This window comes from Sulfitobacter sediminivivens (genome assembly GCF_042611115.2).
Taxonomy (GTDB): domain Bacteria; phylum Pseudomonadota; class Alphaproteobacteria; order Rhodobacterales; family Rhodobacteraceae; genus Sulfitobacter; species Sulfitobacter sediminivivens.
On record NZ_JBHGAR020000007.1, the window covers coordinates 57,328 to 114,725 of the forward strand.

Consider the following 57,398-nt stretch of genomic DNA (forward strand, 5'->3'; position numbering starts at 1 on the left):
AGTGGCGTGCAGCGCAGTCTGGATATTGGCATCATTGTGTTATCTGCACTGTTCCTGTTGCTGCCTTTGGGGGCGGTTGTGCTGCGCGGCCTTGCCGGGCTTGGTCAGGTGCCGGTGTCCGTTTGGCAGGCGGCGGGTGCATCGGTCTATGTGGCCACGATCAGCATGGTGGTTCTGGGCCTGCTGGCGCTGCCCATGGCCGGATGGATTGCGTCCCGCCGCACTGGCGGGGTAGAGGCGATTGGCCTTTTGGGGCTTTCCGCATCGCCGTTGATGATCGGGACAGGTTGGTTCATCCTGATAAATCCCGTGGCTGATCCTGTGCAATTGGCGCTGCCTGTTACCGCCTTGGTCAATGCGTTGATGGCGCTGCCCTTTGCCCTGCGCATCATGGTGCCAAGGCTGCGCGACACAGTGCAAGATTATGGGCGGTTGGGTGAAAGTCTGGGAATGCGGGGTTGGCCGCTTTGGCGCTGGTTGATCCTGCCGCGCTTGCGGGCCCAAATCGGATTTGCAGCCGGGCTCACGGGCGCTTTATCTGTCGGTGATTTGGGCGTTATCGCACTTTTTGCGGACCCGGACCGGGCAACATTGCCTTTGCAAATGTACCGTCTGATGGGGGCATACCGGATGGAGGCTGCGGCGGGTGCAGCGCTTATCTTGCTGGTCTTGGCGCTTGGCGTTTTTTGGGTCTGCGATAAAGGAGGACGCTGGCATGCTGAGGCTTGAGAACACCGTCATTCGGCAAGGGGACTTTATTCTGGCGGCAGATATGACCCTTGATCAGGGGCAAAAGTATGCGGTGATCGGCCCTTCCGGAGCAGGCAAATCAACGCTGCTTAGTGCAATTTGTGGGTTCATCCCGCTTGATCAGGGGCGGATCATCTGGGATGGGCGCGACATCACCGATGCGGTGCCGGGCGCGAGACCGATGACCATGCTTTTTCAGGACAACAACCTGTTCCCCCATCTGACAGTGGCGCAAAATGTTGGCCTTGGCCTGCGTGCGAACCTGCGCCTGAGTGCAGCAGATAACGGCCGGGTCAAAGATGCGCTTGATCGCGTGGGTCTATCGGACCACGCGGGAAAACGGCCCGGTGCATTGTCCGGTGGACAACAAAGCCGCGCGGCGCTGGCGCGGGTTCTGGTGCAGGCCAGACCGCTGGTTCTGCTGGACGAGCCGTTTGCAGCCCTGGGACCAGCCTTGCGCAACGATATGCTGGATCTGATGTGCGATCTTGCGTCCGAAACCAAGGTCACGCTGATCATGGTCACACATGCGCCAGAGGATGTGAGGCGGATCGCCGATCAGGTCATTTTTGTCGAAGGCGGGATTGCGCAAGCGCCGCAACCTGCGGGGATTTTGTTGGACAATCCACCGCCGGAATTGCGCGACTACCTCGGGTGAAGTGGCTGATATGGGAAGATCAGTTCTCTAGCTCCTCATACGCTTCGACGATGCTCAGGGCGGCCTCCGCGGCCTCGCGTCCCTTGGACACAAAATGGTTGCGATAGATGGCGTTGTGATGATCGGTCTCTTGATATTGGTGCGGCGTCAATGAAACCGAGAGTATCGGCACCCCAACATCCAATCCGACGCGCATCAATCCATCGACAACGGAACTGGCGACAAAATCGTGTCGATAGATGCCGCCATCGACCACAAAGGCGGCACAGACGATTGCGCTGTAGTTACCTGTTTTGGCAAGGGTCTGAGCCATCAACGGCATTTCAAACGCGCCCGGAACGTCGAAAACATCCACAAATTCGGGGGCAATAATCTCGGTGAAACCGTCCAAGGCACAATCGACAATATCTGCGTGCCATTGCGCTTTGACAAAGGCAAAGCGGGTGAGGGCGGAACTTAGCTGTGTCATATGTGATCTCCTTGTTTGGTCTCGACACGTCCACCCAAGGCGATCACGAAGACACGCGGCAGGCCAGAGCCTGCTTATTGTCCACGCATTCTCTTTCATCCGGACTATGACCGTCGGCTCTGGGTTCACACCAGATCTGCTGTCCAAGCCTTCTGCGTGAGCAGAGGGCGTTGCGCTCGCGGGCTCCTGTGGGACTGACCACTTACCGCCGGTGGGGAATTTCACCCCGCCCTGAGAATGGTGCCACGTTGCCAAGGCTCGGCGAAACCTGCAATAGCAAAAGGGTAAGAGCGGAAGGACAGTTACGATGCACCCAAACCCGATTTATCATGATGCGGATGCTGCCCGTAACCTGGGCTATGCCCGCGAACGGGGGTTTGGGATATTGGCGGCGAATGCCAAAAACGGTCCGCAGATTGCCCATATTCCATTTCTGTTGGATGAGGCGGGCAATGTGGCTGACCTGCATTTGGTCCGTTCAAACCCAATTGCGCGCGCGTTACACGAACCGATGACTGTTAAAATCGCTGTTTCCGGCCCAGACACCTACATTTCACCCGATTGGTACGGCGTCCCCGACCAGGTGCCGACGTGGAATTATGTCGCCGTGCATCTGACCGGTGTTCTTGAGCTGCGCCCACAAGAAGAACTGCGCGACCTGTTGGATCGACAATCGGCTTTCTACGAGGACCGGTTATTGCCCAAACAACCATGGAAGACCGCCAAGATGACCAAAGACGTTTTGGACAAGATGATGCGTCAGATCGTGCCTTGTCGGATGCAGGTCACGGGTGTGGATGGGACTTGGAAGCTGAACCAGAACAAGCCTGATGCTGTGCGGCTGTCAGCGGCTGATCATGTCGCGGGATACGGTTTTGGTGCAGAAACGGATGTAATTGCCGCGTTGATGCGTGGGGTCGGGGAAGAATGATTGCACATAGCGGAACACGAGGTGATACTTCGTGCGAGCCAGCAAAGGATACATGATGCAACTCGCCTATTCCCCCACCTCGCCTTATGTCCGCAAAGTGATGGTGCTATTGCATGAAACCAGTCAATTGGACGACGTGACGCTGCAAGAGCAATCCGGCACGCCACTTGCGCCTGCCGATGGTTTGCTTCCCAAAAATCCGCTGGGGAAAGTACCAGCACTTGAACGGCCTGACGGGCCAACGCTGTATGACAGCCGGGTAATATGTGCCTATCTCGACGATCGGGCAGGTGGTAAATTGTACGGGTCCGGCGCGCGGCATTGGGACTCGCTGACGCTTGAGGCGACGGCCGACGGTATCTTGGATGCGGCGCTGCTGATGGTTTATGAAACGCGGCTGCGACCCGAAAATTTGCGAATGGACGCATGGGTTGACGGTCAGTGGGATAAGATCGCCCGCGCCTGTGCTGCGCTGAACACCCGCTGGATGAGCCATCTGTCCGGGCCGTTGGATATGGGTCAGATCGCTGTTGGCTGCGCCCTTGGTTACGTCGATTTTCGTTTGGATGCGCGGGGATGGCGCACAGGCAACGACGCGTTATCGGCCTGGTTCGAGAAATTTGATTCGCGTGCCTCAATGCAGGCAACCCAACCGCCAAAGGGGTAATCGGGGCCTGATTGCGATGTTTTTTTGCATAACCCGGACCCCCTGCGACCCTTTGCGCGGCTTTGACATCTGGACGGGCGCGCCCTGTCCCGGTAGATACCGAATTGAAGTTGGGTAACATGTGACGTGATGCCCCTATGTCTGATGGTCACTGATTGGCCAAGAAGTGGAGAAAACTCGTGTCTCAAGCAGATGATCACGCAGGCAACCGGAGGGATTTCCTCTATTATGCGACTGCCGGTACAGGTGTTGTCGCCGTTGGTGCTGCCGTTTGGCCCCTGGTGAACCAGATGAACCCGTCAGCGGACGTGCTTGCGCTGTCGTCTATCCGTGTGGATGTAGGCGGTGTTGAACCTGGCACGCAATTGACCGTCAAATGGCTGGGCAAGCCCGTTTTTATCCGCCACCGCAGTGGTGCTGAGATCCAAGAGGCAAAAGCGCAGGATGAGGCAGCCGTCGGTGCGCTTCCTGACGAAAGTGCGCGTAACGCAAATATTTCTGACCCCAACGCGGTCGCGACCGATGCGAACCGTGTGATGCCGTCACCAGAGGGCGAAGCGCCGGGTGCCTGGATCGTTCAGATGGGTGTTTGCACACATCTGGGATGTGTGCCGCTGGCTGATGCCGGGGATTTTGGCGGCTGGTTCTGCCCGTGCCACGGCTCTCACTACGACTTGTCTGGCCGTATCCGCAAAGGTCCGGCCCCGGAAAATCTGCCGATCCCGCCTGCTTCTTGGGCGGACAACACAACAATTAAGCTGGGTTAAGGGAGCAGATAGATGGCTGGAATTCCACACGACCATTACGAGCCAAAGACCAAGGGCGAAAAGTGGCTTTCAAGCCGCCTGAATGTCGTTGGCCTGCTCTACGACACATTGATGATCCCGACACCCAAGAACCTCAACTGGATGTGGATCTGGGGTATTGTTCTGACATTCTGTCTGGGTCTGCAGATCATCACCGGTATTGTTCTGGCGATGCATTACACACCTCACGTCGATCAGGCGTTTGCATCTGTTGAACACATCATGCGCAATGTGAACGGCGGCTATATGCTGCGCTATTTGCATTCCAACGGTGCATCGCTGTTCTTTATCGCTGTTTATGCGCACATCTTTCGTGGCCTGTACTATGGTTCTTACAAGGCGCCGCGTGAAATAACCTGGATCATTGGCATGTTGATTTACCTGCTGATGATGGCAACCGGTTTTATGGGCTACGTTTTGCCTTGGGGTCAGATGTCGTTCTGGGGTGCCACAGTTATTACTGGTCTGTTTGGCGCTGTCCCGTTCGTGGGCGAATCATTGCAGACTTTCCTGCTGGGTGGACCCGCGGTGGATAACGCCACGTTGAACCGTTTCTTCAGCCTTCACTATTTGCTGCCCTTCGTGATTGCGGGCCTGGTGATCGTGCATATCTGGGCTTTCCACACCACAGGCAACAACAACCCGACAGGTGTAGAAGTGCGCCGCGGATCGAAAGAAGAGGCAGAGAAAGACACGCTGCCTTTCTGGCCCTATTTCGTGATCAAAGATTTGTTTGCGCTGGCCGTGATCCTTGCAATTTTCTTTGCTGTTGTCGGCTTTATGCCGAACTATCTGGGCCATCCCGACAACTATATTGAAGCGAACCCGCTGGCGACGCCTGCGCACATCGTGCCTGAATGGTATTTCTTGCCCTTCTACGCGATCCTGAGGGCCTTTACGTCCGAGGTTTGGGTGGTGCAAATCGCGTCCTTCGTGACGGGGGGCATCATTGACGCCAAATTCTTTGGCGTGTTGGCAATGTTCGGTGCGATCATTGTGATGGCGCTGGTTCCATGGCTGGATACGTCGAGCGTGCGTTCGGGCCGCTATCGTCCGATGTTCAAATGGTGGTTTGCCCTTCTGGTCATCGACTTCTTCGCGTTGATGTGGCTGGGTGCCATGCCAGCAGAAGAGCCCTATGCCAGTTTCTCACTTATCGCATCGGCATACTGGTTTGGCTATTTCCTGATCATCCTGCCACTGTTGGGCGTGATCGAGAAACCATTGCCACAACCAGAAACAATCGAAGCCGATTTCGACGCGCATTATGGCGAGTCGAAAGCAACGACAACTGCGGCGGAGTAAGGCAGATGAAAATGATGAAAAACCATATCCTGTCTGCACTTCTGACCGTTGGCCTTGGATCGGTGGCTTGGGCGGCAACCGATACAACCAGCGGGCAGGCGCATGCAGACGATCCTGATGTTGGTGTCATGGCGCAGGATGACCACGGCGGCGATAGCCATGCGACCCCGCACATCGAAAACATCGACTTTTCGTTTGATGGCCCGTTCGGTGCCTATGATGTGAATCAGTTGCAGCGTGGCTTGCAGATCTACACTGAGGTCTGTTCAGCCTGTCACGGTCTTCAATATGTCGCCCTGCGGACATTGGGCGACGATGGTGGCCCGAGCCTGCCAGAAGATCAGGTGATTGAATTTGCCAAGCAGTGGGACGTGTATGACGCCGATCTAGATGACACGCGTCCAGCCACTCCTGTCGATCATTTTCCCGGCTCTAATCTGGAAAACGCACCTGACTTGTCTTTGATGGCCAAGAAACGTGCGGCGTTTCACGGACCCTATGGATTGGGCATCAATCAGTTTCTCAAAGGTACTGGTGGCGCCGAATACATCGCAGCTTTGATGACCAGCTATACCGGTGAGACCAAAGAACAGGCTGGCACCACGTTCTATGAAAACACCGCCTTTCCCGGTGGCTGGATTTCTATGGCACCGCCTATAGAAGATGAGCAGGTAGAGTTCGTTGATGGCCATGCGAACGATGCCCATCATCTGGCAGAGGATGTGTCCGCGTTCTTGATGTGGACGGCTGAACCTAAAATGGGTGATCGCAAGCAGGCCGGTTTTACCGGGGTGTTGTTCCTGACTTTGCTGTCCGTGCTGCTTTATCTGACGAACAAGCGCATTTGGGCACCGATCAAGCACAAAGAGAACGACTGACAGCAATTTAGATTTTCTGGAAAAGACCCCTCCGGCCTTATGCGGCCGGAGGGGTTAAGTTTGAGCCGCCTGAAATAAGCAGCTCCTCAGGGAGAAAGGGAATCTGAAAAAATTGGTCAGAAGGAGTTTGCTTTAAAGCTCGCTCCCCGGTCCAGAATGGCTTAGCCACCTTTCGCGCTTGTCTGACCGTTTACCGTTATATGATGCTCAGATACCCACAATGAATATTGGGGCTTTGGTCTTACCTGAGCAGTGTGTCTCAATGGTTTGAGTATTGCGCGTCCGATCAGACGCGTCTGTGAACTAGCTCACAGAGCGATTAAAAATCGATAATATTCGCGATTTTTGTTAATGAATTTCGGTCACGCAGTATCAGGCCACCCCGAATAAGGTCGATCACGCCATCAGACTTCCAGATCGACAGGGTTTTTGAGACCGCTTCGCGGCTTGCGCCCACAAACTCGGCCAGATCTGATTGGGACATGACCAGTGTATCGGTCTGGGTTTGCCCATTGCCGGTCAACTGTAGGATTTTGCGTGCAAGTCGGGCTGGCAGGGGCAAAAATACCTGTTCGTTCAATTGCGCCCCCATCCACCGTAAGCGTTTTCCTGCCAGCTGGATCATGTCGATATTCAAGCTGGGCGTGTCCCGTAGGGCCTTGAGGACGTCTGAGTTTCGAATGCCCAGCACAGATGTGGCTTTAAGTGCAGTTACCGTTGCTGTTCTGGGGCCGGGATCAAACAAGCAGATTTCGCCAAAAACCGCCCCCTTATGCATGATTTGAAGGCTCAATTTGCGGCCCTCCGGCGATGCTACGCTGACTTCGAGAGCACCCGAGAGCACAGCATAAAGCGTCTCGCCCTGATCGCCCTGAACAAATAGCGTCTCGCCTTTGCGCAGATCCTTCCGGACAGCGAGCGCTGTCATCAAGTCACGCAGATCATCGGACGCGCTGCCAAGGAAACCAGACTCGAATGGTGGAGGTGTCGAATTCACTTGAGCTATCCTTTGATCGAGGAAATCACCTTGCTACGCAGCAAGATGATCGGCGGCGGTGGACAGAATTGTTGCCTGAATTATCTGCCCTTCGGGATGCGGTTGGTCAAACAGCACAGGAGTGAATTGTTCAGTGCGCCCCATTGTCGGGCTTTCCATCAGGATATGATGTGTCTTCCCGATTTGATTGCGCAGGTGATCCGCGACGCGGATCGTTCCCGCCATCCGCAGACGCGCTGCGCGGGATTTGATATCGGTCCCGTTCACCGCGGGCATCCGTGCGGCAGGGGTACCGGGACGGGAGGAGTAGGGAAAGACATGCAGCCACGTCAGGTTGCAGTCGTCCACCAACCGCAGTGAATTTTGAAACATCGCCTCGGTCTCTGTCGGGAATCCCGCAATGATATCGGCCCCAAAGGTCATATCGGGACGCAATTGCGTGGCCGTTTGGGTAAATTGGATTGCATCGTCTCGCAAATGACGCCGTTTCATCCGTTTGAGGATCATGTCGTCACCATGTTGGAGCGACAGATGCAGATGCGGCATCAGACGTGGTTCTGTTGCGATGGCTTGCATCAGATTGTCGTCCACCTCAATGCTATCAATTGATGAAATGCGCAGGCGGGGCAGGTCAGGGACCAACCGCAGGATGCGCATCACCAGATCACCCAATTTGGGGGTCGCAGGCAGGTCAGCACCCCATGATGTCAGATCAACGCCCGTAAGTACAACTTCGTTAAACCCCTTATCCACAAGCCGCTTGATCTGATCCACGATCACGCCCGCCGGAACAGACCGGGAATTGCCGCGCCCAAAGGGGATGATGCAAAACGTACAGCGGTGATCGCAGCCATTCTGAACCTGCACGTAGGCGCGGCTGCGGGTGCCAAAACCATCAATCAAATGGCCTGCCGTTTCAGTGACCGACATGATGTTATCCACCTGAACGGCCTCGGTCGCGCCGATAAAGTCTGCGGCAATGCCAGTCCAAGTGCCCGCCTGCATCTTTTCGGTGTTGCCGATCACGGCGTCCACCTCGGCCATTTTGGCAAAGGTGTCAGGCTCGGTTTGTGCCGCACACCCTGTCACGATTAAACGTGCATCTGGGTGGGCCTTGCGCAGCTTGCGGATGTCCTGGCGTGCTTTGCGCACCGCCTCGGCCGTCACGGCACAGGTGTTGACCACAACAGCATTTTTCAGCCCCGCCTGACCGGCCAGATCCTTCATCGCCTCAACTTCATAAGCGTTCAGCCGGCACCCGTGATTTGAGAAGACAGGCGCGCTCATGTGAGGCCCATCAGAAAATCTGGTGTCAGCGTTCCGCTGAATACATGCATGGTCGGACCAGTCATCCAGACACCATCCTCGCGCCAGCTGACGTGCAATGTGCCGCCATCCAGATCAATGCGCACATCACGCCCTGTGAGGCCCCTGCGCGCCGCTGCAACGCCTGTCGCGCACGATGAGGATCCTGACGCCCAGGTGATGCCGACGCCACGCTCCCAGACCCGCATACGAATGTGATCAGGGCCAACGATCTGAGCAATCTGCACGTTGGTTCGCATCGGAAAGAGTGGATGATGTTCGATGGTTGGGCCAAACTGTGCGAGGTCAATGGCTGCAACATCAGGCACGAAGAAGGTGCAATGCGGATTGCCCATCCCTGTCGCCGTTGGCGCACCATCAATGGGCAATTCAAGCGTGTCCATTTCGTGCGCCAGAGGGATTTCATCCCATTGCAGTTGCGGTTGCCCCATATTGATCGCTGTCAGGCCATTGCCGGCATCCTTGGCGACCAGATCACCGCGATCTGTGGTCAGGTGCAAATGATCGGCCCCGCTTTCATTCATCAAATACCGAGCAATACAACGTGTGGCATTCCCGCAAGCCGCAGAGACAGAGCCGTCAGCATTATAAAAGGTCAGATGGGCGTCGCCGTTGCCATTGTTGATGACCGCCAACTGGTCAAAGCCAACGCCAAAGTGCCGATCACCGATTCCCTTGACCATCGTAGCAGTAATATTCAGGTCACACGCACGTGCGTCCACAACGACAAAGTCGTTTCCCAGCCCATGCATTTTCATAAAGGGCAAATCAGGTGTCAAAGCGCTGCACATTTGGCGCATATAGCTGTGCTGAGCGCACTTATCCAGCATGTGTCTAGAAATTCGCAGGTTTTGGGCTTGACCCCCCTGCGCCTCCTTTCTAAGTAGACCGCCAGTGGGCCTGTAGCTCAGTTGGTAGAGCAACTGACTTTTAATCAGTAGGTCTCCGGTTCGAACCCGGACGGGCTCACCATTTTTGTCAATAAAAACAAGTGCTTTGGGCTGCCTCGGATGCTGTGCTTGTTTGTGTCGAACACAGAATAAGCACAGAAAACGCTAGGAGCGAATAGCCGAGTCGTCGCTCACAGCGATCCTATGTCGGTCCCTACGACGCAGAGAACCCACCGAGTAAACGCAACTTCTGGAATTGCCAAAAGTAGATAACTCTGCCCATAGAAGAATAGTGGCGTATAGACAGCAGCTCGGGAGCTATGCGCGTTCTTGAATGTCCTGATGGTTTCCATCCCTCGTAACGTTACCATCGCAGATCGCAGAGATCGGAAGCTTTACCGGTATCCAAGCAGCCATTTCAAAGCGGCGTGATCACTCTCGACGCGTTTGTTGAGATATTTGCGATCAATATGCGGGATGTAGTCGAAGTGTGGACTATAGTGGTGGTTTATCTCACGGATCACCTTCCGATGGGTGTGGGCCTAGCCGCGCAGATCGAGACAGGACGATGCACGCATACCCGCTCGATAGCTTTGTTTAAAAAGGCTTGGACAGCCTTCGCACCACGCCTGGCTGTCAGCTTGAAATCCACTAACCGTCCGGCTGCATCAATTGCGCGCCAAAGATAGCGCCACTTCCCACCTATCCGAAGATATGTTTCATCAACATGTCAGTTCAGGCTTGCGCGGCTAAGATGTTTCTCGGCGCGCTTGGATAGCTCCGGTCCATATTTCTGCACCCAACGGAACACAGTTGATCTATCCATGTCCAAACCACGTTCAGCTAGCAGATCAGCCACATCCTCATTGGAAAGTGGATATCGCAGTTACATCCGTACGGCAGACAGAATGATCGCAGCGGGAAAACGATGGCGTTTGAATGGTTGCTTGCTCGGCATAACGGGATTCTCCGCACCACAACTCACAACATCACATGGTTAATGCAACAATCCCGTTGGTCCACACCGATATCCTCCAGAATTATTCCGTCGCAGAGTCGCGCTCTAAAATTTCAGCAACCCGAGATACATCATTGAGCGTTTTGGATTTTACCTGGCGGATCAAATCCATGGCTTTCGGTGTTTCTATGATCGCTGCGATCCTTTGTTTTTGCTTCTGGACGGACATTTCATGAAGTCGCGCTACGTCCGGATCGTTCATCAATTGCTCAAGCTCACGCGTGAATCGAGGTAGGTTCCTTTGGGCAGTGATGTCCTGACAGGAATTCCAATCCATTCGTACCCAGTATTCAGCCCCTTTTTCCTTTTTCTTAGGAGCCATCCTTTCATGTTTGACCAAGAATGCGTGCAATGATCGCAGAGGATAGTGATTAAGTTGAACCAAATCGTATCCGACAGTCTTTTTATCGGAACGCCATCCGCTCTTTCCCCGTTCCTTTGTAATATCCTGGCCTGATCCGTTCACCCAGAAAACCTCGTTTATAAGTTCTTTGGATAGGTTGCCGGGGCGGTGTGTGCTGAGGGACTGATAAGCGTCAATATTGCGCGTAGCAGTTTTGAACCCCCAAGCGGTATACGGTTTGGGGAGATATGACGGTGCACATTTGTCAAATTGCGCGATGGTTGGTAGATCGCTGTATTCTTCTAAACCCGCTGACCCAAAGATGCGCTGTGTCATAGCGATGTTGGTGACATTTTCAGGCAATGCCTTGAGAAGACAGGCAAATGTCCCGTTCCCGGTTCGGATGTTGATGAATTCATCCGCGTCAATATGCACTATCCAGTCAGCTTCAAACACTGCTGGCCTGACCATTACATCCTGCAACGCTGACGACTGTGGAGACTTGCCCGCCCAGTCATCGTTGTTCACATGCGTAACGATGCCATGCTTTTCCAGGTGTTGGAGCATCTCGTCCGTTCCATCGGAACAATCGTTGGTGAAAATCAGGAAATGATCAAACCCGATTGCCCGATGATAGGCGATCCATTCCAGCAAGAATGGGCCTTCGTCCTTCATCGAAGCGATAATGAGATTCCCCGTCCAACCTTCCTCAGGCTTCTTTTGAGGTACATGCTGATAGGGTGGTTGGGTCGCGGTTTCATCAAAACCAACAATGTCGTTTCGTGGGACAAAGCGCCCGTCAAGCGCGTCTGAACCAGTTTTTTTTGGTGATGTTTCTGATTTATTTGACGGCGGTGCGGCGGTTTTCTTTGGGTTATATCCGGGCACGGATGTGACCGGTTTTGCATCTTGAGGTGGGGTGTTTGTTTTGCCCTCGTGGCCAAAAAGGGATGGATCGGTGATAAAGTCAGGTGTCAGGAATTTGGACAGCTTTTCGGGTTCGTCCTGTTCTATGTCGTAGACAATGAAATGTTGCCCAGTTTCCTTAAAGAATGCAGGCACCTCGGTGTGATGTTTGTCCCACATCGCCGACCATGCTTCGACCGTTTCCTCCATTGAGGTCAATCCCAAGCCCTGCCGGTATCGCTCCCCATAGTTTTGAGTTGTTCCGTGGTTCAGTCTGCTCTTGATCCAACGGTCTTTGCTGCGCGTGTTCAGAATGAAATAAGAGCGCGGATAGTAGGCCGCGAACGAGCGATAAAAGGTGCAGGCTTCAATCACATCCGTCTTTTTGACAGATTGCATGTCGGTGTATGCTGTCCACTTGTCCCAGCCTTTGAGAGGCGGTTGTCCGGAAGAGACGTTTTCACTGATCCCGCGCGCCAGGTCACCACGTTTGAAATGCACTGATTTGATGCCATTTCTCTCAAAAAAATCATAGAAAGATCGTGTTCCACATTTGTTGAAACCAATCTGGAAAATTCTGGGTTTTATCGTGTCGAACCTAAGCCCATCCACCTCAAAGCGCATTCTCGTTACCTTTCCGTGTGCATTCTGTTTTTGGGAATTATGAGCGGTTGATTGCTTTCATACAACAGCTGATGTCCGGTGGTTTTGCCAGGTCTCGCCTGTATTTCAATACGGGAAAGTCTTTTGAAATGAGACACTTCCTGAACCCATTAGAGTGACGAAGACGCTGATTCCTCTTGGCGGGCAGAGACTGGTAAGGGGGGAAAGAACTGGCAATGCGACCGATTTCTCCCTATAGATGATCGAAAGAAAAGCCTCCAGAAGAGATGCTACGCAGTGCAGGTAACGCTACCGATGAAAGACAATGAAGTGGCTATGCAGCCGCCAGACCCTACTGACTTGCAGAGTTGGGCCCATCAGATCCGCGAATTAGATGGCGCGCATGTGGTACCTTCTGTGCAGAGGGGGCTGGTTCAGGAGTGTGGCGTTTTCGACCGTGACAAGAGCTACTGCCACGATGCTGTGCTGTGGCGAGGGAAACCACTCATGACCCTCCCCAAGGTGGTGGATCCATCGACCCCCAAGGACGTATTGGAAGGTAACTATCTTTGGGGTGGCGTTCTCCATGACCATTTTGGGCATTTTCTTGTGGAAACGCTTGGTCGCATCTGGGGATACGGCGAGATTCCTGGCAAAATCGACGGCGTGCTGTTCTTAAGGAAACGACCCGATGCATCGTCGGATGGCAAAGCTGTCAGATGGCATACGGCAGAAAACCCATTTTTATCGCGTTTTCAGGAACAGATTTTTACCCATCTTGGGATCAAGGCCCCAATCGGCATTGTAAGCGCCCCAACGGCAGTAACGAAACTCTGGGTGCCGGGGCAGGGATTTGGCATGTCGCGCATGACAACCGGTACCCCTAAATTCAGAGCCTTTATTAAAGAAAAATTTGCACGAAACATTTCGCCGGAAGGGCCCGAACGGCTCTATATTTCGCGCTCGGCCTTTGGTGCGCGGCGCGGTGGAATAATTGGTGAGACAATCGTTGAGGAGCAGCTAAAGAAAAGTGGGTACACCATATTTCACCCGCAACAGGAAGACGTCGAAACGCAGATCGCGCGATACAAAGCAGCACGCGAGATTGTCGCCCCCGATGGATCCGCCCTGCATCTTCTTGCGATGATTGCCAGGCCAGATCAGAAAATTGCGATGATCAAGCGGCGCAGTTCATCCGCCGCTGGCGGGATCGAAAATCATCTGGCGTCGTTTTCCGGTACGCGCCCGCTGGTAATAGATGCAATTGGCGAAAATTGGATCCGATCAGACAGGAAACGCGTTGACCGGTTTTCCCTGGCGACGCTTGATCTGCCGGCATTGGGCAAACAGTTGGCTGATGCGGGCATGGCAACAAATAAGGGCTGGAAAGAAACCAGTGAAGCCAGCCAACGTCGCTTTCTCAAAGATCTCGAACAGAGTAGCAAATTCACCTTCCGCCCCCAATCCCAACGCGCTCCTGACGCTCTGCCAAAAGGGATCGTCGCAAGCTGTCACGGTATCCAAGTGCCCAAATCCTTTGCCGTCGGCCAAAAATGGTTGGTTCGCAAGATAAACAACGGGCGCTATGAAAAAGAGGAAATTGCGGGCGCTCTACATCTTGTCAAGTCAATGGACCGGGTCCTGGAATGTGGGGCCGGTATTGGGATTGTTGGCACAACGATCGCGCATAATTGTAAACCGCAGAAGATGCTTTCCTTTGAAGCAAACCCGAATTTGATCCCTGTGATTGAGGCGACCTACAAGCACAATAAGGTGGATCACATCATTTCGGTGACCAATGGCGCACTTCTAAGCGGCAATGACGTTCCTGAAAGTGTCACATTCAATGTCTCCAAGCGCTTTGCATTTTCATCGCTGGACACCCCAAAACGTGAACTGTCTGAGCAAATTACAGTGCCAGCGTATGATTATGCAGCCGTGAAAGCGGATTTCGCTCCCACAGTTTTGTTGATGGATATTGAAGGTGGAGAGCTTGATTTCCTTGAAGGCGCTGATTTGTCAGGGATCAATGTGGTGGTCATCGAGTTCCATCCAGATGTCTATGGTATGGATGGGATGTCGCGTTGTAAGCAGCTTCTGAGACAAGCTGGCCTTGATCCAGTGCCCCGAAAATCATCAAAATTTGTCTGGGCAGCGCAAAGAGATAATTGAGAGAAGGCGAGCAATGGACATCTCGACCATGCCAAGAATGCAAAACGGTTTCTGTTGAAGCAAGAACTTGAGATAATTCAGGCAAAGGAACCTTTGCGGATGGCCTGCTGGCGCGGGACATCGGACAAGCTGGTTGTTGTTCTAAGTGGTGTGGGGCAGAACCCCGATGAATATCCTCCTTTTGAGTTTTTCAAATCCGCGACAGAAGATCAGAAAAACCATGCTCTCTTCATCAGCGACAAGAGCCGGAGTTGGCTGAACGGTGATGGGTTAAGTGCCCAAATAATTGATCGGATCGGGGCGTTCGCCAAGGAGTTGGGAACTTCCGACATTCACTTGTTGGGAAATTCCATGGGGGGAACCATGGCCTTGCTTCTCAAAGATTTGGTCGGGGCAAAGACCGTGTTGGCATTTGTGCCGCAATATTCAGTCTCACCGGACGTAATCCCGGAAGAGAAGCGGTGGAAGAAATACAGAAAGAATATCAAAACGTATGATTTCCCAGAGGTCAGGTTGCGAAGAACGGACGGTCAAACCGTTTTCATCGTTCATGGGGATACGCCTGGGGAATTGTTACATGCACAGAAATTCCCTCAGTTTCATGGATTGCGCCATTATATCGTTCAAGACCAAGGTCATAACCTAAGCAGGAAACTGAAACGCAAGCAGCAATTGTCCGACATAATCAGTGCTGCGATAAACGACAGACCTTACAAATTCAGACGCTTGATGCGGCGAAATGGCGCTATATTCAGGCAGGACTTTGACGCCGATCACCTTGTGCAACCTTCTTCGTCGATCGCTGCGGATGCGTTGCTGTCAGCGGTGGCGCGAAAATAGTGATCATACGATCAAAGAGATCATTCGCGCCATATCCCGACCGGATCGCTCTGTCATTTCTGTCCGATATGCATCGAGCTTGGCGCTGATGTCCATCAGCTCCTGTTCCTCAACCGTCGAGAGACGGTCGAGCGTCGCTTCAATTGAGTGGTCTGAGACAAGCATTGGAAAACGGTAGCAGGATTCAGAATAGCGATCCATGATCATCGGAACACCAAAACCAACCGACATAGATGTGGTCGAGGTGATTTTGATCGTTTGATATTGCGCAAATCCATCTGCGATCAACGGGTGGAAGAATGTTGCTGAACGAAAGCATTTAAAAACATCTTCATGCGGCACTTCATTGTTCGCACCCGCGGGCAAGATCGTGATCTTATGGCTCAGTTTATTTTCTGTGATGGCGTCCGCAACCAGATCCCGAGAGTCACCGCTGGACGGAAACTCAAATACAAGGTTTTCCCATCGCGCAGGATGGGCAGACAGTGCATCAATCAGTCCAAGATAGTTCCGCGATCGCAACGTCAAGTTACCGGGAACAACAACTTTGCGTGGAGTAGACACGCTGTAATCTTGTGGTGTGTCAGTGAGAACATAGGGGGCAAGGAACCCAAACTTGTCTATGTAGTTCCCATCGGTTCGCGCGTTCAATGCGGAGGTCACATGCATACCCAAGGTCATGAATACAAAATCAGGCCGCCCCAATAGATCGGTGAATTTGGGGTTTTTCATGAATTGGTCGACGTTGTGTATCAGCGCGATGACCGGCTTGCCGCATCGTTTCGCCCAGTTCGCGACCTTGGGTCGGTTCAATGTATTTACGATGACGAAATCTATGTCGTCTGCCAACTCGCGATCCCAATCAGCCGCTTCTGCGTCCTGATCCGGCGACAGAGACTGATATCGAATATCTGCAACGCCCCCCTGAACAAGCTGAAAGATGTCACCACGGACCCGCTTAATCCTGCGGTTCAACAGAACAGTGGGCCGATAGCCCGCAAAATTACATGCCGCAATGACTGAAGGAAGCACCTCTTCATGACGAGGTTCAAACTGAACGATCAGGCATTTCCGCATCATCTCGATTTCATCCAGTTCTTTTTGTGACATGGGCTGTGGTCTAGCAAGCCGCTGTAAACTTAACCAGTATCTTTGGTTCAAAATCTGGAAGGTGCCTTTGGTTTGCGCCGCATTCCACTTGAGCGCCTGACCCGCCCCCGCAGGCTCCATCATTCACAACGAGAATCTGAGTTCATCCATGGGTCCGTTCATGCGGCAAGGCCAAAGCGGGGGGATTGAACGCACCATCCCATCAAAAAGTGTATGCCCAAATCAATGAACTCGGGGTTCAGAGCGGTGCGGCGTAAACGGCGGGCTTGTTCATGATCGCTGCATGCCACCATCCACTTGGGGCCATTGATGCGCAAGGCACTGCGACAGAGCCAACAGAAACTAATTATCAATTATTTTTCGCAAGAAAATCAGCGCACAGATAAGAGCGACAAACGACAGCAGTACAACCGATCCAACGGACGCGCCAAATCCTGCCTGTGCCAGCAAAGCAACAGCTGCAACGCCTCCAAGCCTTGCGAATGTGATGTCCAGGCTTGTGCAGATGGCGCTCAGACTTTGGGGAGCGAACTGCAAGACCAATTGGGTTGATGGCGCATTGCTGCAGGCAAATCCAGCCCCAACCAATGCAGCGGATAACGTGAGCCATCCTATTCCATGGTAGAAGAATACCACCAGAAAGCTGGCCGCGATCAGGAACGGTGCCGCCAGCACGATGATCCGCACATGGTAACTGTCTACCCAATTTCGCAAGAGTGTTCCGACAACTGAAAATGAGAGCCATATCATAGCCAGGATGAGGCCAATCGAATTCACACTATAGTCAATGTCTGCCAACCAGAGGGGTAGTCTGAACAGGAAAAAGGTGATGGCACCATACGTACAGAAGATGTAGCCGAAGACGAGCCAGACATCGCCTGTGCCAAACAGCAGACCCAGATTTGGTACCTTCTGTGCGCTGGGCATAAATTTCCCGGCTTCCGTTTTCACAGACAAGACCAGCGCCACCCCTGCGAGAACTGCGAAAAGAACAAAGACCGATTGCCAACCGGTGGACATGATCGTCTGGCTAAGAGCCAATGGCGCAAACGTCGCGACGTAGCCGGTTAAACTGCCCCATATGATCAGAATCTTACCCGGTCGATGTGGCAACGTTCTGGTGAGGAGAAGCGGGACCAATGGCGAGAAAATACCACCCCCAAAACCTTGCAGGACGCGACCTGCAATCAGCATCTCGAAGTTCGCCGCATATGCAACGATGGCTGCCCCCATTGCGAACATCACGACGCCGGTAGCAAATACTCTTTTGATGTTGAAAGCATCCCCAATCAGGCCCCCAACGATGACACCAAGTGCCACCGAGATACCATAGGAGTTGAAGACCCAGGCAACGTGGCTGAGCGTCAAATCATAAAATGTCTGAATTGCTGGAAGAACCAGCGGAACCAAAGTCAGTTCCATCACGAAAGCGATGCTTGCCGCAATCGAACTGATGATCGTTCTGCGTGACGTCAAGGTCATCGCAAAACGCTGTTTTTTCGGTTCAACGCAAGCACTTTCTAACATTGATATTACCGACATCCGTTGGAATCATGAAATGCCATCAAGCAACGACACCAATCGGTCTTACCATCAAACTTTGCGCAGCATTATGGCGATCATGTGACATTTCTCCGGGTTGGATCTCCAGAAAGTGCATGATCTCTTCCGTGTTCATCCAGACAAGTGCGTCTTCATCTGTCACCTGATTGTCTGGTCCAAGCCATACACCGGGTTCGCAGTGGGTATAGCCGTAACGAGCCTGGATTCCTTTGTACGACAATGTTGTCGGTACGAAGCCGAACACATAGTCAGGCACCCACGTTTTGAGCGCCATTTCCAGAACAAAGCGCGAAAGAAGAGGTGTTAAACCCAGTTTTCTGTGTCCGCCATCACCATCCTTCAGCCAGAAATCACCGTGATAGCAGACTTTTCCAGTGATCTTATGCAGGGCTTGGGGGCGAGAATAATAGGTGCGATCCGGATCAGGTGTTGAGTTTGGTGTCATGTACTTGTGCCGGTGCATGTCCATGTGCTGGCCAAGTGTTACGCCTGACAAATCCAGCTGTCTTATTGCCTGGGTGTGAACCAGCTCGTCGGTTTCATTAAACCCACAAACCCAGAATGCGTTGGACTGATCGACGTAAGAGCAAGTAACATCGAACATCGGATACAGTCCTGATCGGTCTTTCTGTAAGTTCCGTATCCTTCGGTAAGCTGCAAAATCGTCTCCGATCTCAACACGCATCCCTGCTTCTTCAAGATTCTTGATAATGCTCGAGACGCTATTGATCGTGTTGTATAGGCCGAGTGCTGACATTAGCTTTCCCTTGTATTGACCTACTCGGCCTTAACAGAATTTTTCATCTAAATGAAGCACTTGCCCCACATTTCTAATTAACACAAAGACCAACTAAAGTTCGAAGTCCATGACAAGTTCCTGCGGCACGCCAGGAACATCCACAGACTCAAGAGCATCGATTTCAATATTGTTCGTGATTAGAACCAGAACGCCAAGACCTGGAGTCCCATCAGGAAAGACGCAGCCCATCAACAGGCGTTGGAAACTGACCGGTATCACCTCGTCGCTGCCTTCTTTCGGAAGATAGGCATAAAGGTGATCAAGGCGAACCCCCCCTTCGCCGTAGATGCGTGCATACGCCCCAGAGATGAATTCATTGAAATCATCGCCAACATTGTCTTCCTGCATCAGTTTTCCGATGGCACTTTTTGACCAAGCCCATCCAAACCACTGTGCATAAGCTGAACTCTTGCCCACTTCGACAAATACCCAGCCGTTCGCGCCTTTTCTGTAGATCACGAGATAGGGCCTGACGTCGGCCATCGCAGGATCTTCGATTTGCGTTTGAGCCATTCCCCAGGCACCGAGAGCGGTCTTCATAATGGGCAGGCCATTGGAGGCCAATCGAAACATAGGCTGCTGCTGGGAGAAAAACTCTCGTCCATCAGGATCGAGATAGCTGCTCACTTCCAGCCATTGCGAACTTTGCTTGGTGACCTGAGACTGGCCCGACCAGGTTTCGATATGCCTTAATATCGTCTCAGCGTCTGCCACGGACGCCTTTCCAAAAGGTGTCATGGAATATTCGCGATTTTCGACTACAAAAAGTGGCTGCCCTTTGATCCTTTCGAGGTCATTGATGTGCCGGCGCACAGTCTGTCTCGTTGTTTTCAGTTCGTCACATGCCTTGGTTAAATTCAAAGTTTTGCTTAAAGTTATAAAGGCGCGCAACATAGCTACGGTTACGCCACCACTGTCTTTGGACTGATACAAACTCTATCTCCGCACGTTTAATAACAAAACAATGAGCAACCAATAATCCTTTGATTGGTCATTGTCTGACATGAATACTTTGAAAATACCATAAATAACACCTTACGTTTCAACAAGGTTCACTTATTGCGAGAAGTGCGCTTTTTTGGCAATTCTCATCCAGCCTGATTTGAAGTCGTTGCTCTTGGACAAGCGAATACTGTCTGATGATGCGGTTTTGCGCTTGTGATGATGGCAAATACCTTCGGTCGTTCACGATCACGATGGGTCGGCTTCCTCCGGTATGGCGGATCTTAGGCTCAATCAGGCCATTGTGCCTCATTTCGCGCCCTATCCAATCACGTATAAGTTGCATTGCCGAGCGGAGATTTAAGACGGGGATGAATGGTCAGACCGTCCCAATGCAATAGCTCAACAGAAATTCAACAGATGGGTCAAGATCGGCAAAAAGGTGCCATTTTTCGAACATAATATCGGTCTATTACCTACCCAAATTGAAGAAAGGAATCGAATTGAACTGCGATATAAAAAAACTGTTCGACCTCTCCGAGATGGCTGCCAGCCCACCACCGGGCGCTCAGAACGTTCGCCGTGGGGCGATTGTGAAAGGACCAGGTGGGAATTGGGTCCCATGCGCCATCAAGATTGCGCCAGGGACGTTTTATTCAGGACTCTTTCAGGTCGGGCCCGGACAGCGACAGGTTTGCATTCCGGATATGACCATGTCTTGCGCTGATGCTGCCCTGTTGCGGGCAATTACTTTGGCGTCCTTTGCTGCAGCTTAGATAATCGGCATCCTTTGGTATCAATCCTATTTTGGACGGTCCACCCAACCCGGTATCAGATAGACGGACCCTCATCCGCGTTAGATTGCAGGCATTAACTGTCTTCCGTCTGCCTTGCGTCCAGTTCAGCCAAATCCAACCCGCGCTCGACCGCAAAGGCCCGTGTTGCGCGCAGGTTGTCTGCGGCACCCATCAGGTGATTGGCAACGGAGCGCAGCAGGCTCGTCGCAACCGCGGCGTCGTTCTCAATGACAGCTAATAGTTCGTTGGCACCAATCCTCAGAAACACGCTGTCTTCGATGGCTATCAGGTTGAGGGGGCGTTTTTGATTTTGAATTACAGCCAGATCACCGATCAACCGCCCGGGTTTGATTTCTGTAATAAGAACGTTCTGATTTTCCGCTTCAGGCCAATACAACCCTGCCAAACCCTTGACACATAAGTACGCCGCGTCTGCGTCTTGCTGAGCTTCAAAGATAACTTGTCCGGCTTTGGTCTTGTACCATTGGCTGCTAAAGGCGAGCAATCGTTGTTGTTTTTGGTCGAGACCAGCAAACAGCTCGGTTTGGGCCACAATCCGCAACTTGCGGTTCAGGTCCTGGCGCGCGTCTTCATCGCCGGGGTCTTCGCCGCGTGCGCCACCGTCGATCCGGCCATCTTTGATCTCTACGACCAAGTCATAAGCTTCGGGATTTAGGAATTCTCTTTCAATGAATATTTTCGTCGTATCAGGCATCAGTTCGCTGATCCGATCACGCATCTGCGAACGTGCGTTTTCATCATGGCTGGCCAGCGCATTCCCCAGGATCAGAACATTCGGTTTCTTGATCCCGGCACGGCTAAAGGCGATCCGCTCGCGAAATACAGCTGGCAAATTCTCCCCACCTTGCGAGGTCACGAGATCAAAAATTGATTGAGCGGCCAGACTCCTGACCCCATTCTCGCTCAGTACTTCGACGGCGATGTCTTCAACCAGTTTTTCCCGAGCCCCGGCCATGCTTGAGACACGGCCAAAGATCGCATTGCCTAGAACGGACATCACCGGGATGTATTTCAGCGGGTCGATGGTTTCAAACATCCCGTCAAGTTCCGCCACGATCTGTCGTGCTTTGTTCTTTCTGATTTCCAGAACACGTTGTTTGAAAGACGCGCTGAATGCGGGGCCGATCTGTTCTGCCGAAAACGCAAATGGCACGGTCAGCATCAACGCGAAATCGTCAGGCGGCAAACCTGCGTCACCAACCTCGCGCCGCTTTGTCGTTATGGTACTCAGGCGATGGTACAATTCATCGTCCATATTGAGACGCCGAAACAGCGGATGATCGGTGCCGTCATTCCCAAAGGTCGCTGTCAGCCCTTCAATGACACCGACCGAGATCTGCGCCAGTTCTTCCACAATCCCATTTTCTGTCAACATTTCGACAAAGCCGGCTTCTTTCGAGAGCGTTTCCTGTGTCAGAAATCGAGTGGGCAACGCATATAAAAGATTGCTTGCCAGTGGAGAAACCGGATTGAATTTTTCGGGATCAAAAGCATGCACAACATCGTCGAGCCCAGCCTTGCTGAGGCGGCGGGCAATCTCTGGCCGCATCTTCACAATTGCATCGACAAGTTCCGGCTGCGCGTCTGGTTCAAGACGGGATCGCAGCGCGCGTCGCACCATAAAATCATCGATGCCCATGGCCTCAACAAGTTGAAACCACCATTCGCGGATCTCGTCCGACGTCTCAAATCCGGCAAGTTTGGGATCAACCCAATCGACGTCGAACGGATCGATACTGTTGCCTGACCGCGCGGATTCTTCTTGGCGGCGAACCGCGGCATAGGCTGTTTCAAGGGCAGCAGCAGGTGCGCTTTTGAACGGCATCAACAGGTTTTCGCCAAGCGTCCCCTGAAATATCTGGGGTTTTGAATGGGCGTACCCGATGCTGTTGGCGACCACGGCCTGATGTAGTTCATTCAGTTCATGTCCGGCGATCCGCACTTTTCCACGGTGGGGGATAACCTCTCGAGTCAAGACATCTGCAAAGGCCAAAGCCGTGGTTTCACTATTCGTCTTTATGGCAACGCGTGCTCCTTCTGGAATCACGAGATTGATATCTTCCAAAACCGGGTGCCCCTCATCATCAAGCACCGTCACATCATGTAATTCAATGTCGCCTCTCAGGTCGGGTAATGTGTCGGGTGCACCCTCAAACAAGGCGTCATCGACCAAAGTCTTGGGGGCGAATTTTTCAGTAACAACTTCCCAGCGAAGCGCCATATCCTGTGTCTGGTTGTAATAGGCAAGAAGCTCTTTCCAGGGCGACGACAAATCCTTGTACGCCGCCAATGCAGCAACAAGCGCGCCCACGGTAATCTGCCCGGTGATCGCAAGATATCCACCGACCGAATAGAAAAAGAACGGGGTCAATTGGTTGATGAAGTTGTTCAGGAACTTCATGAAGAACTTCTTTTGGTAGATCTCCAGCCGAATGCCAAACAGGCTTCCCAACCGGTCCGAAAACAACGACATCCTATGGCGAAGTCCGCCATTGGTCCGAATATCGCTCACTCCAACAGCGGTCTCACCAATGTCTGCGGCCAGTCTGCGCACTTCCTGAATCCTGGCCTTGTTGAGTTGATTGATCTGGCGCTGCAGCTTTGGGATGATCCACGCTTGCAGAGGGATTAACGCGACGGATGCCAAACCGAACCAAAAACTCTGTGCAAACAGAAACACCAGAATGGTCATCATTTGCCCGGCCTGAAACACCGGCTGCGACAGCATATCACCCATGAGACCGCCCATGGGCTCAGCTTCGGATGTCACCATCGATACCAATTCACCCTGGCTCGTTTTGCGAAAAAACGGGCGCGGAAACCGCAGGAGGCGCGTCAGAAGTTGAAATCGAAACCGTCGAAGCAGGCGTTCTGCCAACACACCTTTCATGGTGTTCAGCTTCATCTTAAGGAGTCCGTTCGCCAGCACAGCCAGCAAGAAGCCAATGCACAGCACCATCAAGAATTGGATCTGGCTCAGCGTAATGCCCAGCACCATTACATCGTTGCCGGACCCGCCGATTGCGTCGTTGATGATCCGCTTGGGCAATTCCAATGATACATAGAGCAAGGGGAACGTCAGCAGGGTAACGCCCAGCAACACAATTTGGTCGCGCTTTGAATATTTCCAGATGAACTGAAATAGGCTCTTATCCATGCTTGTTTTGTCCTCGAATTGCGGAGGCAACGAACACTCCCGACCCCGATGTTAGGAGTCTGACAGGGCATCAGCAAGGCAGCTGCACTGTCGAGGCATCTAGTTAAAGTGTGGGCTACCAGCAGAAACCGCAGCAAATGGAGTAATGGCCGAGGTCGCAATACGGCCAAACGAATTGGGCTCGAATGCCTTAAAATGTATCGTTTTCAGGCAGGGGCCATGGCTTTTCGATGAACATCGGCCCTTCCACTACGCCGGCGTTCGGGGCTGCTGGCATGCAATTTCGAGGTGTGGATTGAGCGTTTCCCTGCAACCAAAGACTAATTTCTAGAGTACAGGCACCCACTTGCGGATCGGCTCGGGTCAACTTTCACGGAACGCCTTGGTGAAATAATCGGTCAACGGTTTGGTAAGATAGCTCAGCGGCGTCCGCTCTTCGGTTTGCACAAATACCTGAACCGGCATACCGGGCACGATGTCCTTGTTTCCCAGCGTCTTCAGATCATCCTGCTCGGGGGCCACGATCGCCTCATAATAGTCCTTTCCAGTTGCGTCGTCGGTGAACACATCGGCCGATACTGTTGTCACGTGGCCACGGACCTCAGGGGTCGAGCGTTGGTTGAATGCCGAGAACCGCAGTGAGACGTCCTGCCCAACACGAACCTGATCAATGCTTGAGGCATCAATGCGGGCTGAAACGATTAGTTTTTGTTCCATCGGGATCACGTACATGATCGGTTCTGCGGGCTGAATGACGGATTTCAGGGCAAAGACCGTCGATCCGTAGACTATGCCGCTGACGGGCGAACGAATGTCCATCCGTGACAGCGTTTCGAGTTTTGAAAAGCGCCGCTCGGCCAGCTCAACCTCCTGTGGTGCAAGTTCTCGCAGATTTTCGACAGCTTCTTCGCGGCGCTGGTTTTGCAATTTCAGCTTTTCGATCATCAGCTTCGCGATCTCGCCGTTAAGTTGGGCGACCTGCGCCCGAAGCTGCCCAACCTGACCGGTCAGTCCGGCGGTTTCGCTCTTCAACCGCGAAACACGAGAAGATTCGACCAGCTTCTTGTTCAGCAGATTTTGCGCATTCCCCAGCTCTTCCGAGAGTAGATTGTTTTGTTCTGACAAGGCCTCTAATTGCGCTTCGGTTCCGGTGATCTGGTTGCGGATCTGCGCGATCTGCTCGGCGATTAGCTGCTTTTCGGTCACAAGCGCCGCGCTGCGCTCTTTAAACAGGCGCTGTTGGCCTTCGATTTGAGAGGCGGAGTCGGGCGTTTTTGCAGCCAGTTGCTGCAGGTCGTCTGGAAGGGTGATCGTGTCTGTACCGTCCCGCTCGGCCACCAGCCGGGCCTTGTGGGCCATGGCTTCAAGCAGTTGGTTTTCGATGACTGTCAGTTCGGAGCGGATCAGTTTGTCGTCAAGCCGGATCAGAACATCGCCCGCCTCGATCCGGTCCCCGTCGCGGGTAAGGATTTCACCGACGACGCCGCCAGTCGGATGCTGGATCACCTGCCGGTGGGTTTCGACCTCGATCACACCTGAGGACACGACCGCCCCGGCAATTCTGGATTGAATTCCCCAAACCCACACCATGCCGATCAGCAAAGCCAGCGTTACATATCCAATGGCCAGAGGCAGTCTGGCGCGCCATGCGCTTTTGATTTCTGCTGGTCTCATTTTGCCACCGCCATAGGTAGAAATTTCTGTGTTGTGTCTGTTTTTCGCAGCAATTTCTTTAGGATGTCGTCCCGAGGGCCAGCGGCAATAATGCGTCCTTCATCCAGAACGATCAGCCGGTCGCAAGTCGACAGAGCCTGAGGGCGATGCGTCATTATGACGACGGCGCGGTTGTCGTCCCTGAATTCCCGCATCGCCTGATTGAGAGCGAGAGAACCCTCAGCATCAAGCGAAGAGTTTGGTTCATCCAGAATGAGCAGAACAGGATCGTTGTAGAGCGCGCGCGCCAGAGCGATCCGCTGGCGTTGCCCGCCAGAAATGCGGCCCTCAATATAGGAAATCCGCGTCTGATATCCATCTGGAAGCGCCAGTATGAAATCATGGGCATTGGCCTTCTTGGCGGCGGCAATGACCTTGTCGCTGTCGGGTTCGACTTCCATCCGTGCGATATTTTCGGCGACTGTTCCGTCGAACAACGTCACGTTCTGCGGCAGGTATCCGATATAACTGGCCAGATCGCGCTGCCGGAACTGCCGCGTCGCTGCGCCACCGATCCGCAGTTCTCCGGCGGTGGGACGTTGCAGCCCCACGATCATTTCAGCAAGCGTTGACTTGCCAGCCCCGCTTTTGCCGACGATGCCAAGGATCTGACCCGGCCCAAGATCAAAGCTGACCTGCTTTAGGGTCGCTGCCCTCGACAATGGCGGGTGGACCGTGATGCCGCGGGCTGACAGGCTTGCTATGGGACGACCAAGTACCAGCTTGTCCGGCTCTACCGGGTGATCGTTCAATAGTTCGGCAAGCAGCCGCCAACTGGCGATGGCGCGCTGGATTATTTGCCAGTGTCCCAGGATCTGCTCGATCGGGGCAAGCGCGCGGCCCATGAGGATCGAACTGGCAACGATGGCCCCTGCGGACAGTTCTCCGCGCAGGGTCAAAAGTGCGCCTGCCGCGAGGATCGCCGATTGCAGGAACAACCGGAAAGATTTCGTCGAAGCCGTAAATAGGCCGGACCAGTCGCTTGATTTCGCCGCCGTCGTCAATGCGCGGCCCCGAAGCTCTTGCCAGCGCCGCCGGATCGAAACGTCCATGCCCTGTGCAAGGATGAGCCGCGCGTGAGTTGAGGCTGTATCGGCAAGCCCGTGCGCGGCAAGCGAGGTTGATTGCGCCTCTTCCGCGCGGGTCCGCGTCAGTCGGTTGTTGAGCATAGTAAAGGTGGCCAGAACCAATGCGCCGGCGACAGCAATCCATCCAAGTGTCGGGTGAAAAACGAAGATGGCGAATATGAACAAGGGTGCCCACGGTAGGTCAAAAATTGACAGCATCGCGGGTGAGGACAGCAATTTCTGCACCGTTTCAAGATGCCTCAGCCCATGCGACTTTTGACCGGCCTGCCCGCCCGCGCCCGAGGATTTGAGCACCGCGCCGAAGACCCGTTCATCCAGCAGCGCCTGAAACCGTGATGCAAACCGGACAAGCACGCGCCCGCGGGCATAGTCCAGCAAGCCAAGGAAAAGGTAGAGCATCCCGACCAGCAGAAACAGCGCCAAGAGCGTTTCTTCTGATCGCGACGCAAGCACCCGATCATAAATCTGCAGCATGAACAGAGGTCCGGTCAGCAAAAGTAGATTGGTGAAAACACTGAAAATAAAGATTGGGATCAACAGGCTGATGCCTGAATGCCATGCTAATTTCAGCTCGCGCAGCCCTTGATGTTTCTTGGTCATGTGCTTCCTTTCGCGGTGTGATTTCCTGCACTCCGCTGAACTGCCATAGGAAAATTTGCCCGCTCCCCGGCGCGGTGATGCGCCGGGGAGCGGGCCGGATCAGGTGGCATCCAGTTCGGTCAGAGCCAAAGAGGGGCACCAATCCATAGCCCTAGGCCATTTCATCGTGCGTGATGTCAGGCTGCGTTTGTGAGCAGCCGTCGAACATGTCGTTGATCTGCTGCAGGAACGTATCCATGTCGAACGCACAGACCCCGGCGTCGCTGTCACTGGAGTCGTCCGCGCTAACATTGGTGCTCACCATTTCCGCATCATCAGGGCCTTCTGCCTTGACCCAATCGTCGGCGTCGATGCTGATGAGGAACTCACTGCCATCAAGGTTCGTAAAGATATCGCCGAAATCAAAGCCGCACCCGTCGGCGGCCAGCATGTCGTCATCGTCCGTGACGTCATCTGTATCGCCGTCCGACGGTGTGTCATCGGTATCGACAACATCTGTTACCTCGTTGTCCGCAGGCGTATCGCCATCCTCTTCTGCAACGGTGTCGTCTTCGACAGGCATTTCGGTGTCGTCTTCTGCAACGGTGTCACCCTCCTTGGGCGCGTCATCTTCGCCAACGACATCTTCCTGATCTGGCTTGTCTGGGTCTTCCTCGGTATTATTGGCGTCGACCACGTCTTCGACCGGTGTGACGACGGTTTCGCCTTCGGTGGGTTGATCAGTGTCTGGGGTTTCGGCGACTTCGTCGTTGCTTGGCAAATCATCAACGGGTGCCGGCGTGACCGGATCAGGTGTCGGCGTATTGACAGCATCACTGGTGGCAAAGTTTTGGGTCACAATGACTGAGTCAAAAGTTGATCCATTGTCGGTGAAATCGCCACGTTCGATTCCAATCCCGATTTCTTTGAAGTGAGGGTTCAGGATGTTCGCCCGGTGGCCGGGGCTGTTCATCAACCCGTTATGAAGGTCCACGACATCATCGGACAGTCCCGGCTCCCCGCGTTCGCTTTGAAAGGCAATGTTTTCACCGGAACTCCAGTTCCCTTCGAATTTGTATCCGGCGTCGGCCATCCGGTCCTGCGCGCTCGATCCTCCCTTGCCAGTATGTGAGAAATTGTCGGCATCGATCATCCATCTGCTGTGATCCTCGCTTGAATCATTGAGCTTGTCCGCGAAAGTCAGGGGTGCCAATCCAGCGGTTGTCCTTTCGGAGTTGATAAGCTGAAGCATCTGCATTTCGAGATTGTTTGCGACTGACATAGTGTCATTCCTTTATTTAGAGACCGCCATTTGGCTGCCCGGTAGGTTTCAATTTGTCTGCCCCAACGCCACCTGCGAACCGGCATAGCTTTCCCGGTTCCGGTCCGACGTCGAACCAGAGCATTCATGGTAGACCCCCCAGCAGGATCAGTTCTTTTATTGCGCTACCACAGTAGGTTAGCAGCACAATCCGCAGCTGGACCAAGTACTGCCCAGCTGACATTGGCCACGTTACCGATGCTCGGATTGGGGTCAACGGCGTGCCTGGAACCTGTCATTCACAAGCTTAAACTGGCCGGATTTGATCAGCCGTAAGCGGCAAATTGCGGAGAAAAACCTGTCCGGCTGCAAACCGCTTGGGCGCTTTGCCCGATAAGGCAAAATCTCGCCCGTACATTCTGGCTTTCCCATTTCAGATCCCGCAGATCGACACCAATGGCTTTGGGACTGCTGAGCTGGATTCGGTTCACTATTGGAAAGATTCATCCGCGGAATTGCGGCTGCGGATGTTGTCACCCGTCCAGCGATGGCGAACACGTCCTTGCAGGGACACCTGAATCTCCACATTGCTTGCACTCTGAGAGCAACTGGGCTTTCGCAAGGGACCGAAATGGTTGCGTTGGTACGGTTGATGAACGAGATTGAAAGATCATCGTGAAGGGAGATTGCGATATGATGATCTACGGTTTGAGCACCTGTGCAATTTGCCAAAAGGCCCTCAAGGCGCTTGAGGCTGAGGGTAGGGACGTCAGATTCCGTGATGTCCGGTCCGACCCTCTGAGTGAGGCAGAACTGGCTGACCTCATAACAGAATTCGGGGATCTGTTGGTGGATCGAAAATCAAACGACTACCGTGCGCTTAATAACTGGCTGAAAAACTCAGAGGCAGAGGCACAGATATCGGCCCAACCCAAGGTGATGGCCCGCCCTGTGATACGTGACCAAGACAGGTTCTATTTAGGGTGGGATGAGACGGTTCAAAAAGCTTTGCTTTCGGGCTGATATCCTGAATCACGTGGTCATGGTGAACGCTCAGAAAACCACCACGACGTCGCCGCTTTTACGGCCTGTTAGCAGGAAGCCACGGCATCTTGACGCTGATCAATGGCGCTGCGGGGAACGGATCTAGACTTCCTGTCAGCCCTTCAAGATGCACGAGGCCCACAAGATACAGTATGACAAGCCTTCCAGTTCAGTCGACCAGAATGCTTTTGTGGCAGCGAAACTGCGCGGAGTTGCGGAAATGCTGGATCTGCAGGCCGCCGCACCGATTCGCACGCGTGCCTATCATGAGGCCGCAACCTATGTTGCATCCGATCCGAGAGGTTTATGCGCAAAGGGGGCGGCGCGTGGTGCGCGGGCAAAAACCGGTCTGTGTGCGGTTGTATGGATTGTGAAAACAAGGTGCAATCATGCGCAACCCCTTTTTCCAATGGCCAATCAGAAGTCTTGCTTTGCTGCTGTTGGTGCTGGCACAGCCCCACTTCGCCACGGCAGGCAGTTTTCAGGCGCAGCTAGACCGTGCTGGAATTGCATACCGCGTGCCCCAGAGCGGCAAGGCGAAATTGGTGAACATCGCCGCATTCGAACTGATCGCGTTTCAGGATGGCGCGCTGGTCTTGCGCAGCCGGGTCATTGTGGGCGCTCCTTGGCACCCGCACCTCGCCTCAGCACCCATGTTTCAACCGTGCGGTTCGTCCTACCTGGCGGCCAACCCCGTCAATGATTGCCAGTGGTGAATACCGCGATTATGTCAGACCGCCGGGGCGGAAAAATCCGTTGGGGCTTGCCGCGGTGCGGCTGGGGCAGGGATTGCTGGTGTCCTTTGTGCAGGATATGGAGATCGACCGCGTTCATGAGTTGGCAAATGGCAGGCAAACTTTTGACGCGCCCACGCCGCCGATCCCGGTTAAGCTGGGCTATTACACCCGCTTTCCTGATGCGGCAGGCCAGATTGTGCGCCACGCGGATATCTATGGCCTGCAGGCCGGGTCAGCCGCGCCTGCACCAGGGACCCAAAAGCTGGCGTTGGCCTGTACGGAGCCGGGTCTTGCTGATTGAAAGACGTCAGATTTCGGCCACGCCAATCATGTAGTTTTCGCCGTAGGTCTTGGCGCATTTCGGACAGGTGGTGTAGAAAAAGAAAACCCGTCTGACGGTTTTGCCCATCGCGGTTGCGGCTACTTCCATATCATGTTCGAAATTCTTGGCACGCCGATAAGGCCCCTCAAAGACCCGGGTGAAAAAGTTGCCTGAAAGCGAGGTCATCTCTTCGCCTTCAACGTCGCGCTCTACTGCAAAAAAATGCTCCGCCTTCCAGGGGGACAGATCACGGCTGAGGACAATTTCGGTTTCCGGATCGGCGGCCCCGGCTTCTTCAATGTGCTGTTGCACGCGGGTAAAGACCTGGCCCATATTCCAGGGAATATGCATCGCACTGCGTGTGGTGGCGCGGACGAACTTCTTGTTTTCGAAGTGTAATGTCTGGTTGTCCCAGCCATGTGGCTTGAAGCGGGGACAACAGCCGGTGGTGTCTTCACTGACATCGTTGCGCGGAAAGGCGTTGGTTTGCATGTGATTTCTCCTCGTTCAAAAGGGGTGGGACGTTGTGTGTGCCTTGGCATCGGCGGGGTGGATCATTGTTGCTGGCCCTAGCTTTGGGCCAGTGGTTCCATGTCCAGCCGAAAGTCCTCGGCGATGGTGTAAAGCGTCTTGTTGGGCACCTCGTACCAGTCTTCGTTCAGGGTCACCGGTTCTGAGGCGATTTCGACAGATTGATAGGCGGTGCTTGGGTTGTGATGCACATGCGGTTTGCCGCAGATCGGGCAGTCAAAGAGATGGTCGCGCACCAAATAATACAACGAGCGATTGAAGCGCGATCCGATCACGTGTTCACCGTCCGTCAGCACAATGTTGAGGCCCACGCGCGCCTCGGGATCAATCCGTTCGGACCATTTGATGATCTGTTCCAGCCCCTGTCGCACCACAGTTTTTAGACCCCGCTCGGGGTGGCGCAGAAACAGGCTCAGCAGATAGCGGAATACATATTCGCTGTCGGTGGTGCCCGCAATTTCGCTGCGGTGGAGCGGGTCCATGTGTTCAAGGATCAGCGGGCGGACAAGGTCAAAGTTGGGCACGGTACCGTTGTGGGCAAAAATCCATTTTCCGTGATGAAAGGGGTGGGTATTTTCCATGCTGGTGCCTCCAACTGTGGCGCGGCGCACATGGGCAACCACGGTGCGGGCGTAGATGCGCGCCGCCTTGCGTGCGAAATGCTCGCCATGGAAGGCCGCCCAAGTCTGTTTTTCAAGCAGCGGCAAGCCGTTGTTGTAGTCCGCGACGCCCCAGCCATGGCCATGGGCATAGCCCTGCATGTCACCCTTACTTTGCTGCATCAGGGCATTCTGTGCCTTGACCAATCCGCATTCCACGCGCGTGGGTTCATTGGCATGCATGGCATAGAGACGGCACATCCTGTTGCTCCTGTATTTGGGTAGAAACAGAATAGCGGCTCAGTACCAGTCGGCATGATCTGGATCAGTTCTGAGCAGTGATGCCGGGTTATTTTCGCGAAACAGTGGTTTTGGGAAAGGGTGTGCATGTCTGACACGCTAGAGAAGGGCGATATTGCGGATCTGCTTCTGGCGGACGAGCCTGCATTGTTGTCGTCACTGGATTTTGGTCCAATGGTGGCGCAGGGCAGTGGTACCGGCCCGTCATTGCTGATCGGGGACACCTCCGAGATCAGCCTGATGCGGTCCGCGCGCAATTCATTTCTGGATCATCGTATGGCGCATCTCGCAAAACCGGGCGACGTCGTTCTGGTGCGCAAGCGGGACCCCCAGTTTGAAACCTACCTCAAGGATTTCCGCGGTCTGGATGGCATCACTTTTTTGGAGGCGGACACGGCCAGTGCCGATCCGGTGGCGAAACAGGCTTTTGCGTCAGAACCGCTTTTGCAAAAGTTAGTGGATGTGGCAAAACAACATGGTGGTCTGACCATAACGTCCTATCTGACAACCGGGACGATCTGGCATCTTGCACAGTGCATTGCAGCGCGGGCCGGATGCGTTGTTCATGTCAACGGGCCCGCGCCGCGTATCAGCGCACGGGTCAATGACAAACTGTGGTTTGCGCAATTGGTTAAGGCCGTCATTGGTACCTGCGCGGTGCCGCCTACGATGTCCGCCTTTGGCCCAAAAGCCGCCGCCGCGCAGATTCTGCACCTTAGCAAACACGGAGAGCAGGTGATCGTTAAGGTTCCTGACAGTGCAGGGTCGGCTGGCAACATCCGGCTGGACCAAGACACGCTGGCCACCCTCACGGCTGCGCAGGTTGAGGGATTGCTGATGGACCGGCTGCACAGCACCGGCTGGGCTGACATCTACCCGATCCTGGTGGGTGTCTGGGATTCTCATGTGACGTGCAGCCCCTCGGTGCAACTGTGGATCCCGCTGAATGGAAAGGGCGCGCCCGAAGCGCAGGGGGTGTTTGAGCAGAGAGTCTTTGGCGCTGCGGCGGCTTTTGTCGGGGCGACGCTCTCAACTCTTCCCAAAGAGGTGCAGGATATTTTGGTAACACAGGCGCTGCAGATCTCGCATGTTCTGCAACGCCTTGGCTATTACGGCAGGTGCAGTTTTGATGCCGTCCTGTGCGCTGATGACCCGGTCTCGATCCACTGGATTGAATGCAACGGCCGGTGGAGCGGGGTTTCGATGCCGCTGGCGATCTTGAATTCGTTGGATACTGAACATGTCTCAGAAGGCATGATGATCATTCAGGAAAAACTCCCCGGGGGTCCCATTGAAACTGCGCAGGCGATAAGAGCCTTGCGCGGGTTGCTTTACCGGGGGAAACTGTTTCAGGGGGGATCGATCCTTTTGTCGCCCCCCGGCAATGCCGACGCTTCATCGGCAAACGTGCTGAGTTTTGCAGGCACGCAGTGCGAGGCCGCCCTGCTTGGCCGAAAGGTGCTTGATGCGCTGAAGGGGATAGCTCAGACGCATCCGGTTGAACGGGGTTTATGAGGATCAATCCTGACAGGAGTGTTGCGCAAGGTAAGTCGCCAGCGCGTCAAAGCTGCCCATCTGGTCATAGTCGGCTTCGGGCATGTCCACGCAATAACGCTCAGACAGCGCTGTGACGAGCTTCAGAAAATCCATGGAATCGATATCAAATTCCTCGCGCAGATCGCCGGTTTGATCGATCTGCCGCACATCAATGTCCGGGGCGATGCGGCGCAATGCCTCGGCAACTGCGATTTGATAAGGTGTCATTCGTTCAGCTTTTCGAGATGTTGCAGGTGCTTGTCGATGGCCCGCAGGAACAGAGCCCCGCGATGCCCGTCGCTGACCCTGTGATCGGCAGAAAGCGTACAGGTACAGCCAAGACGCGCAGCGACTTTTCCGTTGTGAATCATTGGGCAGAGGCGCGGCGTGCCAACGCCGACAATGGCGACTTGCGGCGGGTAGATCACGCCAAACAACTGATCGACCCCGCGCTCACCCATGTTGGTCAGTGTGATTGTCGCCTCGGACAGTTCGCGCGCCCGGAAACGCCCCTCACGCACCCGCGTGACCAGATCGCGCAGGTCTGACATCAGCCCGTCAAGCGGGCGTGATTGTGTGTCAAACAAAGCAGGGGCCGCCAGACCGCCACTGCGGATATGAATCGCAATGCCAAGGTGGACCGCGTCTTTGGGGGTGAAAATGCCATCGGCGTAGTGGCCGTTGAATTCGGGGAATTTGGCAAGTGCCTTGGCTGTGGCCTTGGCAAAAAGCGCGTTCATCAACAGCCTGTCGGCAGGCGGGCGGTCGGCGTTTTCACGGCGCAGGAACTGGTCAGCGGCGGTCAGGTCGATCTGGTGGGACAAGTAATAATGCGGGATTTCGCGTTTGGCCCGCGACATTGCGGCGGCGATGGCGCTGCGCATGTCTGGCGTAGCAGCGGTGGCACCAAGGCCAGCAGTGGCGGTGTCCGTACTAGAAAATCTTTCCACATCTGCGCGGGTGATGATGCCGTCTGCCCCGGCGGAGACCTTTGAGATATCAATGCCCTTCTGACTTGCGAGCCTCCGGGCTGCTGGCGAGGCGGGCAGGCCGTGTTGCGGGGCCTCGGTCGCAGGTCTGGGCTGTGTTTGCGGCACCACTTGCGGTGCAGGATCAGCCGGGGTTTCTTCCGGGATGGGCATCTTGGGTGAGGCTGGTTGAGTCGGCACTGGGGCCTCCGGAACCGCCAGCGCTGCCTCACCGGGCGCGCGGATCAGGGCCAGCGGTGCGCCGACCGGCACCTGATTGCCGATCTCGACCAGCCAGTCTTGTAGTAGCCCGTCCTCGAACACCTCAATTTCAATCACGCCTTTCTGAGTTTCCACAGCTGCGATGACATCGCCGTGACGGACCGGCTCACCCACCGCGATCAGCTGTTCAACCAGCGTTCCGGCCTCCATGTCCGCACCCAGCGAAGGCATGACAAAGATGCTCACGGCTTGGCCTGCATCAGTGCTTTTGCGGCTGCGATGATTTTGTCACTTTGCGGAAGTGCGGCCTGTTCCAAATGCCGCGCGTAGGGGATCGGGACTTCTTCGCTACAGACCCGCGCAAGCGGCGCGTCGAGGTCAAAAAACGCCTCCTCCGCCAGTCGCATCCCGATTTCGGCGGCAAGGCTGCCGGATTTCCAGCCTTCATCGACGATCAAGGCGCGGCGAGACTTGCGCACGGACTTCAGGATCGTGCCCATATCCAGCGGGCGCAGGCTACGCAGGTCGATCACATCAGCAGATATTCCATCATAGCCAAGGGCCTGCGCTGCACTCAATGCTTTGGCCAGCGATCCGCCATAGGTGATGATGCTGAGGTCATTGCCCACATGGCGCAAAGTGGCATGGCTGATGTCAACCGGGCCAGCGTTTTCCGCCAGCGCCCCTTCGGTATTGTACAGCATCACGTTTTCAAAGATCAGCACCGGATCGGGGTCCTGCAGGGCCGTCCAGAGCATGCCGCGCGCATCCGCGACGGTTGCTGGTGCCAGCACGCGCAAGCCCGGAATATGGGCATACCACCCCTCAAGGCTGTGCGAATGCTGTGCGGCGAGCTGTTTGCCGGCACCAGTTGCCATGCGGATCACCAGCGGCACGCCAAACTGATTGTTGGACATATGTCGCATAGTTGCAGCGGTGTTCAGGATCTGATCCAGCGCCAGAAGGGAGAAGTTGACCGTCATCAGCTCGACAATCGGGCGCATGCCAGCCATGGCCGCCCCGATGCCAGCGCCGGTGAAACCTGATTCTGAGAGCGGCGTGTCGCGGATGCGGTCGGGCCCGAATTGATCAAGCAACCCCTTGCTGACCGCATAACATCCGCCATATCGACCGACGTCCTCACCCATCAGGAAAACGCGGTCATCACGGGTCATCGCATCAATGATGCCAGCACGCGCCGCGTCACGGTAGGTGCTGGTCATCAGCTTGCCCGGTTCGATGGGGTCGGGCGGAGGAGGTCGGTCTGTCGCGGTGACATAGCGGGTCAGCGTTTCGACGGGTTCATCGTTTGCGGCTTCGGCAAAAGCGACAGCCTCGCCGATCTCCGCGTCGACTTCGGTGATGATCTGCGCAACCTCTTCGGGGTGCATAAGCCGTGCCTCTTCCAGCCAGTTCTGAAACCGTACGATCGGGCCACGCTTGCGCCATTCTGCCACTTCCTCCTTGGAACGGTAAAGTTGCGCGTCAAACATGGAGTGGGGCCTGAACCGGTAGGTCTGGCATTCCAGAAAATAGGGTTTCCCGGTGTCTGTGATGGATTTGAGCGCGCGCCGGGCGGCGGCTTCTACGGCGACAATATCCATGCCGTCCACCTGTTCGGCTACCATGTTGTAGCTGCGGGCCTTGGCGGAGACTCCAGGTTGGGATTCAGTGATGCCGATGGCAGAACCCATGGCGTAGCCGTTGTTTTCGCAGACAAACAGCACCGGCAAGTTCCAGAGCGCGGCCAGATTCATGCTCTCGTGAAACTCGCCTTCAGCCACGGCCCCTTCGCCAAAGAAACAGACGGTTACGCTCTCGCTTTGGGACATCTGATCAGCCAGCCCCAACCCCACGGCCATGGGTAGCCCGCCACCCACAATCGCATTGCCGCCATAAAAGTTGTGTTCCTTGCTGAACAGATGCATCGACCCACCGCGCCCACCGGCACACCCTTCGGCCTTGCCATACATTTCCGCCAGCACCGCCCCCATCGGCACACCCCGCGCCAGCGCGTGGCCGTGTTCACGATAGGTGGCGACAATCCGGTCTTTCGGATCCAGCAGCGGGATGATCCCTGCAGCGATGGCTTCTTCGCCGTCGTAGAGGTGCAGAAAACCTCGGATTTTCTCCTGCGTGTAAAGCTCTGCGCATTTGTCCTCGAAGCGGCGAATGCGGATCATACCTCTGAGCAGCGCGCGGACGTGAGTGTGATCAAGGCTGGGTTTGAGGGTTGTTACGGTCATGATTCATCGCTCTCCAGGGTTGAGATGTCGCCCTCAGGCAGACCCAGTTCGCGCGCCTTGAGCAGGCGGCGCATGATCTTGCCACTGCGGGTCTTGGGCAGGTTTTCGCGAAATACGATTTCCTTGGGGGCCACCGCAGGGCCAAGGCGCTTGCGAGCATGGCCGAGCAATTCAAGGCGCAACTCTTCGCCCGGTTCAATACCGGGTTTGAGCGCGACATAGGCTTTGACAATTTCACCCACAGTGTCATCCGGGATACCGATCACGCCAACCTCGGCGACGCTGCCATGTTCCATCAGCGCGCTTTCAACCTCGAAGGGGCCAATGAGATGCCCTGCGCTTTTGATCAGGTCGTTGCTGCGCCCGACAAACCAGAAATACCCGTCCGCGTCGCGCATGGCGAGGTCACCGGACAGATACCAGCCGTCGCGAAAGCATTTATCGTACCGTGCTTGCTCATGCAGATAGCCGCGCATCATCGAGGGCCAGCCGGGACGCAGCGCGAGTTCCCCCATGGCAAGCGGCTCGCTGACTTCGCGTACGCCTTCATCGCTGACCTCGACAATACCCGCGTCAATCCCCGGTAGGGGTTTACCCATCGATCCCGGTTTGATGTCCATGGAGGCAAAGTTGGCGATCATGATGCCGCCGGTTTCAGTTTGCCACCAATTGTCATGGAAGGGCAGGCCAAAGGCTTCCTGCCCCCAGACCACAGCCTCGGGGTTGAGCGGTTCACCGACGCTGGCCATGAAACGCAGGGCGGGGAAGTTGTGCGCGCGGGCGAGATATGTGCCCGCTTTCATCAGCATTCGGATCGCCGTAGGGGCGGTGTACCAGATATTCACAGCCTCGCGGTCGAGCGTGTCATACCAGCGATGTACGTCAAATTCGGCCTCGTCCACGATCATTGTGACACGGTTCGTGAGGGGGGCAATGATGCCGTAGGATGTGCCGGTGACCCAACCGGGATCGGCGGTACACCAGTATGTATCCTCCGGTTGCAAATCGAGCGCGTAGCGCCCGGTAATATGATGGGCGACAACGGCGTCATGAACATGCACAACCCCTTTGGGCTTGCCTGTGGTGCCAGAGGTGAAATGCAGCAAGGCAGGTTCTTCGGGGTCCATCGCGGTCATCTCGAAACTGTCGGAGGCCGCATCCATAAGCGGGGCCAGATGCAGTGCGTCCTCAACCGCGTCATCGGTCAGAAACACGCATCGCAGGTCCGGCAGGTGGTTCCGCAGCGGTGCAACCTTGCGTTCATAGAGACGTCTGGTGGTGATCAGGGCGTCGGCACCGCCGATCTCCATCCGGGCGCGGATCGGTTCCGGCCCGAAGGCTGAAAAAAGGGGACAGAACACCGCACCAGCCTTCAGCGTGCCAAGGGAGGCGATGTAAAGTTCAGGCACCCGGCCCAGCAGCGAATAGACCTTGTCGCCCCGCGAAAACCCCTGCGCCTGCAGGACATTGGCAAAACGGTTGGTCAGTTCCTGCAATTCGCCGTAGCTGTAATCTGCGCGGAACCCTGACTTGGCGATCCAACGCAGCGCGGTCTGGTCGCCGTTTCCGGCGCTGACATGTCGGTCAACCGCCTCGTGGCAGATATTGAGCTTGCCATCGGGCAATCCGCTGATCTCTTTTCGGGCATCTTCCCAAGTAAAACCCGCGCGGGTTGCTTGGTAGTCATGCAGGTTGGCGACGCTGTGGGCCCTGTCGTCTTTCGTGATCCGATCATTTGTCATGCGCACCCCATTTCAACTGACTCCGATTGGGGAAAGCATAAGAGCTTTGTGTTCGCGGCGGCTGATCAAGATCAATCCTTAGTGGGGAATCCGCTGATATGTCCTGTCAAAGGACAATCACATGAGGAGAAAACCATGGAAGATGTCGAACGCCTTTTGAAAGGAACAGTCGAAGAGCTGGACAAATTGCTGAATGCCAAGAATGTTCTGGGCGACCCGATTGAGCGCGAAGGATCAACCGTTATTCCAATTGTCAGCTATGGCTTTGGATTTGGGGCTGGGGGCAACTCGGGTGGTAAATCCGGGGCGGGCAGCGGCACTGGGGCTGGCGGCGGGATCAAGCCGCTGGGAGCGATCATCTTTGATGATCACGGGCCGCGGGTGGAGGCTGTCAAAGGGGCCGTCACCAATGTGGCCGAGATTGTGGGACAGGCGGTCACGCTTGCCATGGATCGCGCGGGTAAACCTGAGGAAGCCAAGGCAAAGGATGCCTGAGTGTCATGTCTTTTGTGTTGACCGGTCTTGGGGGCAGCGCGATGAGGTATGTGCTGGACAAGATGCTTGTGACGGCTGCCGGGCCGGTTGGCGTTATATCGGGTATCAATGTGGGGTGTCACGGTGGCAGAGCGGGCTTTGCCCTTCATGGGACAAAACAGCCGGTTTTCATCCTGATCAGGACCGGTCCAGAGCGGCACCTGCAATCCTACAAGGCCGATGGGGCACAGGCGTTGTCACAGGAAATCAGGGCGCTCTGCCCTGGTCTGTTGGAACGGTTTCTGGAGGACAGCACAGGCTTTTAGATCATGCGGCCACCCTAGGGTGACCGCATAGGTTGGAGGGTCGAGAAGCTTAGCTCTTGGTCTCTTTTTTGTCTGCCTCCTCTCGGACAATCTCTACCTTCACCTTGGCAAAGAAGGCCGCGATGACACCGATCAGAGCCAAAATGGGTGCGGCAAGTGCAATTGCGCCGCCCGCCACTGCCCCAACGGTCAATGGAATATCAACCGCGATGTCGCCGTCAGGCTCCTTGATGCGAATGCGGCGCACGGAGGCCTCTGCCGCGAGGCCTTCAACCTTGTCCTTGAGTTTGTCGCCGGAAACTTCGATTTCCTCCACCCAGGATCGGCCTTCCTTTTGTGTCTTTGGAGAGTCGCTTGTCATGATCTGTACCTCAGGTTGATTCGGATGGACGGATCATAGGTTCAGTGCTGCCGGTGGGCATGATCTGAATCAAAACGGGGGATAACACCAAAATCCGCGCGCTTAGATTTGATCTTCGTCAGTTGTGCGCGGTCTGAACCGCCTTTGGCCCATCCACGCATTTGAGAGGCAGAAATAATCATGCCTGGTGAGGACGTGATTGAGGCGCTGCGCCACGAGTGACTTCTCACCGCAGGGCAAAGAATATCAGCGCCACGATCAGGATCAGCGTCACCCACCTGACCGTAGTGCTGATCCGCTCTTCCTGTGTCTGCGCCTTGAGCCATTTAATCATACTGGAACCGCTCCATCAGAATGCGTGACGCGGGCACATCACGCGTCATCAATGCCGTTTCAACACTGCTGAGCATGACCGGCGGACCGCAAAGCACAAAGACCCCGGTTTCAAAGAGACGCTCGCCCAGAACCCGGTCCAGCAGTGCTGCATCAATATAGCCTGTTTCGCCCGGCCAACCGTCCTGCGGTTCATACAAGACATGTACAACCTCTGCCCGCCCGCTGCCGTGCAACGCGTCCAATTCATCACGAAACACAATCTGATCCGCCATGCGGTTGCCATAAATTAGCACCGCGTTGCGCGCATCCTGATCCAGAGCCATCTTGCGCAGGATGCTCAACATCGGCGCAATCCCGACGCCTCCGGCAATCAGCACCACATCTGGTTCGGTACGCCCGTCGATGGTCAATGACCCATAGGCGCTGTCGATATAGGCGCGGTCTCCGACGCTGACCTTATGAAGTGCGCCGGTAAAATCCCCCAGCTCTTTGATCACAAAGCCTATTTCGGGATCATCCGTGGGGGCGGAGCTGATCGAAAATGGGTTTTCATTCAGCGAAAACGGCGAATGGCCGACGTTCAGCCAGACAAATTGCCCCGCTTGGAAGGATGCGCCTGCGTGGCCCTCCGGCGTGATCCGCAGATCCCATTGCCGGGGGGTCAGCCGCTCTATGCGCGACACGCGCCAGCCATGGCGCGCCTGATAGATCGGTTTCAGGACATAGACATAGATCAGCGCCAATACCGCCAGCCCGGTCAGGATGCGCCATGTCCAGATCAACGGCGGCTCCGCACTGTAGCGTCCGGCGGCTTCCGCATGGAGCAGCAGCAGTCCAACAATTAGCAGCGCGCCAAACCCGTGCAGTATGCGCCAGCGTTCATATTTATACCCCAAAGCATCACGGTGGATCGATGCAAGTACAAAGGCGGGCAGCAATACAAAGGCAACGATGCCTGGCAACAGCGCCCAGAAATTCGTTGTCACGGTCAGTTCACGGCTCGTGTCCCATGGCCGCTCAGGGCCAGGCAGAAAATCATAGAGAAACGGGTGCAGCAGGGCAAAGGCCAGCGCTACTCGGCCAATCAGTTGGTGAAACCGGATAGTGATGTCCAAACCCAGCGTATTTGACAGGGTCCGGAATCGCCCCGAGAGAACAAATTCCACCAGAATGATCGCAAAGGCCAGCAGGCCCAGTCCCGAGGCGAGCTCGTTCCGGATCGATCGTGCGGGGAATGCCATCAACCAACTCAGCGCAAGCGGCAGGCACACTAAGCCAAGATAGGACAGACACCAGAGGGCAGGGCGCAGCATATCAGCGACCCGACAAGAGTGGCCGTCGGACAGGGATGTCGTGCCCTTGTGTTGCTGTCATACTGTGGTCTCCTGTCCGGCTTGCGATAAAGATCAGCATCCCACATTTCGTTGCCGCGGTTTTGATATCGATCACTTCGGCTGGTAAAGATGAGAGTACCCCTTTGTCAGCTTCGTGTTGAGAGCATAGTATATCCGCTGACACCCAATTGCCGCGCATAGATGAACGTTCCTGCCGCGAACGACATCTGGATTTTTGCCGATACCAAAACGCCTCCGCGCGAGGCGCGAATGGCACTTTATGCGCGGTCTATCTGACGGCGCTGCGCTGTCTGTATCGAAACGTAACGGGCTGTCGGCACCGATGTGCAGGCGCAGCTGATCAGAGGAAAGCCATTCAAGCGAGGGGCCTGCGAGGCTTTTCAGGAACGCGTGGACTGGTCATGCCCTGCATGGCCCCTGCGCTTGTGATCAGAGGTCGGGGCGTTGCCCAAAGATGGCTCCTTTTGTCAGCTGCCCGCAAGAGACGCACCAATCAAAAGGGCCAGACACAGCACAGCACCCAAAATGGGAAACACGATGGAGACCTTGAACGCACCGGGCGGTGTCGGGACTTTTTTGAGTTTGAACCAGACCAGAGCAAGATTAATCGTTAAAAATATTGCCAGGATCACTTCGGAGGAGGTCTCTGCCAATGTATCCAGATGGGTAAAGATCGCCAGCACCAGCACAATCGCCGTCACAATCACCGTTGCTCTCAGAGGGGTCTGCGTGAGTGGGGAAACCACCCCGATCCACGCGGGCAGCCGCCCTTCCTGCGCCATCCCATAGGCCACGCGGGCGGCCATGATCAGAATGATCACAACGCCGTTCATCGTTGCGATAATAGCAACCAGCGTGATTGCCAGCGGCGGCAGCCCCGTCAGCCGCTCAAACAGCAGGCTGACCGGCGCTGATGTTGCGCCAAATTCCTCAACCGTGATGTTTTGCGCCGCCACGAAAGACACCAGAATATAGAGGAACGTGACCGTCAACAGCGTGATGCCAATGGCCCAGGGCATGATCTTGGCGGGATTTTTGGCTTCTTCCACAAGGTTGACCACATCGTCAAAGCCGATGAAGGCAAAAAATGCGATCATGCTGGCAGCAAGAACGCCCGACATCGCGTGCAAGTCCGTTGGTGCCGGCAGTAGAGCATGGGGCAGGGCGCGGAGGCTACCGGGGTCATTGGCCAGCCCGAAATAAATGATGACCAGAAGGCCCAGAACCTCGACCAGCGTCATGGCCCCTGCAATGGTAACGGATTCCCGAATGCCCCAGGCCGCAATCATGGCCATTAGCAGCACGATGCAGATCACCAACAGTTCCCTTGGCAGGGCGATCAGCTCTGCGACATAACCCGCAGAGCCCACCGCAATGGCCGCCGCTGCGATCATCGCTTCGGCCAGAACGGCAAGCCCCACGACAACAGTCAACCAGCCAATGCCAAAGGCATGTTCGACATAGACAGCTTCACCCGCCGCGCGTGGCACCCGGCCCGAGAGCTCCGCAAAAGAGGCAGCTGTGAAGCCCATGACAATTGCGGAAATCAGAAAGGCGGCGGGCGCATAAGACCCGGCGCGCACAATCGTCTCGCCGACCAGAACATAGATGCCCGCCCCGATGGTAACACCCAACCCATAGAGGACGAGGCCCGTAAGCCCGATCGACCGTTTGAGATGCACGGTCTGTTCAGATGCGTTGTCCATTTCCCCCCTAAGCGGTGTATTTGTCCGCGTTATTCTTCAGACTAGTGCTGCCTCGTCTGGCCAACCTTGATTTGTGTCAACGCGTCTGATTTGGACGGGGTACCGAATTATCATGGTCCTGATGTCTATCTCTGGTTCTCAAGTCAGCCCGAGCAGCGTATCCTTCGCCGGTTTTATACGGTCAGCGTTGCTGTGTCCGTTCTTGCACTTTTTCTGATCCGCCTCGATCAGAATACATTCGTTTAGGAAATCCTTGATCGTCCGCTTTACGGTACTTGAGCCAAGCTCGGTATGGCACTGGATCGTGTCCTAGGAGCACCAGATGGCCGAACCGTCATCGCTCGCCTTGACGGCCAGAAACGTGATGATCTGCTTGCGTGGAGCATTCCTTTGCGACGCGCCAGCTCATTGAAGGACCTCAAAAGCCGAAACCCCCCACGGACTTTTTTTAGGTTTTATCCAAGAAATCGGCCATTTCAGCCGACATCGGCCTGCAGTCCAGCCCAAGTTCCCGCAAGCTTCCGCCCAAAGCCCTTTAGATAAGGCATTTTAAAGGTGATTTTGGTGACCCCGGCAGGATTCGAACCTGCAACCTGCCCCTTAGGAGGGAACCGTTCATAGCGCTATTCCTTCTTTGATTTCTGCTGCTTGGGTGTTTGTACAGGGTCTTCCTGTACATGGTTTGTACGAAACCGGGCTCTAACATCGGCCTCGTCGGTCTCTGCATGGGCGTAAATGCGCATAGGCAAATTGGGGTCTGACCACCGTCCAGCTTTGGCTGCGGTGACCGGATCAACGCCTTGCCGGACCACCAGTTCTGTAAAGAACCCGTGCCGTCCAGCGGGGTGGGCAGACAGGTATTGGATGCCTGCACGCTTACAGATTGTCTTCCAACGCGTGTTGTAGCCTGTCGAGCTGCCATAGCCGAAGACGCGCGGCTTCATGAACTTGCCAGTCTTGCGGTTCTTAGGTCTCTTCGCTGGCAATGCCAGCAACTCGTCCATCATCTGCGGCGAAACGGTGATCCAGCTCTCCGGATGCCCCTTCTGAGCCTTCACCCTGACCTTGTTCTCGGCGCGGCGGAGATCGTCAGGCTCCAATGAAACGGCCTGATCGATCCGCGCCGCCGTCTCGAACATGAACCGCACCAACGCGGCGTTGTACGGATCAGCGGCACTACAAAACGCCTCGATCCACTTCTTGTCCGATGGAGTTCGTTCCACCCTGCTGAGCTTCCCACGTCGCCTGTCTTGTGCGATACGCTCGAACTTATCATAGGGCTTCACCCGTATCAGCGGCGTACCTTCCAATTCGTGTGCGTTGTTGATCACCGCGCTGGCAGGCGTCACGATCTCGCGCCACCACGTGTCGGTAGACGCCTTCGGCTTCAGCTTTGGCCCCAATCCTTTCAGCAGCGCGCCGGAAATTGCTCTTAGTGGCGTATCGCCAATTTCCTTCACGATTTCGATCAACTGCTTGGCCGCTTTCGGAGAGGCGTTGTACAGCATGATCGCATCTGAAAACGTTCTCCTTGGCTCATCTCCGAGCAAGTACTGACGTATTTGATACTCGGTTTCACGCGCTAGCCAGTCCCGTGCACCTGCTTCTGTAGTCGACCCAGTGCTGTCGCGGTATTTACGTGAGAACGGTCTGCCGTTGTATTCGATCGTCCCGTAGACATAGTAGAATCGGCCCCGCTTATAGATTTTGGTCGGCATGACGGACCTCTCTCAAAAATGGTATCGATCTGCGCAGGCGTGATCAGCATGGTTCGCCCGAGCCGATAGAACGCGCCCGTGTCATTCGCCCGCTCGCGAAGCGTGCGCTCGGAAATTTCAATTTCTCGCTTGGCCATGATCTCAACCCATTGAGCTGGTGTCTTTCCAAGCCCCAGGATTTGCGAGCTGTCGGTTTTGTCGATCTCTGCCATTTCAGTCGTCCTTGTCCGCTAGGTGTGAATAGGTTTGCCGCATGGAATCGCTTGTTCAGCACCATCTGACGTGTTCAGATGGGAATAACCGTAATAGTTCGTCATTTTTTGCGATATTCGCGAGAAAATACGAAGTCGTCAATTGGAAATCGAAGATGGCGCAAAAACATGCTGATTTGTTTGCTGCTATGGGTGCGCGTCTGACCATTGCACGCAGTGAAGTCGGCATTTCGCAGGCAGCTATGGCGGAGGCTATCGGCGTCTCCCCACGCGCCTACCATAGTTACGAGAAAGGCCAGCGCGGCATTCCAGTGGAAGCCCTGATAGCAATGGGCGAACGGTTTGAAGTCGATGTGCCTTGGCTATTGCTAGGTACAAACGCCATCAGAGCCGGACACGACTTCAACGCACTCAAAGAGATTGAAAGCTCGCTTGATCAGCACCTCAACGCAGAGGGTATCAAGATCAAAAGCGAAAAACGCGGTGCAATCGTCGCGCGCTGGTACGAGTCTCACGTCAAGGGGCGTGAAATAACGGATGACGACGTTCACACATGGATCGAGCTTGTTAGGGAGTAGAGAAATGAAGAAACCGAGCGAAAACTGGAAGCGTATCCGTCGGGCGGCTTTGGAGCGTGCGCAACGAACCGCAATCGATCCGCTGTCGCCACTATACAACATATATTCGGGCGTCTGTGCCCTGTATCTCGCGGGCTTTCTTCATTTCAAATTCTTCGACTACGGCACCGATTTCAGTTGGTTCACAGCATGCCTAATCATTTGTGTTGCCGTGGCGGGCGCTCTTGTTCCAGTGCTAACAGGCTCAGTTCTTACCTTGCATTTCGCGAGCAAGAAATTGGAGCGTTTGATTGTTGAGTGAGCAAAACACAAAACGCCGTTTCACAGCTCTCCAGGCGTGCTGGGAACTACCCGCTGCGATTAAGACTTGGCTCCAACTTGTCTGCCGGGGAGGCCAATTCGCGTGACGTTTGGAGTCTTCATTCACCGGACAGACTCAGTCTACGATGACGTCCCATCGGAACGATACCAGTTCCCAAAAAAATACCTGACGCGTGTGCAGCAGTGTCAAGGCGACTGGATCGTCTACCTTGAACCCACCAAGGTGAAAAACACCAAAGGCTACTTCGCTGTCGCCAAGGTTCAAGAGATCAACGCAGACCCCCGCAGAGCTGATATGTATTTGGCTGTCATCGAACCCGGGACCTATCTCGACTTTGGCGATCCGGTTCCATTCCGCGATACTGACGGCATCGTCGAGCAAGGCGTCTTGAACGATCTTGGAAACATTTCCGGCCGTGCTCAGGCTGCAGTACGGCCACTTTCGGCCGAGGACTTCGCCCGAATTGTGGAGCGCGGACTTGGGCAAGATGATGATTTTTTGCCTCGCGTCGATCAGACAAACCAAATGCCCGGCTTCCAAGACTCGCAGGTGTCCTTTCAGCACCTCGCAGCGCGGGACCGAGTCAACCAGCTGACCAACCGCGCGGTGCGCGACCGCAACTTCCGAAAGAATGTTCTTCGTGCTTATGGCGAACGTTGCGCGATAACAGGACTACGCCTGATTAATGGTGGCGGGCGTGCCGAGGTTGAGGCCGCACATATCAGGCCGGTCGAACGTGACGGCCCCGATATCGTGAGTAATGGGCTAGCGTTATCTGGAACAGCTCACTGGATGTTTGACAGAGGCCTGGTTGGGCTGGCCGATGACCTGTCCATTCTAGTATCGCGGCAAAGCAACGACATAGATGCCGTGACAGCAATGATGAATTCGACCGGGAAGCTCTTGGCGCCCAAGCGTCTAGCCAACCGTCCAAGAGCAGAATATGTGAGTTGGCATCGAAACAATTGCTTCAAGCAGTGAAGTGCTAACACATAAGTTTGGCGAAAAATAATATAACGGTTTTAATGAACCGCCGCGAGCACGTAAATTTGAGTTAGATAAGACGTGAGGCAATTTCGAACCCGATCAGTGCGCTCGTAAAAGAACAATAGTCTTGGAAATCGTCAGCCTTCTCTTCATCGGCGAAGTCAGCAACGCTCTTAGCCAAAATGCATAGAGGCTTGGGTCCGCTTGCCTCTCTAGCAGCCCAAGCCACTGCAAAGGCCTCCATGTCTATTCCAGCGACTTTCCGCACTTGTTTTTGAGCGACACTTTCAAAAAACTCACCGTTAGCCTGTACTGCAGCGCCACTAGCAAGTGGAGCCAGAAGGCCTGTTAGCCTTTGGTTGGGCTTGTTCCCTTGAAAACTGTCATGGGCTCTATCCAAGAATGCCTGGTCGCTCAGCACTGCCTCGGCAGCAGATTGAGTGGCCGGATCGATGGCCAATTGATAGGGGTTGGCCTTGAACTGAACGCCATCTGCCGACCCAACGAATTTCCCACTTCCATAGTCCCACGACGTTGATGCCACGATGCACTGACCAAGGGCGACCTCTCCTCTTCTTCCAGCACATATCCCTGTCATAACAACAATCTTCGGCTTGAAGTGCATACAAGCTTTCGTGGTCAATGAAGCCGCAGCCGTCAGACCCATAGATGGCGCTGAACAGACCGTTACCGAGACTTCTCGCGCTTGCTCGGCGAACACGGATCTAAAGTAACGGGTATGATCGCCATCGACTGAGATTTCTTCAAACTTGTTTCCTAATGCGAACTTGAGCTGACTGAGTTCTGGCCGCGGAAGAGCACAGACGAACAGAATATCTGTATCACTTACGACATTCTCGTGTTCAACGCTTTCCCGAGCGAGTAGGTACCGAGCCTTTTCAACTAACGCTTCACTCCAATCACTGACATCGGGCCCATACCGAACTATCGACCAAAGGCCGCGACTAAACTCAGGTTGTGCTTTTTCGAGTGCCTCTTCGCTTACCGTCAGCCCGACGATGTGTTCTGGGCGATTCAAAGAGGGGTCACGAACTATTTCTGTTAGTAGCCTAGTACCACCTAGATCGTTAGGCTCTTCCGAAAGACGCATGGGGAGCACCAGATCAAGGACCAATAACCCATATTCGTTTTCCTTCAATAGCTTCGCGGCTCCAACAACGCTTCCTGCCGTATCTACAAACTCCTCAGTGATTCCGGCGCCAGCAAGTACTCTCAGTATCTCTCTGACTTTTGTCTGCACATCATCAACAATTAACACTTTCAATTTCTCTATCCTTCCAAACGTTCGCGCATAATAGCTAGCTCTGACTGCCAAGATGATTTCGAGGCGTGATAGTAGATAGATCCGAGGAAAATTTCTGGGAATTCCTTAACCAAATCATTGTTTAAATTATGTAAATCGATTTGATCAGGTGGCGCACCAAACGTCTCAAACTGAGTGAGAACAACTACGTTTGCACGAAGATCTAGGCGTCGAAGTTGCCTGAGAAAATCTCGACCACCAAAAGGTCTCATTGGGTTGAAACCCTGCCTGGACGAGATAGGATAGTTTGGCAAAGTCATGTCAAGAATAACAAAATCTGGCCGTGTTTCGCGTGCAGCGCGTAGACCGCTAACCATGGAGTCTTCGATCAAAAGCTCATCGTCGGGAAACTTACCCTCGTAGAATTCAAGTATCCTAGATTTCTTGTTCTCATCATCTTCAACAAGGAGCACTTTCATTCGCTCAACTCGCCCATTGCTCTTTTGTCGCCCAGATCCACGAATGAAAACTCCATTGCTACAACAAACTTTTTCTCTGCTTCGATCACTGACACGGAAAGCGGCTGTCTTGACTTCGAATTCTCTACGATTTTTGCTAACTTCGCGAGTCCTGTTCCGCCTTCTGCAGACAATCCTTTCGTGTACTGGCCTGACGAGATCATAGCGTTCGCTTTCTCCGCGTCTTCGATAGCACGCGGCACATTCTTGCAGTCACTAGTGACCACTATTCTGAGCAGTTCCTGGTCATCTGTCGCGACGTTTATTTCAATTGATGGACGCTGGAGGCCCGAGTGCTTTTGCGCATTGTCGAATAGTACAAAAAACACATCCGTGAATGTGAAGAGTGCCGAAACTGCTACAAAGTCGGTTTCACCTGAAATCGATAGTTCGGGGTCAAAGTCTGGGTTCAAACGCTTGACAATTTCCAAGCTAATTTGGGCCAGATCATTCACTGGAAATGGGTCGGTGTCGACAGGCCTCGACCCCCTAAACCACTCCAGCATTTCATCAATTGACTGGTTGGTTGCCAACCTGGCGCGTACAATTGCATCTGACAAAGGCGGGGTACGCGATACGGAAGTAATCTCCGAAATTCTCTGATCGATGCCGTCGAAGAGCTCGTTGAGCTCAGTACGAAACGTTGTACCGAGGTAAGTACGGGTACCTTCAAGAGTCGTATCAAGATTAGACCAAAAGAGTGACGAAAACGCTCCGAGGAAGTCATCAAAGTCGTCCAAATTTGCAGCCTCATCATAAAACCCCAACTTCACGGCCTCCACAAATCCCGTAGAAATCACTCCCTCCGGTTTTGCTTTGCTGTATATTTGGATTCTTTCGTCCGTTAGCGTCGCAATTGCCATGTCAAAATTGCGGGAAAAGTCAGCCAAGGCCTCTGCGATTAGACCGGCTTGATCAATCGGAATGACATCACGAAGGATCTCAAACCAGTGTTCGTTAAACTCATACCCCTCTCCCTTACTATCAGCTGTTGTTAGGAGGCGCTCCTCAGCCCAGGATCTCCTCAACTGCCCTGAAACTGTACCGTGACGAACCCGCAAGCTTAGATAACTGTTCAGACCATAAACCGGGTCAAAACTATAGGCAGCGATCAGATCATTGACGATCTCTTGTACAATTGCAGTGGCTTCATTGGAGGGCACTTCGAATACTGGAGTTGAAGACGCACCCTCACGGATGGCGACCAGCAGTTCTTTTGCTAATCCAGGTGTGGTTGGTAAAATACCTGCATCCACAAATGACCTAAACCGATCGAATTTTCCGCTTACATGGTCCCTTGCCCAGCTAAATATCTGACCTTCATCACAGTCAATTTTCCCAGTCTTCAGTTTATCAATTGCGTTCGCAATTTCTTGAGATCTGATGATCTCCTCAATTTCAGCGTCACATGCATCTTGTAGGCCTTGATCAACATTACCAAGAAGCTGCAGTTCAAGAATACGCTCTTCCTGCATTTCGTCACCGTCTGCAAAATTGAGTGACAGTGCCAGAGTATCCATCTGACAACCTAATAGTACTAGTTCCCTAGCGGCAGGGCTTTCATGAAACATCTGAGCATCGAGCTGAGATGCGCGTTCACAGCCGACAGACGCCAAGAATTGCTCTATGGCATAGATGAGTTGAGATCTTGTTTGCTCACCTGTGAATGGAACTATCCGAGCTAGCAGTACTGCTGTCTCAGGATAATCGCCAAGCTCCCTGATTACACTATCTGTAAGGCTCTCCGCGATTTTCGAGTAGGGCAACAATGGGATTATGTCGTCAGATTTCGCGATCAGCGGATAAAGACGCTTGACCAAAGGAAGGAGGCTTCCCTCTTCAAGATATGTGACTATTTCAATCCTAAGTAGTTCGGCGTCTTCAGCTCCATTACCTCCATATATTTCACCACATTTTTCGCGTATCGATGAAAAATCATGACTGGCCAAGGCTCTACCAAAGTCAAAAAGGATATTGTTTTTTAAAAGTCCATCAGTTGACCCATCGCCAAGACGTTCCGCCACAATGGCTGGATGCAACAAACCGAAGAGGAACGGATCTACTCCGGCATCATGTAAGAAGCGGAAACGGTATTGCAGGAGTATCTCATCAATGGAGGTTGCCCGTCTTAGTCTATGTGCCGTACCAGCAAATTGACTTAGCGTGCTCCATAATGACGCGTAAGTGTACGACCCAAGCTTGGATCTTAACTCTCTTTCATTGATCTCAATATTACCAATTGAACGAACCAAGTCTTTGAAAGACTCTGGGGCCGGTAATGCTGGCTTGGAACTCAACTTTCTAACAAAGTTGAGTTCTTGTGATGGGCTCCATGAATTTGTGTTTGAGCGAATGATCTCAAACGCTTCACGGTCTCCCATCGCTGCAGCTATTCTCGATGAGCGCTCATCATGCAGTTCTTGCATTAATGGAACTAAGGATGAGAAATAGTATTCTGAGGTATTTCGGAACTCTGAGGCTGCAGCCATTGCTTGGATAACCAGACCTTCGTACAGATCAACCAATGACTGATTTTGCAGCTGCCTGATTAGGGTTGCTTCAAGGCTCGGTGGGGCAGCGCTTCCGAGCAAGATGTGCTCCAAAAAGACTATTTCTTCTTCATCATCAATTCTATGAATGTAGCTCTTGAGAGCTGTCTCAAAGACGCTTGCTTCGCCACCTGGTTCAGTTCGCACACCCATCCAATAGGCGAAAAACGCAATTGGAGCGGTAGTTTTCGAAAAGATTTGTTCCTCTATCCAGTCCTTTTGAGGCTCTAACCCTTCAGTTTGTCCAACTAGGAAGCACTTTGTGCCCAGAGCATGGTGCGACCAGCCTACGGTCTTGACCATTGTATCAAGATGAGTGAGCGCAGTGTCATTGTCTCCCGCTTCTAGCGCGCGATTTAGCAGGTTGCGGCCTTCGACATAGGAAGTAAGCGATTTTTTTTCAGCCTGCAGTATGCCGATCGCCCACAAGAGCTCTTCTTGAGTTCCCTGCGTATTTCCTAAGGTTAGGCCGCCAATTCTCGATGGGGCTCGTGGTACTAGATGTCTGAAATATGGCGACAGTGAATGTGTCGTTCGTAACCAAATAGACATATCGGTCAATTCGTTCACGTTTAGAGATAGCTTTAGTGCCTCAATCGCAAATGATGCTCCTGTTGAACCCCTGACAATGTTTTTCAGTTCCGTTCGTCTGGAGCGAGCAGTCTTTCTGTTTCGAGGCATACCTAGGATTCCGTTCCGGTCGCGACGCTAAAATCGATGTTCAATATATTCTCCAAAACACGCTATCTAGCGACTCATGTTGGCACGGACGCCAGATTTCGTATAATAGAATTGTTTCGCATGTTACAACCAGAGCGCTCGTTACTATGTCAGATTTCAAGATATGTATCGCATATTGACACATGTATCAGTCAGTGATACTTTCATGACATGATCCAAAGCACCAAGGGTAAACGCGCTGCTAGTGCCGTGAAAGGCAAGTACGGCAAAGGCTTTCCCGGTGACTTGGTGAAGCGCACGCGGGCGATGCTTTCTGCGTTGGATGCTGCGGTGGTTGTCGAGGATTTGCGGTTCCCGCCCGGCAACCACTTGGAAGAACTGAAAGGTGATCGGGCTGGGCAACACTCCGTGCGGATCAACGGGCAATGGCGCATCTGCTTTGTCTGGACGCCGAACGGCCCTGCTGATGTCGAGATTGTCGATTACCATTGAGAGGATACGCTGATGAGCCTGCTTGAAGAACCAATGCACCCCGGTGAAGTCCTGAAGGAGCTTTACCTTGATCCTCTGGACATGGGGGCAATCGCGTTTGCGCGGCGGCTGGGTGTGCCTCGGACGCGGATCGAGCGGTTGATCAAGGGCACCACCGGAATCACGCCTGATACCGCACTGCGCCTCGCCCGCGTGTTCAACACGAATCCGGCGTACTGGATGAACTTGCAGACGAATTACGACATGGCAAGAGCCTCGAAGGAAATCGACGTGTCCAGCATCGAACCGCTCGTTGCTGCTTAGCTGGGATCAATTGTGGTTAGTGCTACATCACAAGTTCCCGCGCACAGCAAATGTTTGCATCATAGCGCGCGAAGGATGATTGATCAGTGGGTAGTGATACCACAACATTGAAGATAAGGTGGCCCAATTAAGTGCGCCGAACGAGGGGAGTTGAGTATGGATATTGGTGGGCTAGTTGGGCGCGAAATTCTCAAGAAAGTTCTCCGGGAAGAGAGCATGCGCGCGTTTTGGAGAGCGATTACTTTCAGGTCGACCAAAGTGCGTTTTTTTAGAGAGGCCGAAGATGGGTCCTACAATCACGCCTTTTATGAATACTTCATAAAAAAAATTCGTGATGCAGAAAGCGAAATCTATATAACCGGCGATGGTTTTGATTTTTCAGAAGGTGCTGAAGGTGAGGCTATATCATCAAATTTTGTTGAGGCATTTCGTGTCGCCCTTCGAAATGGTGTAAAAGTTGTCAGGCTCCAAACTCGCTCAGGATCGCACGAAAAGTGGGTAACAATGTTAGGTGACCTTTTGTCCGACCATCCTGAGACTTTTGAGCTCGCGCTCCTGCTCGACGCTGCTGGAGGTCAATTAGTAAGTACTTGCGTGATTGACCCCAATAACCCGAGGAAATGCGTCGTTGAAACCATGCTAACAACTCGTAGGCGGATACTCGGTAAGGAAACGGGTCTAGCGGGCACTGCTGTTTTTATTGAGCGATCAAGGCCGATTGCCGAGCATTTGGCTGCTCGGGTAGCTGATCTGGCAAGCAGTAAAGCTGCACTTCAAATCTCGACCCCCGACTTAGCTAAAGTATGGATATCTAAGAAGATTCTATATTTTTCGTACGGATCCAATATGAGCAAGTCCCAGATCGAAGAACGAGTGGGCGATGTGGATTTTATCGGAAAGGGCACCTTAAATGGCCACGATATGGTATTTAGCCGAAAAGGATCATACCGCCCTGGCGCAGTTGCAAGTGTCCATCGGGCTCCAGGGTCTTCCGTCCATGGTGTAATCTATTCGATGTCAAATTCGCAACTTGATAGAATGGACGAAATCGAAGACAGGGAAGCTTATCAACGTCAACCGGTCATTATAGTTAATGAATTCGGAGATAGCATAGTATGTGCGGCACACATCGCTTTCCCTGAAGACGCCCCCCCTCCCCCGGACACAGAGTACGTCGACTTGATAGTAAAATCCGCTCGAGAAGTTGGCCTTCCAGATGCATACATTGAGCGCCTGCAAAGGTTCAAAGAGTAACAAATGAGCTGCGAAAGGCTTAGGTTGATACCGTTACAAAAGAATGGCCGTTTTCAGGAACCTCAAAGACGGCTCCCGGCACAGCCGCAATAGGTGAGCTAGTGGTCCCGCCCTGGCGAACTACACCTCCACTTAATGCGTCAGCCCTCGATCCATCTCGACCTCCCGCGTCTCTAGTTCTGTCTCAACCTCTCTTCTGCGGTCTTCACTAATTTCAAGCTCGTCTCTAGTTGCGTACGCAGCCTCCCGTAGTTCGATCCCTCGTTCAGCAAGCCGTGCAACGCAGCCACGGACGCCGTTTGCGATTGAATGAGCACCGACACGCAGGCGGCCAATCCATCGATCTGGCTCTGCATCTTGGTCGTCGAGCGTTCCTCTAACCCGCTCAATTCCTTTGCTGAGAACTCGCAGGCCGTCACCAACCGCTCGACGCAGGCGAGCAAGTCGCGTTCCAATGCTGTCAGGGGTGTCGTCATCTAATTCTCCTCGATCTTGATGCAGGTCACTGATCTGCCGCCCAGCGTGCAGGTCCTCAGGCGCGTCTTGGTCGGGTCCAGCACCAGCCATGTCCCGTCCTCCCTGTCGATCCGCGTCAGCCCCAGCTCCGTCATCTCCGAGCTGGCCAGCATCTGCGTCCAAAGCAAGCTCGCGGCCATCATCGAGGCGATCCCCGCCAAGAACATCCCCGTGATCAGCCAGGGCGAAATCGTCAGCCAGCTCTTGTTCTGTTGCAGAAAGGTGCGGGTATCGATCTCGATTGTACGCTGCGCGCTGGTCGCAATGGCGCTCAAATTGGTCCTGAAGCTCTCTAGCTGGGATGCCATCGAGGCGGCGTAGTCCTGCCGGATCGTGTCCAGTTCTGCGTTCAGCTTCTCGCTCAGCCGGGTCGGCTTGCCAGTCTTCATGGAAAATCTCTCCTTTCAAACGCCAGCGCTCGCCGGTGTCGGGGTCTTTGGCTGTGAGATAAACTTTGCCCGCACGCGGGATGTCGAAGCCCGCCTCAGCGAGCGCATCGAGCATGCTCGCGCGATCAGTGACGTAGCCGACGCTGACCTGATCCAGAATCCAAGCGTGCAGTTCGTCGCGACCCTGGGCGCGAGTTGGGGTCTCGATGGTGTCGCGGACCTCTTGTGTGTGTTCCAGTTCCATCGGATCGGCCCAGCCGTGGCGCTGGTTCATCACGTCGCGCAGGCTGTCGAAGGCTTTCTCATAACCTGGCGGCGCGATGTTCAGGCTGCGCCCCGAGGTCAACTCCAGGCGCGGCGTGCAGAAGTGAAGCTCGACACGGTCTTCGTGGGTATGTCGGACCCAGAGCACCTCATATTGCTCAGGGTCCAGCCCCGCGAAGGCCAGACGCTCAAAACCGTCCATGACCTCGGCCTGCTGCTCCTCGGTCGGGGCATCCTCGGCGGCAAAGCTGATCACGCCCGCGCGGTAGGTCCACTCGTGGCGACTGGCATCAATCAGGGCTTCGGTGCGGTCGGGATTGCCGCGCAAGACCTCTGGTAATGGCTTCCGTGTGACTGACATTGGCTCGCCGTCGGCATCGTGGATCAGGTCGCGGTTGTCGTCATAGGCCAGCACCTTATCCGCCACGAGGTAGCCGACCGGACCCGCGCCCGCGCCTTTGCCATTGCGGAAGAACTTGATCAGCATCGGCGCGCCGTCTCGATGATCTGGGCGAGCTGGCGCTCGATGGTTAGAAGGCGGCGGGCGACAGTGAGCGCGTCGAGGTCAGTGCGGCCCGTCAGCATCGAACGGTTCAGCCAGCGAGCGATCTGGTTGAGGTTGCCGCCGATGCGCCCGACGGCCAGCACCAGCGCCGGATCGACGCGGGGGATGGGCTTGCGACGACGGGCCTCAGTCAGGCCCAAAGCCTCGCGCAGAAGGGTCGCGGCAGGGAGGCCAGCAGCCTCAGCCTTAGCGCGCAACTGGGCCTTCTCTGCCGCTGTGCACCGGAAGACGAAGGTCTCGGTCAGCGGCTCTTTGGTGCGGGCTTTGCCAGCGCCGGTGGGGTTCGAAGGGGAGGCTTGCCGCCCCTCGCAAGGTCCCGTGTCAGCAGCGCCAGCGTATGACATGGGTCGCCTTGCTGTTTGCTCTTCGGTGGGATCGGTTGCTGTCATGATCTGAGGCCTGCGGCTTGAATTTGGGCCTGCGTCACCAGCTTTGAGGCCAGCAATGCCGTGACTTGCGGGGCCGTGATGTGTTTGCACATTGGGCTACGATCACTGATCCAGCAGGCCAGCCGTGCATGGTGATCGGCCTCCAACACTGCAGTCTTTTCGCGGTCTGCCGCTTGCTTCTCGACATAGGCCTGCCAGCGCCGCGACTGAAACCAGTTGTCGGAAAAGCAGACTTTCGAAAGGGTGAAACCAGCGCTATCGGTCGCGTAGGCTTGGACGGCCTGCCGCAAGTCCTCCGGCGTGATCCCGACCTTCATGGCCTCTTTGATCTGGGCAAGGCAGGCCGCTTCACTGCGAAGCCGGTCCGGTGGATAGGCTGCCAAAATCTTCTCAGCCTCTTCATCCACTGCCGCCTCGCGCCTGCGCGTAGGTGGTTTAAGGATGGTTTTAGGATGGTTTGGGGGCCGTGGTGGCCCCGGTACCCCGGCCACAGTGGCCCCCGTACCGGGTCCAGACTGAACGGGGGCCACTGTGGACCCCGTCTCAGTCTCGGGCTCTGCGGTCGGTTCCAGCGCCTCAACCTTGGCCAGATCGATCCGGTAGACGACGGTGAAACCGTTCTTGCAGGTGCGTGCGCCGGTCTCGATCAGGATGCCTTCCTTCAAGAACTCGCGCACTGTTCGCTTGACTGTGGTCTCCCCCAGCTCCGTATGCCGCTGAATTGTTCCCTTGGAACACCAGATGCCCGAACCATCATCGCTGGCCTTGTCGGCCAGAAACATAATGATCTGCTTGCGTGTTGCGCTACCGAACTTCCGTTCCGCGCATGTGTTCGCAACCCGCCAGCTCATTGGAGCACCCCAAAAGCCGCAAGTACGTGCGAATTTTGTACAGGTTTTGTACGAGATTTCCGCCATTGCCGCCGAATTCGGCGCGAAAGCTCACGGGACTTTCTGCAAGCTCCTGCACAAAGTCCTGTAAATAAGCCATATTTTAAAGGTGT

At 54.4% G+C, this 57,398-nt stretch carries 50 protein-coding genes, 1 tRNA gene, 1 pseudogene and 1 riboswitch (1 of these 53 running past the window's edge); of the genes and pseudogenes, 22 read left to right on the top strand and 30 right to left on the bottom strand.

The window, feature by feature from the left end; translation table 11 throughout:
• Positions 1 to 729 carry the final stretch of a thiamine/thiamine pyrophosphate ABC transporter permease ThiP gene (locus tag ACEWL3_RS09485; RefSeq protein ID WP_386182413.1) on the top strand. Its footprint begins 828 nt before the window's first position, so 729 of the gene's 1,557 nt are visible here — the last part of the coding sequence; its start codon lies off the left edge, out of view; it ends in the stop codon at positions 727 to 729.
• Positions 716 to 1,408 carry a thiamine ABC transporter ATP-binding protein gene (locus ACEWL3_RS09490; RefSeq protein ID WP_386182411.1) on the top strand — a complete coding sequence of 231 codons (693 nt, stop codon included), beginning with the start codon at positions 716 to 718 and terminating at the stop codon, positions 1,406 to 1,408. The genes ACEWL3_RS09485 and ACEWL3_RS09490 overlap by 14 nt, the downstream gene beginning before the upstream one ends.
• Before the next feature lie 19 nt (positions 1,409 to 1,427).
• Here the strand turns inward: ACEWL3_RS09490 and ACEWL3_RS09495 are convergent, their stop codons facing one another.
• Complete coding sequence (locus tag ACEWL3_RS09495; RefSeq protein WP_386182409.1) at positions 1,428 to 1,877, bottom strand: 6,7-dimethyl-8-ribityllumazine synthase; 450 nt, start codon at positions 1,875 to 1,877, stop codon at positions 1,428 to 1,430.
• An 83-nt stretch (positions 1,878 to 1,960) separates the two neighbouring features.
• A riboswitch (FMN riboswitch) is annotated at positions 1,961 to 2,120 on the bottom strand.
• Positions 2,121 to 2,184: 64 nt separating this feature from the next.
• Here ACEWL3_RS09495 and ACEWL3_RS09500 point away from each other — a divergent pair.
• From ACEWL3_RS09500 to ACEWL3_RS09520, 5 genes are all read left to right on the top strand, one after another.
• Positions 2,185 to 2,808: an FMN-binding negative transcriptional regulator gene (locus tag ACEWL3_RS09500; protein ID WP_386182407.1), complete on the top strand. Its 624-nt coding sequence runs from the start codon at positions 2,185 to 2,187 to the stop codon at positions 2,806 to 2,808.
• Positions 2,809 to 2,863: 55 nt separating this feature from the next.
• Positions 2,864 to 3,475, top strand: coding sequence for a glutathione S-transferase (locus tag ACEWL3_RS09505; RefSeq protein WP_386182518.1), 612 nt, complete (start codon positions 2,864 to 2,866; stop codon positions 3,473 to 3,475).
• A 179-nt stretch (positions 3,476 to 3,654) separates the two neighbouring features.
• Positions 3,655 to 4,242, top strand: coding sequence for a ubiquinol-cytochrome c reductase iron-sulfur subunit (gene petA / locus ACEWL3_RS09510; RefSeq protein ID WP_386182405.1), 588 nt, complete (start codon positions 3,655 to 3,657; stop codon positions 4,240 to 4,242).
• Between the two features lie 12 nt (positions 4,243 to 4,254).
• Positions 4,255 to 5,586 (top strand): cytochrome b, encoded by a 1,332-nt coding sequence (petB, locus tag ACEWL3_RS09515; RefSeq protein WP_386182403.1) that lies wholly within the window; start codon positions 4,255 to 4,257, stop codon positions 5,584 to 5,586.
• 128 nt (positions 5,587 to 5,714) lie between these two features.
• A complete protein-coding gene (locus tag ACEWL3_RS09520; protein ID WP_386182516.1) occupies positions 5,715 to 6,464 on the top strand; it encodes a cytochrome c1 in 750 nt (249 codons plus the stop codon).
• Positions 6,465 to 6,783: 319 nt separating this feature from the next.
• On the opposite strand, the gene ACEWL3_RS09525 is transcribed toward ACEWL3_RS09520, so the two are convergent.
• The 3 genes from ACEWL3_RS09525 to dapF all read right to left on the bottom strand — a co-directional run bounded on the left by ACEWL3_RS09525 (position 6,784) and on the right by dapF (position 9,545).
• Positions 6,784 to 7,392 (bottom strand): Crp/Fnr family transcriptional regulator, encoded by a 609-nt coding sequence (locus tag ACEWL3_RS09525; protein ID WP_492012008.1) that lies wholly within the window; start codon positions 7,390 to 7,392, stop codon positions 6,784 to 6,786.
• A gap of 102 nt (positions 7,393 to 7,494) precedes the next feature.
• Entirely contained in the window at positions 7,495 to 8,748 is a 1,254-nt protein-coding gene (mtaB, locus tag ACEWL3_RS09530; protein WP_386182399.1) for a tRNA (N(6)-L-threonylcarbamoyladenosine(37)-C(2))-methylthiotransferase MtaB, read from the bottom strand.
• Positions 8,745 to 9,545, bottom strand: coding sequence for a diaminopimelate epimerase (gene dapF / locus ACEWL3_RS09535; RefSeq protein ID WP_435000787.1), 801 nt, complete (start codon positions 9,543 to 9,545; stop codon positions 8,745 to 8,747). The genes mtaB and dapF overlap by 4 nt, the downstream gene beginning before the upstream one ends.
• A gap of 138 nt (positions 9,546 to 9,683) precedes the next feature.
• Between dapF and ACEWL3_RS09540 the strand changes: the two genes are divergently transcribed.
• A tRNA-Lys gene (locus ACEWL3_RS09540) sits at positions 9,684 to 9,759 on the top strand.
• Positions 9,760 to 9,997: 238 nt separating this feature from the next.
• Here the strand turns inward: ACEWL3_RS09540 and ACEWL3_RS09545 are convergent.
• A pseudogene (locus tag ACEWL3_RS09545) lies at positions 9,998 to 10,635 on the bottom strand (IS6 family transposase); the annotation flags it as partial.
• 82 nt (positions 10,636 to 10,717) lie between these two features.
• On the bottom strand, positions 10,718 to 12,568 hold the full coding sequence (locus tag ACEWL3_RS09550; RefSeq protein ID WP_386182395.1) for a glycosyltransferase family 92 protein: 1,851 nt from the start codon (positions 12,566 to 12,568) through the stop codon (positions 10,718 to 10,720).
• A gap of 486 nt (positions 12,569 to 13,054) precedes the next feature.
• Here ACEWL3_RS09550 and ACEWL3_RS09555 point away from each other — a divergent pair, with 486 nt between their 5' ends.
• Entirely contained in the window at positions 13,055 to 14,719 is a 1,665-nt protein-coding gene (locus ACEWL3_RS09555; RefSeq protein WP_386182393.1) for an FkbM family methyltransferase, read from the top strand.
• 99 nt (positions 14,720 to 14,818) lie between these two features.
• Entirely contained in the window at positions 14,819 to 15,559 is a 741-nt protein-coding gene (locus ACEWL3_RS09560) for an alpha/beta hydrolase (protein WP_386182391.1), read from the top strand.
• Between the two features lie 3 nt (positions 15,560 to 15,562).
• Here the strand turns inward: ACEWL3_RS09560 and ACEWL3_RS09565 are convergent, their stop codons facing one another.
• The 8 genes from ACEWL3_RS09565 to ACEWL3_RS09600 form a co-directional block, all read right to left on the bottom strand.
• Positions 15,563 to 16,669: a hypothetical protein gene (locus tag ACEWL3_RS09565; RefSeq protein ID WP_435000789.1), complete on the bottom strand. Its 1,107-nt coding sequence runs from the start codon at positions 16,667 to 16,669 to the stop codon at positions 15,563 to 15,565.
• A 342-nt stretch (positions 16,670 to 17,011) separates the two neighbouring features.
• Positions 17,012 to 18,151, bottom strand: coding sequence for an MFS transporter (locus ACEWL3_RS09570; RefSeq protein WP_386182387.1), 1,140 nt, complete (start codon positions 18,149 to 18,151; stop codon positions 17,012 to 17,014).
• A gap of 82 nt (positions 18,152 to 18,233) precedes the next feature.
• Positions 18,234 to 18,989, bottom strand: a complete 756-nt coding sequence (locus tag ACEWL3_RS09575; protein WP_386182385.1) for a hypothetical protein — start codon at positions 18,987 to 18,989, stop codon at positions 18,234 to 18,236.
• A 93-nt stretch (positions 18,990 to 19,082) separates the two neighbouring features.
• Positions 19,083 to 19,964 (bottom strand): LysR family transcriptional regulator, encoded by an 882-nt coding sequence (locus ACEWL3_RS09580; RefSeq protein WP_386182383.1) that lies wholly within the window; start codon positions 19,962 to 19,964, stop codon positions 19,083 to 19,085.
• An 879-nt stretch (positions 19,965 to 20,843) separates the two neighbouring features.
• On the bottom strand, positions 20,844 to 23,948 hold the full coding sequence (locus tag ACEWL3_RS09585) for an ABC transporter transmembrane domain-containing protein (RefSeq protein ID WP_386182381.1): 3,105 nt from the start codon (positions 23,946 to 23,948) through the stop codon (positions 20,844 to 20,846).
• 363 nt (positions 23,949 to 24,311) lie between these two features.
• The gene (locus ACEWL3_RS09590; protein ID WP_386182379.1) at positions 24,312 to 25,622 is read right to left on the bottom strand and encodes an HlyD family type I secretion periplasmic adaptor subunit; all 1,311 of its coding nucleotides are present in this window, start codon (positions 25,620 to 25,622) and stop codon (positions 24,312 to 24,314) included.
• On the bottom strand, positions 25,619 to 27,349 hold the full coding sequence (locus ACEWL3_RS09595) for a type I secretion system permease/ATPase (protein ID WP_386182377.1): 1,731 nt from the start codon (positions 27,347 to 27,349) through the stop codon (positions 25,619 to 25,621). The genes ACEWL3_RS09590 and ACEWL3_RS09595 overlap by 4 nt, the downstream gene beginning before the upstream one ends.
• A gap of 151 nt (positions 27,350 to 27,500) precedes the next feature.
• Entirely contained in the window at positions 27,501 to 28,610 is a 1,110-nt protein-coding gene (locus ACEWL3_RS09600) for a CAP domain-containing protein (protein WP_386182375.1), read from the bottom strand.
• Between the two features lie 672 nt (positions 28,611 to 29,282).
• Between ACEWL3_RS09600 and ACEWL3_RS09605 the strand changes: the two genes are divergently transcribed.
• The 3 genes from ACEWL3_RS09605 to ACEWL3_RS09615 all read left to right on the top strand — a co-directional run bounded on the left by ACEWL3_RS09605 (position 29,283) and on the right by ACEWL3_RS09615 (position 30,671).
• Positions 29,283 to 29,612 carry an arsenate reductase family protein gene (locus ACEWL3_RS09605; protein ID WP_386182373.1) on the top strand — a complete coding sequence of 110 codons (330 nt, stop codon included), beginning with the start codon at positions 29,283 to 29,285 and terminating at the stop codon, positions 29,610 to 29,612.
• A gap of 410 nt (positions 29,613 to 30,022) precedes the next feature.
• Positions 30,023 to 30,349, top strand: a complete 327-nt coding sequence (locus ACEWL3_RS09610; protein WP_386182371.1) for a hypothetical protein — start codon at positions 30,023 to 30,025, stop codon at positions 30,347 to 30,349.
• Positions 30,333 to 30,671 carry a hypothetical protein gene (locus ACEWL3_RS09615; protein WP_386182369.1) on the top strand — a complete coding sequence of 113 codons (339 nt, stop codon included), beginning with the start codon at positions 30,333 to 30,335 and terminating at the stop codon, positions 30,669 to 30,671. The genes ACEWL3_RS09610 and ACEWL3_RS09615 overlap by 17 nt, the downstream gene beginning before the upstream one ends.
• A gap of 6 nt (positions 30,672 to 30,677) precedes the next feature.
• On the opposite strand, the gene ACEWL3_RS09620 is transcribed toward ACEWL3_RS09615, so the two are convergent.
• A complete protein-coding gene (locus tag ACEWL3_RS09620; RefSeq protein WP_386182367.1) occupies positions 30,678 to 31,184 on the bottom strand; it encodes a hydrolase in 507 nt (168 codons plus the stop codon).
• 77 nt (positions 31,185 to 31,261) lie between these two features.
• Positions 31,262 to 32,083, bottom strand: a complete 822-nt coding sequence (locus tag ACEWL3_RS09625; protein ID WP_386182365.1) for a class II glutamine amidotransferase — start codon at positions 32,081 to 32,083, stop codon at positions 31,262 to 31,264.
• Between the two features lie 126 nt (positions 32,084 to 32,209).
• Between ACEWL3_RS09625 and ACEWL3_RS09630 the strand changes: the two genes are divergently transcribed.
• Positions 32,210 to 33,637 carry a preATP grasp domain-containing protein gene (locus tag ACEWL3_RS09630; protein WP_386182363.1) on the top strand — a complete coding sequence of 476 codons (1,428 nt, stop codon included), beginning with the start codon at positions 32,210 to 32,212 and terminating at the stop codon, positions 33,635 to 33,637.
• Positions 33,638 to 33,640: 3 nt separating this feature from the next.
• Here the strand turns inward: ACEWL3_RS09630 and ACEWL3_RS09635 are convergent, their stop codons facing one another.
• From ACEWL3_RS09635 to acsA, 4 genes are read right to left on the bottom strand one after another with little or no spacing between them, the layout of a single operon-like run.
• Entirely contained in the window at positions 33,641 to 33,886 is a 246-nt protein-coding gene (locus ACEWL3_RS09635) for an acyl carrier protein (protein WP_386182361.1), read from the bottom strand.
• Complete coding sequence (locus ACEWL3_RS09640; RefSeq protein ID WP_386182359.1) at positions 33,883 to 35,094, bottom strand: dihydrolipoamide acetyltransferase family protein; 1,212 nt, start codon at positions 35,092 to 35,094, stop codon at positions 33,883 to 33,885. Before ACEWL3_RS09640 ends, ACEWL3_RS09635 begins: the two co-directional genes overlap by 4 nt.
• Complete coding sequence (gene pdhA, locus ACEWL3_RS09645) at positions 35,091 to 37,094, bottom strand: pyruvate dehydrogenase (acetyl-transferring) E1 component subunit alpha (RefSeq protein ID WP_386182357.1); 2,004 nt, start codon at positions 37,092 to 37,094, stop codon at positions 35,091 to 35,093. The genes ACEWL3_RS09640 and pdhA overlap by 4 nt, the downstream gene beginning before the upstream one ends.
• Positions 37,091 to 38,836 carry an acetate--CoA ligase gene (acsA, locus tag ACEWL3_RS09650; protein ID WP_386182355.1) on the bottom strand — a complete coding sequence of 582 codons (1,746 nt, stop codon included), beginning with the start codon at positions 38,834 to 38,836 and terminating at the stop codon, positions 37,091 to 37,093. The genes pdhA and acsA overlap by 4 nt, the downstream gene beginning before the upstream one ends.
• A 135-nt stretch (positions 38,837 to 38,971) precedes the next feature.
• On the opposite strand from acsA, the gene ACEWL3_RS09655 reads away from it, so the two are divergent.
• Both ACEWL3_RS09655 and ACEWL3_RS09660 read left to right on the top strand, forming a co-directional pair.
• Positions 38,972 to 39,331, top strand: coding sequence for a GerW family sporulation protein (locus tag ACEWL3_RS09655; protein WP_386182353.1), 360 nt, complete (start codon positions 38,972 to 38,974; stop codon positions 39,329 to 39,331).
• Between the two features lie 5 nt (positions 39,332 to 39,336).
• Positions 39,337 to 39,636 carry a hypothetical protein gene (locus tag ACEWL3_RS09660; protein WP_386182351.1) on the top strand — a complete coding sequence of 100 codons (300 nt, stop codon included), beginning with the start codon at positions 39,337 to 39,339 and terminating at the stop codon, positions 39,634 to 39,636.
• 49 nt (positions 39,637 to 39,685) lie between these two features.
• On the opposite strand, the gene ACEWL3_RS09665 is transcribed toward ACEWL3_RS09660, so the two are convergent.
• From ACEWL3_RS09665 to ACEWL3_RS09680, 4 genes are all read right to left on the bottom strand, one after another.
• Positions 39,686 to 39,997, bottom strand: coding sequence for a DUF4342 domain-containing protein (locus ACEWL3_RS09665; protein ID WP_386182349.1), 312 nt, complete (start codon positions 39,995 to 39,997; stop codon positions 39,686 to 39,688).
• A gap of 326 nt (positions 39,998 to 40,323) precedes the next feature.
• On the bottom strand, positions 40,324 to 41,646 hold the full coding sequence (locus tag ACEWL3_RS09670) for a ferredoxin reductase family protein (protein ID WP_386182347.1): 1,323 nt from the start codon (positions 41,644 to 41,646) through the stop codon (positions 40,324 to 40,326).
• A gap of 509 nt (positions 41,647 to 42,155) precedes the next feature.
• Positions 42,156 to 43,394: an APC family permease gene (locus tag ACEWL3_RS09675; RefSeq protein WP_386182345.1), complete on the bottom strand. Its 1,239-nt coding sequence runs from the start codon at positions 43,392 to 43,394 to the stop codon at positions 42,156 to 42,158.
• A 623-nt stretch (positions 43,395 to 44,017) separates the two neighbouring features.
• A complete protein-coding gene (locus tag ACEWL3_RS09680) occupies positions 44,018 to 45,112 on the bottom strand; it encodes a tyrosine-type recombinase/integrase (protein WP_386182343.1) in 1,095 nt (364 codons plus the stop codon).
• A 253-nt stretch (positions 45,113 to 45,365) separates the two neighbouring features.
• On the opposite strand from ACEWL3_RS09680, the gene ACEWL3_RS09685 reads away from it, so the two are divergent.
• The 3 genes from ACEWL3_RS09685 (at position 45,366) to ACEWL3_RS09695 (ending at position 47,205) form a co-directional block, all read left to right on the top strand.
• Positions 45,366 to 45,902, top strand: a complete 537-nt coding sequence (locus ACEWL3_RS09685; RefSeq protein WP_386182341.1) for a helix-turn-helix domain-containing protein — start codon at positions 45,366 to 45,368, stop codon at positions 45,900 to 45,902.
• A gap of 4 nt (positions 45,903 to 45,906) precedes the next feature.
• On the top strand, positions 45,907 to 46,203 hold the full coding sequence (locus ACEWL3_RS09690; RefSeq protein ID WP_386182339.1) for a hypothetical protein: 297 nt from the start codon (positions 45,907 to 45,909) through the stop codon (positions 46,201 to 46,203).
• Between the two features lie 102 nt (positions 46,204 to 46,305).
• Positions 46,306 to 47,205, top strand: a complete 900-nt coding sequence (locus ACEWL3_RS09695; RefSeq protein ID WP_386182337.1) for an HNH endonuclease — start codon at positions 46,306 to 46,308, stop codon at positions 47,203 to 47,205.
• 73 nt (positions 47,206 to 47,278) lie between these two features.
• Here ACEWL3_RS09695 and ACEWL3_RS09700 read toward each other — a convergent pair whose 3' ends face one another.
• From ACEWL3_RS09700 to ACEWL3_RS09710, 3 genes are read right to left on the bottom strand one after another with little or no spacing between them, the layout of a single operon-like run.
• Positions 47,279 to 48,490: a phosphorylase family protein gene (locus ACEWL3_RS09700; RefSeq protein ID WP_386182512.1), complete on the bottom strand. Its 1,212-nt coding sequence runs from the start codon at positions 48,488 to 48,490 to the stop codon at positions 47,279 to 47,281.
• Between the two features lie 11 nt (positions 48,491 to 48,501).
• Complete coding sequence (locus ACEWL3_RS09705) at positions 48,502 to 48,954, bottom strand: response regulator (RefSeq protein ID WP_386182335.1); 453 nt, start codon at positions 48,952 to 48,954, stop codon at positions 48,502 to 48,504.
• Positions 48,951 to 52,112 (bottom strand): histidine kinase, encoded by a 3,162-nt coding sequence (locus ACEWL3_RS09710; RefSeq protein WP_386182333.1) that lies wholly within the window; start codon positions 52,110 to 52,112, stop codon positions 48,951 to 48,953. Before ACEWL3_RS09710 ends, ACEWL3_RS09705 begins: the two co-directional genes overlap by 4 nt.
• Positions 52,113 to 52,433: 321 nt before the next feature.
• Here ACEWL3_RS09710 and ACEWL3_RS09715 point away from each other — a divergent pair, with 321 nt between their 5' ends.
• From ACEWL3_RS09715 to ACEWL3_RS09725, 3 genes are all read left to right on the top strand, one after another.
• Entirely contained in the window at positions 52,434 to 52,715 is a 282-nt protein-coding gene (locus tag ACEWL3_RS09715) for a type II toxin-antitoxin system RelE/ParE family toxin (protein ID WP_386182331.1), read from the top strand.
• 12 nt (positions 52,716 to 52,727) lie between these two features.
• Positions 52,728 to 53,018, top strand: coding sequence for a HigA family addiction module antitoxin (locus ACEWL3_RS09720; RefSeq protein ID WP_386182329.1), 291 nt, complete (start codon positions 52,728 to 52,730; stop codon positions 53,016 to 53,018).
• 156 nt (positions 53,019 to 53,174) lie between these two features.
• A complete protein-coding gene (locus ACEWL3_RS09725) occupies positions 53,175 to 54,272 on the top strand; it encodes a gamma-glutamylcyclotransferase family protein (RefSeq protein WP_386182327.1) in 1,098 nt (365 codons plus the stop codon).
• A 132-nt stretch (positions 54,273 to 54,404) separates the two neighbouring features.
• On the opposite strand, the gene ACEWL3_RS09730 is transcribed toward ACEWL3_RS09725, so the two are convergent.
• The 3 genes from ACEWL3_RS09730 to ACEWL3_RS09740 are packed head-to-tail and all read right to left on the bottom strand — an operon-like array spanning position 54,405 to position 57,246.
• Entirely contained in the window at positions 54,405 to 55,928 is a 1,524-nt protein-coding gene (locus ACEWL3_RS09730; protein WP_386182325.1) for a relaxase family protein, read from the bottom strand.
• On the bottom strand, positions 55,922 to 56,395 hold the full coding sequence (locus ACEWL3_RS09735; RefSeq protein ID WP_386182323.1) for a plasmid mobilization protein: 474 nt from the start codon (positions 56,393 to 56,395) through the stop codon (positions 55,922 to 55,924). Before ACEWL3_RS09735 ends, ACEWL3_RS09730 begins: the two co-directional genes overlap by 7 nt.
• Entirely contained in the window at positions 56,392 to 57,246 is an 855-nt protein-coding gene (locus tag ACEWL3_RS09740) for a hypothetical protein (RefSeq protein WP_386182321.1), read from the bottom strand. The genes ACEWL3_RS09735 and ACEWL3_RS09740 overlap by 4 nt, the downstream gene beginning before the upstream one ends.
• Between the last annotated feature and the right edge of the window lie 152 nt (positions 57,247 to 57,398).

Coding starts and splice junctions, on each gene's coding strand:
- ACEWL3_RS09735 (WP_386182323.1), bottom strand. CDS start 56,395: ATGACAGCAACCGATCCCACCGAAGAGCAAACAGCAAGGCGACCCATG.
- ACEWL3_RS09525 (WP_492012008.1), bottom strand. CDS start 7,392: ATGACAGCGCTCGCTGTCCGGAAGGATCTGCGCAAAGGCGAGACGCTA.
- pdhA (WP_386182357.1), bottom strand. CDS start 37,094: ATGACCGTAACAACCCTCAAACCCAGCCTTGATCACACTCACGTCCGC.
- ACEWL3_RS09570 (WP_386182387.1), bottom strand. CDS start 18,151: ATGACCTTGACGTCACGCAGAACGATCATCAGTTCGATTGCGGCAAGC.
- ACEWL3_RS09655 (WP_386182353.1), top strand. CDS start 38,972: ATGGAAGATGTCGAACGCCTTTTGAAAGGAACAGTCGAAGAGCTGGAC.
- ACEWL3_RS09685 (WP_386182341.1), top strand. CDS start 45,366: ATGGAATCGCTTGTTCAGCACCATCTGACGTGTTCAGATGGGAATAAC.
- ACEWL3_RS09725 (WP_386182327.1), top strand. CDS start 53,175: ATGGATATTGGTGGGCTAGTTGGGCGCGAAATTCTCAAGAAAGTTCTC.
- ACEWL3_RS09575 (WP_386182385.1), bottom strand. CDS start 18,989: ATGTCAGCACTCGGCCTATACAACACGATCAATAGCGTCTCGAGCATT.
- ACEWL3_RS09620 (WP_386182367.1), bottom strand. CDS start 31,184: ATGCAAACCAACGCCTTTCCGCGCAACGATGTCAGTGAAGACACCACC.
- ACEWL3_RS09555 (WP_386182393.1), top strand. CDS start 13,055: ATGACCCTCCCCAAGGTGGTGGATCCATCGACCCCCAAGGACGTATTG.
- ACEWL3_RS09665 (WP_386182349.1), bottom strand. CDS start 39,997: ATGACAAGCGACTCTCCAAAGACACAAAAGGAAGGCCGATCCTGGGTG.
- dapF (WP_435000787.1), bottom strand. CDS start 9,545: ATGAAAATGCATGGGCTGGGAAACGACTTTGTCGTTGTGGACGCACGT.
- ACEWL3_RS09560 (WP_386182391.1), top strand. CDS start 14,819: ATGGCCTGCTGGCGCGGGACATCGGACAAGCTGGTTGTTGTTCTAAGT.
- ACEWL3_RS09675 (WP_386182345.1), bottom strand. CDS start 43,394: ATGGACAACGCATCTGAACAGACCGTGCATCTCAAACGGTCGATCGGG.
- ACEWL3_RS09490 (WP_386182411.1), top strand. CDS start 716: ATGCTGAGGCTTGAGAACACCGTCATTCGGCAAGGGGACTTTATTCTG.
- ACEWL3_RS09690 (WP_386182339.1), top strand. CDS start 45,907: ATGAAGAAACCGAGCGAAAACTGGAAGCGTATCCGTCGGGCGGCTTTG.
- ACEWL3_RS09500 (WP_386182407.1), top strand. CDS start 2,185: ATGCACCCAAACCCGATTTATCATGATGCGGATGCTGCCCGTAACCTG.
- ACEWL3_RS09615 (WP_386182369.1), top strand. CDS start 30,333: ATGATTGCCAGTGGTGAATACCGCGATTATGTCAGACCGCCGGGGCGG.
- ACEWL3_RS09730 (WP_386182325.1), bottom strand. CDS start 55,928: ATGCTGATCAAGTTCTTCCGCAATGGCAAAGGCGCGGGCGCGGGTCCG.
- ACEWL3_RS09715 (WP_386182331.1), top strand. CDS start 52,434: ATGATCCAAAGCACCAAGGGTAAACGCGCTGCTAGTGCCGTGAAAGGC.
- ACEWL3_RS09585 (WP_386182381.1), bottom strand. CDS start 23,948: ATGGATAAGAGCCTATTTCAGTTCATCTGGAAATATTCAAAGCGCGAC.
- ACEWL3_RS09495 (WP_386182409.1), bottom strand. CDS start 1,877: ATGACACAGCTAAGTTCCGCCCTCACCCGCTTTGCCTTTGTCAAAGCG.
- ACEWL3_RS09680 (WP_386182343.1), bottom strand. CDS start 45,112: ATGCCGACCAAAATCTATAAGCGGGGCCGATTCTACTATGTCTACGGG.
- acsA (WP_386182355.1), bottom strand. CDS start 38,836: ATGACAAATGATCGGATCACGAAAGACGACAGGGCCCACAGCGTCGCC.
- ACEWL3_RS09505 (WP_386182518.1), top strand. CDS start 2,864: ATGCAACTCGCCTATTCCCCCACCTCGCCTTATGTCCGCAAAGTGATG.
- ACEWL3_RS09625 (WP_386182365.1), bottom strand. CDS start 32,083: ATGTGCCGTCTCTATGCCATGCATGCCAATGAACCCACGCGCGTGGAA.
- ACEWL3_RS09590 (WP_386182379.1), bottom strand. CDS start 25,622: ATGAGACCAGCAGAAATCAAAAGCGCATGGCGCGCCAGACTGCCTCTG.
- ACEWL3_RS09600 (WP_386182375.1), bottom strand. CDS start 28,610: ATGTCAGTCGCAAACAATCTCGAAATGCAGATGCTTCAGCTTATCAAC.
- mtaB (WP_386182399.1), bottom strand. CDS start 8,748: ATGAGCGCGCCTGTCTTCTCAAATCACGGGTGCCGGCTGAACGCTTAT.
- ACEWL3_RS09565 (WP_435000789.1), bottom strand. CDS start 16,669: ATGTCACAAAAAGAACTGGATGAAATCGAGATGATGCGGAAATGCCTG.
- ACEWL3_RS09550 (WP_386182395.1), bottom strand. CDS start 12,568: ATGCGCTTTGAGGTGGATGGGCTTAGGTTCGACACGATAAAACCCAGA.
- ACEWL3_RS09605 (WP_386182373.1), top strand. CDS start 29,283: ATGATGATCTACGGTTTGAGCACCTGTGCAATTTGCCAAAAGGCCCTC.
- petB (WP_386182403.1), top strand. CDS start 4,255: ATGGCTGGAATTCCACACGACCATTACGAGCCAAAGACCAAGGGCGAA.
- ACEWL3_RS09720 (WP_386182329.1), top strand. CDS start 52,728: ATGAGCCTGCTTGAAGAACCAATGCACCCCGGTGAAGTCCTGAAGGAG.
- ACEWL3_RS09740 (WP_386182321.1), bottom strand. CDS start 57,246: ATGAGCTGGCGGGTTGCGAACACATGCGCGGAACGGAAGTTCGGTAGC.
- ACEWL3_RS09660 (WP_386182351.1), top strand. CDS start 39,337: ATGTCTTTTGTGTTGACCGGTCTTGGGGGCAGCGCGATGAGGTATGTG.
- ACEWL3_RS09595 (WP_386182377.1), bottom strand. CDS start 27,349: ATGACCAAGAAACATCAAGGGCTGCGCGAGCTGAAATTAGCATGGCAT.
- ACEWL3_RS09670 (WP_386182347.1), bottom strand. CDS start 41,646: ATGCTGCGCCCTGCCCTCTGGTGTCTGTCCTATCTTGGCTTAGTGTGC.
- ACEWL3_RS09610 (WP_386182371.1), top strand. CDS start 30,023: ATGCGCAACCCCTTTTTCCAATGGCCAATCAGAAGTCTTGCTTTGCTG.
- ACEWL3_RS09635 (WP_386182361.1), bottom strand. CDS start 33,886: ATGACACCTTATCAAATCGCAGTTGCCGAGGCATTGCGCCGCATCGCC.
- ACEWL3_RS09630 (WP_386182363.1), top strand. CDS start 32,210: ATGTCTGACACGCTAGAGAAGGGCGATATTGCGGATCTGCTTCTGGCG.
- ACEWL3_RS09520 (WP_386182516.1), top strand. CDS start 5,715: ATGGCGCAGGATGACCACGGCGGCGATAGCCATGCGACCCCGCACATC.
- ACEWL3_RS09705 (WP_386182335.1), bottom strand. CDS start 48,954: ATGAAAGTGCTCCTTGTTGAAGATGATGAGAACAAGAAATCTAGGATA.